Raw genomic sequence first — 56,104 nt, forward strand, 5'->3', positions numbered from 1 at the left:
AACGGTCGAGTTCTTCCGCATCCCGCGCGACACCCTGGTGGTCTGCCTGGGCAAGAGCACCTACGCGCGCTGCGGCATCATCGTGAACGTGACACCGTTGGAGCCGGAATGGGAAGGCCACGTGACGCTTGAATTCAGCAACACCACGCCGCTGCCCGCCAAGATTTACGCCGGTGAGGGCGTGGCGCAGATGCTGTTCTTCCAGTCCGACGAAGTCTGCGAGACCTCTTATAAGGACCGCGGCGGTAAATATCAGGGCCAGACCGGCGTCACGCTGCCCAAAACCTGAGTGCATTCACGGGCCATCAGAACGATGAGCCCGGCTCCTGCAGAAAAATAAGTTCCTCGGGCGTGCTTTCACGGCCAAGCACGGCGTTGCGGTGCGGGTAACGCCTGAAGCGGTCGATGATGGCCTTGTGCTTGAGTTCGTAGTCCAGATTGTTCGCGATGCCGTTGCGGGTGAACAGCTCCACTGCGGTTTCGTGGATGGACGCCGATTCGCTGTGCATGTAGGGCATGTAGAGAAACACACGCTCCTGCGGCGTCAGGGCGGCATCGGCGCCGCTGCGCACGGCTTCCTGTGCCAGCACCAGCGCCATACCGTCCTGGGCAAAGGCTTTGGCGCTGTCGCGGAACAGATTGCGTGAGAACTGATCGAGCACGATGATTTCGGCCAGTCGTCCGTGCGGTGTGTCGCGCCAGGCACTCAACTCGCCGAGACATGCTTGTGCATGCAACGCGCCGAAGCGCTCATCGAGCAGGCGGTCGAAATCGGCGTCCTTCCTGAACCACAGGGCGCGGTCGATTTCAGTGAACCAGAAGCGGATGATGTCTGCATGCGCATGACTCATGGCATGAGCCTTTCTTGAAATATGGCCGATGCGAAGACATCACGCAAATTTTTTGCCATGGCCGCCGCTTCCGACTCCGCGTAAAGCTCGCGTGTTCCGGTGTTCCACACCGGTGCCGGCCAAGCCGCATCGCCGGCATGCCGAAGGATGACGTGGATGTGCAACTGCGGCACCACATTGCCCAGCGCCGCGATGTTGAGCTTCTCACCGTGCGGGAAAGCGGATTGCAGGACGCGGGCGGCGGCATTGATTTCGGCCTGCAGCTGCAGCTGATGATCGGTACTCAGATCCGGCCATTCGCGCACATTCGGCACCCGCGGCACCAGAATCAGCCAGGGAAAGCGGGCATCATCCATCAATCCGATCCGGCAGAGCGGGGCATCCAACAGGAAATGGGTATCCTTGGCGAGGCGCGCATCAAGGCGGAATTCGGGGCTGTTCATCGAGGGCGTGGCCGGGAAACGGTATAATCCAAGCCCCAGTATCCGGTGCCGGTTCCCGCATGTCAAAGTCCAATCCGAAAGTCGGTTTCGTCAGTCTCGGCTGCCCCAAGGCCTTGGTCGATTCCGAACGCATCCTGACCCAGCTGCGGGTGGAGGGTTACGACATCGTGCCGACCTACGACAAGGCCGATGTCGTCGTGGTCAACACCTGCGGCTTCATCGACTCGGCGGTCGAGGAATCGCTGGATGCGATCGGCGAGGCCATGGCCGAGAACGGCAAGGTCATTGTTACCGGGTGTCTCGGCAAACGCCCGGAGCAGATCCGCGAGCAGTTCCCGGACGTGCTGTCGATATCCGGTCCGCAGGATTACAGCACGGTAATGAGCGCGGTTCACGCCGCACTGCCGCCGAAACACGACCCATTCATCGATCTGGTGCCGGACTACGGCATCAAGCTGACGCCCAAACACTACGCGTACCTGAAAATCTCCGAGGGTTGCAACCACCGCTGCAGTTTCTGCATCATTCCGTCAATGCGCGGCGACTTGGTGTCGCGGCCGGTCGACGATGTGCTGCGCGAAGCCGAAAAGCTGGTGCGCGGTGGCGTGCAGGAGCTGCTGGTGATTTCGCAGGACACCAGCGCCTACGGCGTGGATGTGCGTTACGCCGAACGCCAATGGCGCGAGAAAACCTACCAGACCCGCATGAAGGACCTGTGCGAGGGCCTCTCGGAGCTGGGCGTGTGGTCACGCCTGCATTACGTGTATCCGTACCCGCACGTCGACGACATCATTCCGCTGATGGCCGACGGCAAGCTGTTGCCGTATCTGGACATCCCGTTCCAGCATGCCAGTCCGCGCATTCTGAAGTTGATGAAGCGGCCGGGTGCGGTCGAGAAGAATCTGGAACGCATCCAGAAGTGGCGTGAAATCTGCCCGGATCTGACCATCCGCAGCACCTTCATCGTCGGCTTCCCCGGCGAAACCGAAGACGACTTCGCGCAGCTGCTGAGCTTCATCGATCAGGCCGAGCTCGACCGCGTCGGTGCCTTCGCCTATTCGCCGGTGGATGGCGCTGCGGCCAATGCCCTGCCGGATGCCGTACCGGAAGAACTCAAGCAGGAGCGTCTTGCGCGCTTCATGGAACTGCAGGCCGAAATCAGCGCAGATAAGCTGCAGCGCAAGGTCGGTACGGTACAGCAGGTGCTGGTCGATGCCGTGGACGGCGAATTGGCCATCGCACGATCGAAGGCCGATGCGCCTGAAATCGACGGTCTGGTGCAGATCCAGGACGGCGAGCGCATGGGCCTGAAGCCCGGCCAATTCGTGGACGTCACCATCATGGGTGCCGACGAGCACGACCTGTTCGCCTTGGTCGATCCCGAAAACGCCGATTTCTGATATTCGCCCTGCGTTGCGCGCCTTCTCTTTTGAAAAGAGGGATTACGCATCGTATTGGATGGATATCACCACAAACGAGGTCAAGCCGGTCGGCAGTTCGACCTCGAATTCCGTGTCCACTGTTTTGTTCAGTGCCGCCCGCGCCAGTGGCGAATCGATGCTGATCCAGTTGCGCCGTGCATCGGTTTCATCCGGTCCGACGATACGGTAACGCCTTACATCGCCGTCCTCGTTTTCAAGCTCGAACCAGGCGCTGAAGAAAATACGGTCGCGTGGAGTTCTGTCCTGTTCGGGCACTTTCAGCACTTCCAGGCGCTTGCTCAAGTAGCGTACGCGCCGGTCGATTTCACCGAGTTGTTTCTTGCGGTAGATGTATTCGGCGTTTTCCGAGCGGTCGCCTTCGGCGGCGGCGGCGGACAGCGCCTTCACCACTTCCGGACGGCGGATCTGCCAGAGTTCCTGAAGCTCGGCGCGCAGGCGTTCGCGCCCGTCATGGGTGATCAGGGCGGTGCTGGCATCGGAGGGCGGTCGCCATCGGCTCATCGGGGATTCACGAAAAATTTATGGAGTCTGCGCCGGCTATAGCCGATAATGCAGTCTGGATAGCATAAAGCATGTGCCAAGGAGTTTTCATGCGGATAAGCCCGATGTTCGTCACTGTCCTTCTCGCCGGGGTTTTTTCCGGCGCTGCACAGGCCGCCAAACCGACCCGCGAGGAAACGCTTTACGGTCAAATCGACCAGACCCTGAAGAACTACCAACAGGCACGTGACCGCTATGAAACCGGTGACGACAGCCAGCTGGCGGTGATGAACAAAGCCATCGAGGATCTCGAAGATCAGGCCAGCCAGTGTTTCAAGCTCAAAGCCTGTTCGAAGACCAAAGTGATCAGTGCCTACGAGCAATTGATCAGGCAGTCGGATATGCCGGCAACCGGCGGTCCCCAGCCGGCACTGGCGCCGCAGGCCATTCCCGCGCTCGGCACCACCGTCAAGTTGCTGGGTACAGGCAATCTGCAGTTGCTGATCAAATACAATGAGCCGTTGCAGGCGGCCATCGCCAATTGGCTGACCGTCAACCGCGGGTTCTTCATGGACTCTTGGGAAAACTACCATTACATGCGTTACCTCATGGCGCCGGAGTACGAAAAGGCCGGTCTGCCCGAAGCGCTGCTGTTCGGCATGATGACCAAGGAATCCGGTGGCAAGGTGCATTCGGTATCCAAGGCCGGCGCAGCCGGCCCCCTGCAGTTCATGCCGGCCACCGGCCGCCGTTTCGGGCTTGATGCCGGCCCGGGCTATGACATGCGCTATGATCCCCAGTTCGCCGCGCGGGCCAATGCCCAGTACATGAACGAACGCTTCGAGGAGCTCAATCGCAGTCTGGAGATGGCCATTGCCGGCTACAACGGCGGCGAAGGCCGCGCCCGCCGCATCTTCGGTGAGCGTGGCGGTGATTTCTGGCAGGAGAATGTGTACACCGAATGGCCTGCGGAAACGCGGGATTACGTACCGGCGGTGTTGGCTGCAGCCTGGTTATTTCTTCACGGCAATGAGTACGGCCTGACCTACCCGAAGCTGGACTATTCCCCGGCCAGCCTGACCCTGCAGCGCGCCACGACCATCAACGAACTCACCATTTGCCTGGGTAATCCGCATAACCAGTCCGGTTGGTTCCGCGTGCTGCGCAACCTCAATCCGCACTACGAGCCCGGCCAGTACATCGCACAGGGCATCGTGCTGCGTGCTCCGAAGAAACTGGTGGCCAGCTATCAGGCCAACTGTCTGGGCGGGCCGCGCAGCGAACAGGCGCGGATGCTGACCCAGGCCCGCAAGGCTCCCGTGTTCTACCGGCCGCCGCCAGTCACCGTCGCCGAGGCGGTTGACGATTCCGAAGCGGTTGCGGAAACCGCGGTTTCGGAAAAACATAACGGAAAGTACATCGTCAAACCCGGCGAAACCCTGATGATGATCACCCGTACCTTCGATTGCGACCTCAGTCGCCTGATCAAGGTCAATGATCTGACTCCGCCCAATTATGTCATCCAGCCCGGTCAGGAGATAAAACTGATCGGCTGCAAGAAATAGGAATGAAAAAAGCCGGCTTGCGCCGGCTTTTTTCAGGCTAGAGTTTGTTTACAAGGCATCCCAGCCGGCCTTCGGTGTAAAGCGCGCACCGTACTTGCCTTCCAAGGATTTCAGCGTGGCCAGTGCCGCATCACGGCCGATGGCCTTGATGTGTTCGATCGGACCGCCGCGGAACGGCGCGAATCCGGTGCCGAAAATAACGCCGGCATCGAGCAGCTCGGCGTCGGCGACTACCCCCTGGTGCAGGCAGGATACGGCCTCGTTGAGCAGAGCGAATACCAGGCGGTCCTGAAGATCATCGGGTGCTTTGTAATCTTTCGGGAGTTCCGGTTTTACCGCTTTGCCATCGACCCATTTGTACAGACCTTCGCCGTCCTTCTTGCCGCGTTTACCGGGAGTGACCTGCAGGGCATCGGGCAATGTCTGACCGTGGAATTCGGCCATGATCTTGCCGACGCTGGCGGCGACGTCGAGGCCGACCGTATCGACCAATTCGATCGGTCCCATCGGCATGCCGAAATCGAGCGCCGCCTTGTCGATGGCGCGGCCCGGGATGCCTTCCGAAAAAGCCAGAATCGCTTCCTGCATGTAGGGCGCGAGGATCCGGTTGACCAGAAAGCCCGGGGTGCCGGCGACCGGTACCGGCAGTTTGTCGATGCTGCGGCAGAACGCGGCCAGGCGGCGTTCGGTTTCCGCTGCCATGCCGGCATGACGGACGATTTCCACCAGCGGCATCATCGCCACCGGATTGAAGTAGTGCAGACCGGCGAAACGTGCCGGGTGGCTTAACTTGGCGCCAAGGGTATCCAACGCAATCGAGCTGGTGTTGGAAACCAGAAGGGCATCCGGCTTCATCGTCGCTTCCAGCGTGGCATAAAGCGTCTGCTTGGCGTCCAGATTTTCGAAAATGGCTTCGATGATCAGATCGGCTTTGGCCGCGCCATCCCCGGCCACATCGGCCTGCAGTCGGGCGCGGGTCGCCGTGCGTTTGGTTTCATCCTTCACCTTTTTCGCGAACAGGGTCTCGGCACGGTCAAGTGCCGGCTGGATGTACTGCATTTCACGGTCCTGCAGGGTCACTTCGAAGCCGCGCAGGGCACACCAGGCGGCGATGTCGCCGCCCATCACGCCGGCACCGACCACATGCACATGCGAAATGCCGTGCTCTTTTCCGCCGAGCGATTTCAGGCGTTCCATCAGGAAGAAGATGCGGGTCAGGTTGCGCGCGGTCGGCCCCTGTGCCAGTTTGGCCACCGAATAGCCTTCCTGTTTCAGCGCCGCCCGTACCGGCATGCCGCCGGATCGCCGCCAGGTGTCGATCAGACTGTAGGGCGCGGGATAGTGGGCTTTTCGGGCTTTGCGCGCGACCTGTTTGGTGAGTACGCCGGGCAGAATCTGCCGCGCCAGCCAGCTGTTGCTGAGCCAGGCGGTTGCTTTCTGCTTGAACGGCCGATGGACGCCGTGTTCGATGAATTCCACGGCTTTGTTGACCATCAAATCCGGAGCGGTCACCGCGTCGACCAGACCGATGGCGCGTGCCGCTTTGCCCGACAGGGCGCGTCCGGTCAGCATCATGTCGAAGGCCGCCGGGGCACCGACCAGTCTTGGTAGACGCACGCTGCCGCCCCAGCCCGGATAGATGCCGAGTTTTACTTCCGGCAGGCCGATGCGGGTACTGGCATCATCCGATGCCACCCGTGCGCTGCAGGCCAGACTGAGTTCGGTGCCGCCGCCCATGCAGTGGCCGTGGATCAAGGCCACTGTCGGGCAGGGCAGTTCGGCGATGCGCTGGAAGATGTTCTGGCCGTTGCTGATGGCATCAAGCACCGTTCCCTTGGCATCGAACTCGGCAAATTCGGCAATGTCGGCGCCGGCGATGAATCCGGCTTTCTTGGTGGAGCGGATGATCAGCCCCTTCGGCGGAGCGAAGGCCATGCGCTCAAGCAAGCCATCGAGTTCATTGAGCACAGCCTGGCACAGGGTGTTGACGCTGGTGTCCTTGCGTTCGAGGCTGAGGATCAGGATGCCGTCTTTGCGTTCCTCGAGTTGCCAATGTTGCGGGGAGAGACCACTGAACTGATTCATACATTCGTTTGATTGAAATTGAAGTAAGCTTATCATCACCGTTTTGAGCCTGACGGTCAATTCTCGGGAACTTTTCAGGGCCTGAAGCGACAAACCCTGTAGCCATTGGCTGCAACGATACGGAGATCCCGGCCCGATGGGCGAACACGAAATCGATACCGAGCTGGTCCAAAGGGCGCAGAAGGGTGATAAAACCGCCTTCGACCTGCTGGTCCGGAAATACCAGCACCGCATTGCGGCAGTGGTCAGCCGTTTCGTGCGCAACCCGGCCGAGTGCCAGGATGTGGTTCAGGACAGCTTCATCAAAGCCTACCGGTCACTGCCGGGTTTCCGCGGCGAAAGCCAGTTCTACACGTGGATGTACCGGATTGCGGTGAATACCGCCAAGAACCATCTGGCCAGCCTGAAACGGCGCCCCGGTGCCGATGTGGAGCTGGAAGATGCCGAGTTCATCGAAGGCGGCATCTACGTGCAGAACAATGACACGCCGGAGCATGAACTTTTGCGCGAAGAACTTGCCCAAGTGGTCAGCAAGGCGCTGGCGCAATTGCCGGAGGAAATCCGGCAAGCCATCACCCTGCGAGAGATGGAGGGGCTTTCCTACGAGGAAATCGCCGAAGTCATGAATTCACCGGTGGGAACGGTACGTTCCCGAATTTTCCGGGCGCGCGAAGCCATCGACGCCCGATTGCGTCCCCTTTACGAGTCCCAGCGAGTCCGACCATGAAACCGATCAGCGAAACCGATTTAGAACAACTCAGCGCCTACATCGACGGCGAATTGTCGGACAGCGAACGCCGTTTCTTTCAGAAGCGCCTGGCCAACGATGCCGAACTGCGCGCGGCCTGTGAGCGCGCGTGGATTGCGTCATCCGTCCTGAAATCACAGCCGATGCGGCTGATGCCTGCAGGCAGTGCCGATGCGATATGTGCGCAATGCCAGCCTGAGGCCGGAGGCACGAAAGCGCCCTGGCGGCTGGTCGCATCGTTCGCGGCACTGGCACTGGTCGCCGGTCTTGGGTATCAGCTGATGCCGGCCCCCGATGTGACTGCCCCCGATGATCGGATGCTTGCGCAGCAGACGTCCGTCCCGCCACCGTCTGCGTCTCCGTCCGGGGCTGAAGCCGCTCCGGCGGCAGTGCAGAAAGCAGGCGCGAAGCCGGCGGCCCGGCCTGCGGCCAAGTCGGATCCGCCATCGACGCAACTGGCTGCGGCCGATGACCCGACCCGTTTCGAACTCAATGAGGCGACCCGTTCCAAAAGCTGGCCCAAAAGCGACCAGGCCTTGGACGGCTATCTGGCGCGTCACAACCAGATGACCGGCAGCAATACTGGAAACGACCTCATTTCCTACGCGCAGATGCTTTCCGCCCCGCAGACGGGCGCCGAAGACGGCGGCAAGGACGGCCAATGATGCGCCCGAAATCCCTGCTTGCCGGTCTGCTGCTCATCACGCTCGCCACACCCTTGGCGGCGCAGGAGCGTGGCTGGCTCGACAGCGGTAAACAATGGGTTCAGCAGTTCTGGAGCGATGATTCCGGACAATGGCTGGGCCGTATCAACGGTGCGGTCTCGAACCACAATTACAAAGGCGTTCTGGTTTTTGTGCAGGGTGACAACATCAATACGCTGGCAATCGAGCATCGCATGGACAACGGTGTCGAGAATCTGCGCATGCGCACGCTGTCGGGCATGCCCAGGGAGCTGGTGAAAAAAGGCGGAAAAATCCAGAGAGGCAGTTCCGAAGATTCGGCGCAGTCGTTTCCGGCTTCAGCTTCCGGACAGATCACCTTCAGTCATTTCGCCAGCGCCGAAGGCAACAAGTGGTACAAGATCCGCCTGGCCGAGAAGGCGCGTGTTGCAGGGCGATCCACCCAGGTCGTCGAAATCAAAGCGGAAGATGCCTGGCGCTACAGTTACCGGCTCTGGCTGGATACCGAAACCGGGCTTCCGTTGAAAGTCATCACCCTCGACGAGCGCGGTTTTGCCGTCGAACAGTTCATGTTCACCCAAATCGAAATCACGCCGGTACCGGGCAAGGGCAAAGCACCCAAGCGCCGGCTGCCGCCGCCTTTGAAGTCGCCGTTCAAGGAGGTCAAGGGATTCCAGGTGATCGCCAGTGAAAGCCGCGCTGGATCCACCCAGTATCTGTTCAGTGACGGACTATCCAGCATTTCGCTGTATGTCGAACCGTCAAAACTGAAGGAAAAAGCCCAGATGCACCGTGACGGCGTGAATGGCCTGATGCTCGGCGACGGCAACATCCGTTATGTCGCCATGGGCAAAGTGCCGGTCGCCACCCTTGAAAAAATCCTTGCACAGACCCAACGTTGAACCCGTTCAATCTTCGATCATCGAGGTAGCCATGAAAGCAATTACGCCCGTTTCCCGTTTCCTGCTGGGATTCTTCAGTTGTGCCGTGCTGGTCGCCTGCTGGCAGCAAGCCCAGCAGCCGGTGCAGGCACAAAGCGCATCGACGGCCAATGCCGCGCCATTGGTCGCGCTCCCGGATTTCAGCGCACTGGTTGAACGCACCACGCCCGCCGTGGTCAGCATCGAAGCCAGCAGCGAGCGTGGTGCGGACCCGGAAAGGCGATCGGCCGCTCCGGAATCCGATGACGAGCAGATGCAGGAATTCTTCCGCCGCTTCTTCGGCCAGCCGATGCCGGGACAGCCCGGTCCACAGGGTCCGCGCGGCGGCGGCACGTCCTACGGCTCCGGGTTCATCATCTCCGCCGACGGGTACGTGCTGACCAACCATCACGTCATCGAGGGCATGAACAAACTGGTCGTGCACCTGGCCGACCGCCGGCAGTTGCCGGCCAAGCTGGTCGGTTCCGACCCCTCGACCGATGTCGCCGTACTCAAGATCGACGCCAAAGGCCTGTCCACACTGGCCATCGGCGATTCCGACGCGGTCAAGCCCGGACAATGGGTGGTGGCCATCGGATCGCCGTTCGGATTCGATTATTCGGTCACCGCCGGCATTGTCAGCGCCCTCGGCCGCCCCAGCGTGGACGGCAGCCAGCGCTATGTCCCGTTCATCCAGACCGATGTCGCCATCAACCGCGGCAACTCCGGCGGCCCGCTGCTCAATACCCGCGGCCAGGTGGTCGGCATCAATTCCCAGATTTTCAGCAACTCCGGCGGCTACATGGGCGTCAGCTTCGCGATTCCGATCCGGACCGCCATGAATGCCGTCGAGCAGATCAAGGCCACCGGAAGCGTGCGCCGTGGCCAGCTCGGCGTGCAGGTCCGTGATGTGCAGCCGGAGGAATTGACCGATCTTGGCCTGAAAACCGCGGAAGGTGCCTTCGTGGCCAGCGTTCAGAACGGCAGTGCCGCCGCCAAGGCCGGCATCCAGCCCGGAGATGTCATTACCGGATTCAACGGTGCCGCCATCGTCAAGTCCTCCGATCTGCCGCCCATGGTCGGTGCCCTGCAGCCGGGCGTGAAATCGCGGGTGAGCATCCTTCGCAATGGCCGTACACAGGACATTCCGGTCGTGCTTTCGGTGCTTGATGAAGCTGCCGGCAATCCACGCAATCCGGGAACGCCGAGCCAGACCCCGGCCAACCCGTCGAAGCTCGGCTTCAGTGTCGAGGAGGTCAGCCCGGCCACGCGAAGCCGCCTGGGATTGGCTACCGGTGGCGTCCAGATCGCCCGGATCAGCCAACCCATGCTCGGCCAGCTCGGCATTGCCAAAGGCGATGTCGTGCTCGAGGTCGGCCGCACGCCGGTGGCTTCGGTAGCCGCTTTCGAAAAAGCCGTATCCGCCTATAAATCCGGTGACCGGGTGAGGGTGCTGATCCGTAATGCCGAAAGTACGGCCATCCACATGCTTGTCGTGCCGTAAGAAATTGATTCTGGGGCGGAAAACCGCCTCAGAAGCGGCGGCATATGCGATAATGACCGGCTAAGTTTTCCGAAAAGCGACCCCATGCAGCATATCCGCAATTTCTCCATCATCGCGCACGTGGATCACGGCAAATCGACCCTGGCCGACCGCATCATCCAACTCTGCGGCGGCCTCGAGGCCCGTGAAATGGAAGCCCAGGTACTCGATTCGAACCCGATCGAGCGCGAACGCGGCATCACCATCAAGGCGCAGTCGGTGTCCTTGCCGTACACCGCCGATGATGGCGTGACCTACCAGCTGAATTTCATCGATACCCCGGGGCATGTGGATTTCAGTTATGAAGTCTCGCGTTCACTGGCCGCCTGCGAAGGCGCTCTGCTGGTGGTGGACGCCGCCCAGGGCGTGGAGGCCCAGTCGGTCGCCAACTGCTATACCGCGGTGGAGCAGGGCTTGGAGGTGGTTCCGGTGCTGAACAAAATCGATCTGCCGACCGCCGATGTCGAGCGGGTCAAGGCCGAAATCGAGGCGGTCATCGGCATCGATGCCGAAGAGGCGGTCGCCATTTCCGCCAAAACCGGACTGAACGTGCGTGCCGTGCTGGAAGCCATCGTGGCCCGCATTCCGCCGCCGAAACCGGTCGATACCGGCCATCTGCAGGCGCTGATCATCGACTCCTGGTTCGATAACTACCTCGGTGTGGTCTCGCTGGTGCGGGTGGTGCAGGGTGAAATCAAGCCGGGTGACAAGATTCTGGTGATGTCGACCGGCCGTGTGCATCAGGTCGACGAGGTCGGCGTGTTCACGCCCAAGCGCAAAGTGCTCGGCAAGCTCTCGGCCGGTGAAGTGGGCTGGATGAACGCCTCGATCAAGGATGTCCATGGCGCGCCGGTCGGCGATACCCTGACCCTGGCCGGCAATCCGGCCACGGAACCCTTGCCGGGCTTCCAGACCATGCAGTCGCGCGTGTTCGCCGGCCTGTTTCCGGTCGATGCCGAGGATTACCCGGCGCTGCGCGAGGCTCTCGACAAGCTCAAGCTCAACGATGCCGCGCTGAATTTCGAGCCGGAGAGTTCGGAAGCGATGGGCTTCGGCTTCCGTTGCGGCTTCCTGGGCATGCTGCACATGGAAATCGTGCAGGAACGCCTTGAGCGCGAGTATGACCTCAACCTGATTTCGACCGCACCGACCGTGGTGTATGAAGTGCTGCTCACCGACGGCAGCATCCTGCCGCTCGACAATCCGGCCAAGCTGCCCCCGGTCAACAAAATCGAGGAAATCCGCGAACCGGTCATCCTTGCCACCATCCTGACTCCGCCCGATTACGTCGGCAACGTCATCACCCTGTGCGAGGAAAAGCGCGGCTCCCAGCAGGGCATGAACTACATGGGTAGCCAGGTCCAGATCACTTATGAACTGCCGATGGCCGAGGTGGTCACTGACTTCTTCGACCGCCTCAAGTCGGTATCGCGCGGCTATGCCTCGCTCGACTACCATTTCCTGCGCTTCGATGCCGGTCCGTTCGTGCGCGTCGATGTGCTGATCAACGGCGACCGCGTCGACGCGATGTCGATGATCCTGCACCGCGCCCATGCCGACCGCCGCGGCCGCGATCTGTGCGAGAAGATGCGCGAACTGATTCCGCGCCAGATGTTCGATGTCGCCATCCAGGCCGCGGTCGGATCCCAGATCATTTCCCGTTCGACGGTCAAGGCAATGCGCAAGAACGTGCTGGCCAAGTGTTACGGCGGCGACGCCACGCGCAAGAAAAAGCTGCTCGAGAAACAGAAGGAAGGCAAGAAGCGGATGAAGCAGTTCGGCCGCGTCGAAATTCCGCAAGAAGCGTTCATGGCCGTGCTGTCGGTCGATAACAAATAAGGATTGCCCGTGAAAATCGATTTCGCCCTGATACTCACCCTTCTGGCCCTGTTCACCGGCCTGATCTGGCTCGCCGATAAATTCGTTTTCGAGAAACGACGCCTCGCGGCCGATGCCGCAGCCACCGATCCGGTCCTGGTCGAATACGCCAAATCCCTGTTTCCGGTCATCTTTCTGGTCCTGGCCCTTCGTTCCTTCATTGCCGAACCGTTCCGTATTCCGTCCGGTTCGATGATGCCCAACCTGCTGATCGGCGATTTCATCCTGGTCAATAAATTCAGTTACGGCATCCGTCTGCCGGTCATCAACACCAAGATCGTCGAGGTCGGCGAACCCGTGCGCGGCGATGTGTTCGTGTTCCGCTATCCCGGCTCGAAAGAGCTGGGCAAGGAAGACCCGGCCGCCGGTACCGATTACATCAAACGCGTGATCGGACTTCCGGGCGACACCATCAGCGTCGAAGAGAACCGGGTTTCGGTCAATGGTGTGCCATTCGGCTATGCCGAGGCCGGCGTTTACGTCGGCAAAGGCGTTTCCAGCGAGATGACCGGGTCGCGCATCTACACCGAAAGCCTGCCGGGCAAGTCCCACACCATGCTGGAAATGGATGGCGTGCCGCTCGGTTACCGCAACAACGGCACCTGGGTGGTGCCGCAGGGCCATTATTTTGCCATGGGCGATAACCGCGACCGCAGTGCCGACAGCCGCGAATGGGGTTTCGTTCCGCAGCAAAACGTGGTTGGTAAGGCGATGGTAATATGGTTAAACTGCTCGGGTTGGTTCTGTACCGACAGTTTCGAGCCGTCACGCATCGGCACCAAAATCGACTAAGGGGGTCATCATGAAACGCAATCAGAAAGGCATTACCCTGCTCAGCTTCCTCTTCGTTCTGGCGCTGGCCGGATTCTTCGGATTCCTTTTCATGCGCCTGTTCCCGGTGTATTCCGAATATTTCAGTGCGGTCAACGACATCAAAGCCGTGACCCAGGCCGCGGGGGCCGATAAACAGGCACTGGCCCAGATCAAGGACAGTCTTTACCGCCGGTTCCAGATTAGCTACGTCGACAGCGTGGACCTCGACAAGCACATCAAGCTGCGCACCGAAAAGGACGGCAAAGTGCTGGATCTGAATTACGAGGTCCGCAAGCCGCTGATGTACAACCTCGACTTCGTCGCCAAGTTCGAGCGCAGTTTTCCGGTGACCGGCCGGGCCGACGCGGAGTGATGCGTTGCTGACAGGGTTCCGCGATCCGGAACTGCTGCGTCAGGCGCTGCGGCACCGCAGCGCCGGCAAGCCCAATAACGAGCGCCTCGAATTCCTCGGTGATGCCGTACTGGGCATGCTGGTGTCCGATGCCTTGTACCGTAAATTCCCCAAAGCCAGCGAAGGCGAACTCACCCAAGCGCGTTCGCATCTGGTGCGTGAATCCACACTGGCTGAAATCGGCCGTGAGCAGGACCTGGGAGCGCGGCTGGAGCTCGGCCCCGGCGAAATGAAGTCGGGAGGCCATCGTCGCGATTCCATCCTGGCCGATGCCGTCGAAGCCGTCATCGCAGCCGTTTATCTGGATTCCGGTTTTCCGGCAGCGCGGCAGCTTGTGGATGCATGGTTCGGCAGCCGTCTGCACCTGTCGCTTGAAAAGTCGCCGGGCAAGGATCCGAAAACCAAGCTGCAGGAGTGGCTGCAATCCAAACAGCATGCCTTGCCGGTGTACCGTCTGATCCGGGCCGGCGGATCCGATCATGAACGCACTTTCGATATCGAGTGCGTGCTCGAACATCTCGCAATCACCACGGCCGGCAGCGGAAGCTCGGTAAAATCGGCCGAGGCCGATGCCGCCCGCAAGGCGCTTATTCTTCTAGGCCAGGAAAAATGACCGAACATCTGGACAACATCCCCTATCATGCCGGTTTCGTCGCCGTCATCGGCCGGCCCAATGTCGGCAAATCGACACTGGTCAATGCGCTGGTCGGCAGCAAAATCAGCATCGTGTCCTCACGGCCGCAGACCACACGCCACCGCATGCTCGGCATCGCCAGCTTTCCGGAAGGCCAGCTGGTGCTGGTCGATACCCCGGGAATCCATGCCAAACAGTCACGCGCCATGAACCGGCACATGAACCGCGCCGCGCGCGGCGCGGTCAGCGACGTGCATGCCTCCGTTCTGGTCATCGAGGCCGGCCGTTGGCACAGCGACGACGCCTTGGCCTATCAGGCGCTCAAGGATTCGGACGTTCCTGTGCTTCTGGTCATCAACAAGATCGACAAGCTCAAGGACAAGGATGCATTGCTTCCGTTCATCAAGGAAGTGACCGAAGGCCGCGAGTTCGCCTCCGTGCATCTGATCTCTGCGCTCAAGAGCAAGGGTACCGCCGATCTGGTCAAAAGCCTGCTGCTACTGATGCCGGAATCCGAACCGCTTTACGGTGAGGACGAGATCACCGACAAAAGCCAGCGTTTCCTTGCCGGCGAGCTGGTGCGCGAACAGCTGATGCAGCGCCTCGGCGATGAACTGCCGTATTCGGCCACGGTCGAAATCGAGAAATTCGAGGAAGACGGCGGCCTTCTGCGCATCGGTGCCGTGATCTGGCTCGAGCGGGAAGGGCAGAAGGCCATCGTCATCGGCAAGGGCGGCCAGCAGCTGAAAGCCATCAGCACCTCGGCACGCTTGGGCATGGAAAAACTGTTCGGTTCAAAGGTATTCCTGGAAACCTGGTGCCGCGTCCGCGACGGCTGGTCCGATGACGAGGCCGCGCTGCGACGGTTCGGTTACAACGACTGATGCGCATCGAGTGGCAGCCCGCGCTCGTGCTGCACAAACGGGCGTACCGCGAAACCAGTCTGCAACTTGAACTGCTGACCCGCGATCATGGCATTGTCGGTCTTGTCGCCAAAGGCGTGACCGGTGCCAAAAACCATGTGCTGCGCGCGCAGCTGCAGCCGATGCAGCACATCAAGGTCAGCTTTCTGCTCAAAAGCGAACTCGGTACTTTGACCGCTTCCGAACCGCTTCCGCCGGTATTGGCCATTGCCGGTGATCGGCTGATGGCAGGTCTGTACCTCAATGAACTGGTGTTGAAGCTCTGTCCGCGCCAGGATGCGGATAACGAGCTTTACCAGTTATTGCTTGCGGCGCGCACCGAGCTTGCGGGCGGCATGCCGCTGGCCTGGCTGGTGCGCCGATTCGAAAGGGATCTCATCCAGCATCTGGGCTACATCACTCCGTGGACGGCGATGGCCAATGGCCGTGACATCGAGCCTGAGCACCATTATCGGGCGCATCCCGAACTCGGCCTGATGCCGGCAAAAGCGGAGGAGCCCGGTGCGCTCTCGGGCACCGATCTGCTCGATTTCAATGCCGATCGCATGCCCTCGGCCAAGGCTCTCGCAGTATTGCGGCAGTTGCTGCACGGGGTGATCGCACAGCATCTGGGCAAATCCCTGCCGCGTTCGTGGCAGATGATCGGTGAGCTCAGCCGTCCGTTGAAATCATGAAAGCCAGGGTATCGGCCAAGGTGGTCCGGAAAGCGGAATGCGAAGCTTCTGACAGGTCCTGATCGAGCGCGCGGCAGGCCGCCAACAGCCGCTCGGCGCCCAGAAAGCCGCAGCTGGCTTTGAGCCTGTGCAGCGCATCATGCACGGCCGTCGCATTGCCCGAATCGAATGCCGTCTGAATACTCTGCGCGGCAACCGGAAGTTCGGCAGTGAACATGGCGCGCATGCTGCGCAGCGCGGCGGAACTGCCTCCGAGGGCTTTGAGCGCTTTTTCCTTATTCCAGAGTTCCGGAGTGCAAGTGCACAGCCGATGGATGGCGTCGTGCAGTTCGGCAACGGGCATCGGTTTGGCCAGAACATGGGCAATGCCTTTCGCGGCCAGTCGCTCCCGGACAGCCAGGGTGACCTCGGCACTGATCGCCAGAATCGGGATCCCGGCCGGAAACGCGGCGGCCAGATCCGGAAGCTCGCCATCCGGCAGATTCAGATCGGAAATAATCAGCGACGGCGGTTTGGTCCGCATTACCGCACAGGCAGAAGCAAAGTCGGGGCAAGCCGTGAATTCGACATCCAGCAAAGCGATGGCTTCGGAGAGGTAGAAGCGGCTGATTTCGTCGTCTTCGATCAGGACAATGGAGGCTTTCATCGGCGGTTTTTTTGGCGCAGGCGGTGCCATAGCGCATGGATATCTGCGAAAATACGGCTTTATCACGGAATTTCATTGTGGCACGAAGCGGACCGAAAGCAAAACGCGAATACGAAATCGAGATCGACAATCTCAGCCATGACGGGCGGGGTGTCGGCCGTCTCGATGGCAAGACCGTATTCGTCGCGGGTGCTCTGGTCGGCGAACGCGTTCGGGTCCAGCAGACCGGCCGCAACCGTCATTTCGACGAGGCCAGAACACTGGAAGTGCTCAGCGCCTCGCCGGACCGCGTCGAGCCCCCCTGTCCGCACTATGGCGTCTGCTCGGGCTGTGTCCTCCAGCATCTGGCCAGTGACCGCCAGATCGAAGCCAAACAACGGACGTTGGCCGACAATCTTCAGCGCATCGGCCATGTCGTGCCTGATGCGCTGCTGCCGGCTCTGGTTGCCGATGCCTGGGCTTACCGCCGCAAGGGCCGGTTTTCGGTACGTTATGTCGAAAAGAAGGGCGGCGTGCTGGTCGGATTCCGGGAGACCGATCCGCGTTTCGTGGCCCAGCTGCGCGAATGCCGGACCGTGGTGCCAGCCGTATCCGCCCTGATCGTGCCCCTGACCGAACTGATCGATGGCATGCAGGCCAAGCGTGAAATCGCTCAGATCGAATTCATCCAGGGCGACGGACCGGTGGCCCTCGTATTCCGCAATCTGATTGCGCTCTGTGCCGGCGATTTACAACAGCTTGCCGGTTTCGGCGCTGCGCATGACGTTCAGATCTTTCTGCAGCCCGGTGGCGTGCATACGGTGCATCCGCTGCGCGATGATTATCCCGCCTTGGGCTTCGATCTGCCCGAATACGGCATCCGCTTCGAATTCAGGCCGCTGGATTTCATCCAGGTCAACGCTCCGCTCAATGCCGCCATGATCGCACGTGCCATCGCGCTGCTTGAGCCTGGCGCCGATGATGTCGTGCTCGATCTGTTCTGCGGCCTTGGAAATTTCACCCTGCCGCTGGCCAAGTCGGCGGGCGAGGTGGTCGGTGTCGAAGGCGATCACGGTCTGGTCGAGCGTGCGCGGGACAATGCCCGCCGGAACGGCATCGCCAACGCCGAGTTCTTCGCCGCCGATCTGACCCAGGACATCTCCGCCCAGCTCTGGAAAACCCAGCGCTTCACCAAGCTGCTGCTCGATCCGCCGCGTGCCGGAGCCATCGAGGTCCTGAAGCAGATGAATCTCGAAGGCATCCGCCGCATCGTCTATGTGTCCTGTCATCCGGCCTCGTTGGCGCGTGATGCCGCCTATCTGGTACAGGAGCGCGGCTACCGTCTTCTGCAGGCCGGCGCCATGGACATGTTTCCGCAGACCGCCCATGTCGAGTCCATCGCCGTGTTCGAGGCCGGCTGATGGGCATCGAGATCGAGCGCAAGTTCCGGGTCACCGGCGAGGCCTGGCGTGCGCAGGCGCATCACCGCCTGCGCATCGCGCAGGCCTATCTGAACCACAGCGAAGCCCTCGCGGCCGGACGCGAGCACTGTTCGGTCCGGGTCCGCATCACCGGAGAGTCCGCCAATCTCAATATCAAATCCCGGGAAACCGGCGCGAGCCGGCAAGAGTTCGAGTATCCGATTCCGCTGGCCGATGCCGAAAGCCTGATGCTGCTCGCCTGCGAGGGCCGTATCGAGAAAGTGCGGCATCTGGTGCAGATCGGCGGCCATCTCTGGGAAATCGATGAATTCGCGGGGGATAATGCCGGTCTGGTCGTTGCCGAGATCGAGCTCGGGGATGTCAATGAGCCTTTCGCCAGGCCGGACTGGCTGGGCCCGGAAGTCACCGACAGCCTTCGTTATTACAATATGGCGCTGGCCGCCAGACCCTATCGCCACTGGACGGCTGAGGAAAAATCATGTTGATCATCGGAATCGAAGCGCACGCACTGACCGTTGCCGAGCGTGAATTCCTGCAGCACCCCGCCGTTGCCGGGGTTATCCTGTTTTCGCGCAATTTCGCTTCGAAAGCGCAGTTGTCCGATCTGTGTGCCGAAATCCGTGCCGGCTCGCCCCGGCCGCAGCTCATCTGCGTCGATCAGGAGGGCGGACGCGTGCAGCGTTTCCGCGAGGGTTTCGCCAAGTTGCCCAGTCTCGAGCGGTTCGGGGAATTGGCCCGCGCCGATACCGCATCGGCGCTGGCGCTGGCCCGAGAGCACGCCTTTCTCATGGCCTCTGAAATCATCGCCAGCGGACTGGATCTGAGCTTCGCCCCGGTGGCCGATCTGGGCCGCGGCAACCTCGCCATCGGCAACCGTGCCTTCGCGGCCGATCCCGCCACGGTGGCGATGTTCATCGAAAGCTATGTGGCGGGCATGCACGATGCCGGCATGGCTGCGACCCTGAAACATTTCCCCGGCCACGGTTCGGTGCTGGAGGATACCCATTTCAATCAGGCCGTGGATTCACGGCCGTACGCAGAAATAGCAGAGATCGATCTGCCGCCATTCACAGCCGGCATGCGTGCCGGTGCCGATGCGGTGATGATGGCGCATGTCGTTTATCCGCAGGTTGCCCCGGATCCGGCCGGCTATTCGCCGCACTGGATCGGTACCGTGCTGAAATCGGAATTGGGCTTCAACGGCGTCGTGTTCAGCGATGACATCGGCATGGCCGCGGCCGAAAGCGCCGGCGGTGTCGCGACACGGATCGGACAGCATCTGGCCGCCGGCTGTGATGCGGTATTGGCCTGTCCTCCGGCCTGTGTCGGGGAGGCCGTCGCCGCCATGCCCGTACGCGATTACCCGCTTTCGCGTCTGCAGCCTCTGTTTGCCGCACGGCCCATGACGTGGGATACACTGGCCGGCAATGACCGTTATCGGTCCGCCTTGCGGACCATGAACCAGCTGGAGCAGGCATGATGCGACACGATATCGAAGAGGTTCTGGCCCGATCCGAACGCCTGCAGGACCGCACGGAAATCGAACAGGCCATCGACCGCATGGCCGGGCAGATCCGCAAGGATCTGCACGGACAGTTTCCGGTTTTCCTGACATTGATGCATGGCGGGCTTTTTTTTGCGGCCCGGCTCGGCTTGTCATTGAACATGGATGCGGAGTTCGATTACCTGCATGCCACGCGCTATCGCGGCGAAACCACGGGCTCCGGTCTGGCCTGGCTGCACCGGCCGGCGGCGGTACTGGAAGGCCGTACGGTTCTGTTGGTGGATGACATCCTCGATGAAGGACACACCCTGAAAGCCGTGCGCGACTGGTGCGAGGACCAGGGCGCGGCCCGGGTCAAAATCGCCGTGATGGCCATCAAACAGCATGACCGTTGCGTCCCCGGCCTTGAGGCCGATTATTCCGGGTTCTCCGTGCCGGACCGTTATGTGTTCGGATACGGCATGGACATCAATGAGCACGGGCGCAATCTGCCCGGCATCTACGCACTGATATGAACGAAGACATCGCTCTGGCGGTCATCGGCGGCACCGGCGTCTATCGCTTGCCCGGCGTGCAGTGGCAGCACTCGCATACGCTGCAGACCCGCTTCGGCGCGCCGTCCGGTCCGATCCGGACAGCGCGCATCGGATCCGCGCAGGTCGCTTTCCTCGCCAGACACGGGGAAGGGCATGCCTTGCCGCCGCACCAGATCAATTACCGGGCCAATCTTCAGGCCTTGCACGATCTGGGTGTGCGACGCGTTCTGGCCATCAATACCGTCGGCGGCATCGGCGCCGCCTATGGTCCGCGGGTATTGGCGGTTCCTGACCAGATCATCGATTACACCTGGGGCCGGATCAGCACCTTGTGCGAGGAGCCCGGCAGTCCCGTGTTGCATGTCGATTTCGGCGATCCCTACACGGAAAGTCTGCGCCTGGAGTTGCTGGCAGCCTGTAAAGCGGCTGGAGTCGATGTGGTGGCCGGCGGCTGTTATGGTGCCACGCAGGGGCCGCGGCTGGAATCCAAAGCTGAAATCGCACGCCTGGGCCGGGACGGGTGCGATCTGGTCGGCATGACCGGCATGCCGGAGGCGGGGCTTGCACGGGAGTTTGGCCTGTCCTACGCCAGTCTGTGTGTCGTGGCCAACTGGGCCGCCGGTTGTGACCCGGCCAATGCCGAAATCACCCTCGAAGAGGTTTTGGCCAATGTCGAGTCGGTCAGCGGGCACCTGCTGCCGATTCTCGAACAGTTGCTGGCCTCCTAAAAAATACTTGGCAATTCAAAACGTTTTGTGCATACTTTGATTTACCAACTGTTCATGTTGGTGAATGTTCAATCCATTTTTAAGGTGTGACAGTATGAGTGTCGGTACGGTGAAGTGGTTCAATGATGCAAAGGGTTTCGGTTTCATTGCGCCCGAGGACGGCAGCGAAGACATCTTCGTGCATTTCTCGGCGATCAGCTCCGAAGGCTTCCGTTCCTTGAAAGAAGGTCAGCGCGTCACGTTCGACGTGGTGCAGGGCCCGAAAGGAAAGCAGGCAGCCAACGTCGTCGGCGCCTGATTATTGGCGGCGCAAGCCGCCAATCTTTCCATGTGGTATCTCGTCATTGCCAAAGATCATCCGGGTACTTTGGCGCAACGACTGGCCTCCCGGGCCGATCATCTCGCACGCCTGCATGACCTGAATGGTCAGGGTCGATTGAAGATTGCCGGCCCGCTGCCGGCGATTGATGCCGTCGATCCCGGCGATGCCGGATTCACAGGCAGCGCACTTGTCGTTGAATTCGCCAGCTTGGATGATGCCCGAACCTGGGTTTCGGCAGATCCGTATTTCACTGCCGGCGTCTATGCCAGCGCCGATATTTTCCCCTTCAAGCCGGTCCTGCCGTGAGCGAAGACCGTGTTTCCCGCATCCGGTCGGCTTTGGATGCACTGGATCCCTCGAGCTTGGACATCCGCGACGACAGCCACAAGCACGCCGGTCACGCCGGTGCCCGCGACGGCCGCGGCCATTTTTCCGTACGCATCGTTTCCGCCCGGTTTGAGGGTCTCTTGCCGCTTAAACGGCACCGCCTGGTTTACGACATGCTCGGACCCCTAATGGAGACGGACATCCATGCCGTGGCCATCCAGGCCCGTACTCCCGCGGAAGCTGCGTTGCAGGCAGAAAAGCCGTAAAAAATCGCCTTTACCTATCGCCCATCAGGGTGACACGCGCTATACTGTTGGTCATGCTCCGAGATTGTATATAAGTACAGTTAAATCAATTGCTTATAAATAAATTCGAGGAATGGATCCCTGTCAGTCGCGCGCTTAAAGATGCGCCGGCAACCGCCCCGATAAATCAGAAGAATACATGCGCCTTTCCACCATCAAATTGTCCGGCTTCAAATCCTTCGTCGACCCTACGGTGTTCCATTTGCCGACCAACATGACCGGCATCGTCGGCCCCAACGGTTGTGGCAAGTCCAACATCATCGATGCCATCCGCTGGGTCATGGGCGAAAGTTCGGCCTCACGGCTTCGCGGTGATGCGCTGACCGATGTGATTTTTTCCGGTTCTTCGACCCGCAAGCCGGTCAGCCAGGCCACGGTCGAGTTGATCTTCGACAACAGCGAGGGCAAGATCGGCGGAGAATTCGCCCGCTTTACCGAGATATCGGTCAAGCGCTCGGTCAGCCGCGACGGTCAATCCAATTATTATCTCAACGGTTCGCGCTGCCGCCGCCGCGACATCACCGACCTTTTCCTCGGCACCGGTTTGGGGCCGCGCAGCTATTCCATCATCGAACAGGGCATGATCGGCCAGATCATTGAAGCCAAGCCGGAAGAACTGCGGGTGTATCTGGAAGAGGCCGCAGGCATCTCCAAATACAAGGAACGCCGCAAGGAAACCGAATCGCGGATCAAAAGCACGCGTGAGAATCTCGACCGCCTCAACGATCTGCGCGAGGAAATCGACAAGCAGCTTGAACACCTCAAGAAGCAGGCCAGGGCCGCCGAGCAGTACCAGCAGCTCCAGATCGAGCGCGCCGAAAAAGACGCCCAGCTCAAGGCCATGGATTACCGTCAACTCGGCAAAGAACTATCCAAGCATCAAGAAGCATTGCGCGACGGTGAAATCCAGCTGCAGAAGCTGCTGTCCGAGCAGCGCCATGCCGAAGCGCAGATCGAACAATGCCGCAGCCAGCAGGTCGATGCTTCGGATGCGCTTGCCAAAGTCCAGGCCGAAGGCTACCGGGTCAGCGGCGAACTGGCGCGCATCGAGCAGCAGATCCAGCATCAGCGCGAACTCAAGCAGCGCCTTGAACAGGCACGGACCGAAGCCGATCAGGCCTTCGCGCAGATCGAGCAGCATCTGCAGGACGATCAGGCCAAGGCGGCGGCGATCGAAACCGACATCGCCGAGCATGCGCCGAAGCTGGCCGCGCTTCAGGATGAACAGGCGGACAAACAGGCGGCATTGCGGGCTGCCGAACAGAATCTGATGGATTGGCAGCAGAAGTGGGATGCCTGTCTGAAAGAGCAGGCCGAAGCCAACCGGTGGGCCGAAGTCGAACGGACCAAAATCGAGTATCTGGAGAAACAGAATCTCGAGCTGGGCCGTCGTTCCGAGGTCCTTCAGACCGAACGCGCTACGCTGAACCCGGAAGCGATCAGTGCCGGGTTGCAGGGCATGACCGACGAGCACGGCAGTCTGCAGGCAAATCTGGACGCGATGGGACAGGAGCTCGAAACCCGCAAGCTGGAACAGCAGGAACTGACCGAATCGCAGCGTCTGCGGCAGGCCGAGCTGTCCGATGTGCGCAAGCAATTCGAAACCGCGCGCGGCCGTCTGGCCTCGCTGGAAGCATTGCAGCATGCGGCATTGGGTCAGGAAGACAAGCAATCCAAAGCCTGGCTCGATGATCAGGGTCTGCTGCACAACAGCCGTCTCGGGGAAATGCTCGATGTCCAGCCCGGCTGGGAATTCGCGGTGGAGTCTGTTTTGGCCTCCTTGCTGGAATCCGTGGCCGTTGATGATGCCGGCCGTTATCTGGACAACCTGGGTTCGGTCAATCAAGGTCATCTGGCCTTGATCGACCAGCAGATCAGCAGCCGGGATTTCCCGGCGGGCAGTCTGGCTGCATGCATCAAAGGTCCCGATGCCATCCGCGTGCATCTCAGCCGCGTGCATACCGCCGCCGATCTTTCCGCCGCCAAGGCCCTGCTGCCGCGTCTGGCCGAGCATGAATCGGTCATCACGCCTTCCGGAGAATGGCTGTCCAAAGGCTTCGTGCGCATCCTCCGTTCGGGTCATGCCCAGCAGGGCGCGTTGCAGCGCGAATCCGAAATCAAACATCTTCGCGCCGAAATCCAGCAGTTGGCGGAAACCGAAAAACGTCTCGTCGCAGCGCTCGCCGAAATCAAAGACAAACTGCTTCTTGCCGAACATGCCCGCGAAGAGGCGCAGCGCAGCCTGTATCTGGCGCATCGCAGCGTTTCCGAACTCTCCGGTCAGATCCAGGGCGCGCAGGGCAAACTGCAATCGGCGCAGAGCCGGATCGCCGCCATCGATGCCGAACTGCAGCAGTCGGCGGCGACGCTGGAGGAGGCCCAGCAACAGGTCCGCGAAGCACGGCAACGTCTACAGCAGGCGACCGATGCCATGGCCGCGCTGGAAGACCGCCGCAGCCAGCTCGACAGCCAGCGCCGTGAACTGGCCCAGCTCAGGGATGATGCAAGGACCCAGCAGCGCGAGCATGCCGATACCCTGCATCAGCTGGCACTGACCGTTCAGTCCCATAAAACCGCAATCGGCGGTCTGAACCAGTCCATCGAACGGCTGAATCAGCAGCGCACTCAGCTCATTTCGCGCACGCATGAAATTGCAGAACAGCTCAAGCACGGCGACAGCCCGATCGAGCAGTTGAATGCCGAGCGCCAGCGTGTGCTCGAGCAGCGCGTCATTTTCGACCGCGATCTGTCGGCCGCGCGTTCCGCGCTCGATGGCATCGAGCAGGAGCTGCGCCGCTACGAGCAGCAGCGCCAGAGCAGTGACAGCCAGGCGCTTGTCCAGCGTGAAAAGATCAACTCGGTCAAGTTGCTGGAACAGGCCGTTCTGCTGCGCGCCGAGCAGCTGCAGGCAGCCATCGAACAGATCGGGACTACGGTCGAGACCGTGCTGGAAGGACTGTCTGACCAGTTCGATTCCGATCAGTGGGCCAAGAGCCTGCTCGACATCGACAACAAGATGCGCAGGCTCGAGCCGGTCAATCTTGCCGCCATCCAGGAATTCGGCGAACAGAGCGAACGCAAAAACTATCTCGATGCGCAGAACGCCGACCTCACCCAGGCTTTGGAAACGCTGGAAGAAGCCATCCGCAAAATCGACCGTGAAACCCGCGGGCGCTTCAAGGAAACCTTCGACCGCGTCAATTCCGGCGTCCAGGACCTTTTCCCGCGCCTGTTCGGCGGCGGCCATGCCTATCTGGAGCTGACCGGCGAAGATCTGCTCGACACCGGAGTGTCGATCATGGCGCGCCCGCCCGGAAAGCGGGTGTCCAACATCACGCTGCTGTCCGGCGGTGAAAAGGCACTGACTGCGGTTTCGCTGGTGTTCGCCATCTTCAAGCTCAATCCGTCGCCGTTCTGTCTGCTCGATGAAGTCGATGCGCCGCTCGACGAGGCCAACGTCGGTCGCTTCAGCGCGATGGTGACCGAAATGAGCGAGTCGGTGCAGTTTCTGTTCGTGACCCACAACAAAGCCACCATGGAGTCCGCCAAGCAGCTGTCCGGCGTGACCATGCGCGAGCCCGGCGTCAGCCGTATGGTATCGGTCGACCTGGCCGAAGCGACACGTCTGGCCGGAGTTGCCTGAGGAGGTAGAGAATGCTGTCGAATCTGAGCGATGCCGCCGTCATCCGCATTGTCATCGGTGCCGCTTTTCTGTGCATCATCCTGTACATCCTGTTGAGCGGCAAACGTCGTTCAAGAAATCCGTCATCGCCGGCTGTTCGCATCGATCCGGAAGTGCGCGCCGATTCCGATGCGGAGCGGGAATACGCCGATGCCTTGCCCCGTCCGCAGGATGAAGCCGATTTTCGGGAGCAGGCAAAACTACATTTCGAACCCGAGACGCCGAAGCTCCGGGCGACTAGCCGCATCGGCGTGCGCAGAACCGATGCCTACGAAAAGCTGGTGATGCTCTATCTGGCGGCCAAAAGCGGCCACAGTATTTCCGGAGCGGAATTGGTCCTTGCGACCGAGAAAGTCGGCCTGGTTTACGGACACAACAACATCTATCACCGTCTGGCCGAAGGCGTGAACGCCAACGAGCCCATTTTCAGCATGGCCAATGTGGTTCAACCCGGATATTTCGATCTGGATCAGATTGATACCCTGCAAACCCCCGGCGTCAGTTTCTTCATGACCCTGCCGGGGCCGGTCACTGCCGTACAGGCCTGGGACAGCATGCTTCCCATCGCCGAACGCATGGCGCAACTCCTTGATGCCGTTCTGCTGGATTCCGACCGCAATGCACTCGGACGGCAGCGCATCCTGCACATCAAGGAAGACCTGCGCGCATTCGACCGCGAGAAAGAGCGCCAGATCATCAAGCCCGGACGCTGACATGGATTCCGTCCGGCAGCGCATGCGGCAACTGCAGACGCAGATCGAAGACGCCAACTACCGCTATTACGTGCTGGACGACCCGGCCATGCCGGATGCCGCATGGGATTTGCTGCTGCGCGAACTACAGGAGCTTGAATCACGGCATCCAGGTCTGGCCGATCCGAATTCGCCGACGCAACGCGTCGGCAGCCGGCCTTCGTCCGGCTTCGAGGAGGTCGTGCACGCAACACCCATGCTTTCGCTGGCGAATGCATTCACCGAGGAAGAAGTCGGTGATTTCGTCAGCCGCATCACCAAGGAAACCGGCGATGCCGATCCTGAATTCTCCGTGGAACCCAAGCTGGACGGCCTGGCAATCAGCCTGCGTTACGAGAACGGCGTGTTCGTCCGCGGCGCAACCCGGGGTGACGGCAGCACCGGCGAGGATGTGACCGCCAACCTGCGCACCGTGAAATGCATCCCGCTGAAACTGCGCGGTGAAGCCCCTGGCGTGCTGGAAGTGCGCGGCGAGGTCTATATGCCGAAAGCCGATTTCGAAGCCTACAACGCGCGCGCCCTGAGGGAAGGCGGAAAGACCTTGGCCAATCCCCGTAACGGCGCTGCCGGTTCTCTGCGTCAGCTTGATCCGCGCATTACCGCCATGCGCCCACTGGCGTTCTATGCGTATGCGCTGGGAGAAGTCAGTGCCATGCCGTCATCCATCCAGACCCATTCACAGTCCCTGTCATGGATCAGGGACTTCGGACTGCCGGTCTGTCCTGAGGCCGGAACGGCCCGCGGCACAGGCGGGATTCTGGCGTTTTACAGACGGCTGGGAGAAAGACGCGGGCAACTGGCATACGATATTGACGGCTCGGTCTACAAGCTGGACCGTTTCGACCAGCAGCGCGCCATGGGGTTTGTGTCACGGGCGCCGCGATGGGCGATTGCCCACAAATATCCCGCCCAGGAGCAGCAGACCGTGATCGAAGCCATCGATGTCCAGGTCGGACGCACCGGCGCGGTGACGCCGGTTGCCCGGCTGGTTCCGGTGCAGGTTGCGGGGGTGGTGGTCACCAATGCCACCTTGCACAATGCCGACCAGATCGCACGTCTGGATGTCCGCATCGGCGATAGCGTCATCGTCCGCCGTGCCGGCGATGTCATACCGGAAGTCGTACGCGTCATTGAGGACCGCCGGCCGGCCGGCACATCGCCCTGGTCCATGCCGGTTCAATGCCCGATCTGCGGCTCGGCCGTCGAGCGCGAGCCGGGCGAGGTCGTTTCGCGCTGTACCGGCGGATTGTATTGTCCGGCGCAGCGCAAACAGGCCCTGATCCACTTTGCCTCGCGCCGGGCGATGGATATCGAGGGGCTTGGCGAGCGGCTCATCGAAGACCTCGTGGACTTCGGCTATGTTAAGACCGTTGCCGATTTGTACGCCTTGCGCTTGGATGATTTCCTGGCCATGAAGCGCCGTGCCGATGAGCGCGATGGCAGCACGCCGGACGCGGTGAAAACCGGAAAGATCGCCAGCAAATGGGCCGAAAACCTGATTGAAGCGATTGCCGCCAGCCGTGAGACCTTACTCGAACGGATTCTGTTCGCGCTCGGCATCCGCGACGTCGGAGAAAGCACCGCGAAAACCCTGGCTCGCCATTTCGGCGCGCTTGATCCGATCATGGCCGCCGACGAAAGCGTGCTGCGTGAGGTTCCCGACATCGGGCCGGTGGTTGCCGCCCGTATCGCCCATTTCTTCGCGCAGGCGCACAATCGGGAAGTCATCGCCGCACTTCGCGCCAATGGCGTACATTGGACGGAAGGTGCGCCCCAGCGAGCAAGCGAGGGACCATTGGCGGGGAAAACGGTGGTGTTGACCGGCGGTCTGGCCGCAATGTCACGTGATGAAGCCGGTGCAAGGCTGGAAGCCCTGGGGGCCAAGATTTCCGGCAGCGTGTCCAAGAAGACCGGCATCGTTGTGGCTGGCGAAGCGGCCGGCAGCAAACTGGCCAAGGCGCAGGAACTCGGTCTTGAAATCTGGGACGAAGCCCGTCTACTGGCCTTTCTCGACGATCATGCCGGAAAGCCGAGTGACTGACTGGCGTGCCACGGCATTGCCGGACGACCTGCGCCGCCGGGCTGCGGTTTATCGGCACATCCGCGAGTTCTTCCACGCACGCGGCGTACTCGAGGTCGAGACTCCGGTGCTTTCGCAGGCCGGCAACACCGACCCCAATATCGCGTCCTTCCATCTGGAATACAGCGGTCCGTCAACAGGCGGCAACCGACGGCGGTGGCTGCGCACCTCCCCGGAATTCCCGCTCAAGCGCCTGCTCGCCGGTGGGATCGGCGACTGCTACGAGATCGGCAAGGTGTTCCGCGACGGTGAATTCGGGCGCCGGCACAATCCCGAGTTCAGCATGCTGGAGTGGTACCGTGTCGGCTGGAATCATCTGCAACTGGCCGAAGAGGCAGTCACCCTGCTGCAGGAGCTGTTTGCTTCGGCCGGAAAGCCGCTGCGGGTGCGTGATATCACCTACCGCGACCTGTTCCGCGAAGCGGTCGGTCTGGATCCGCATCTGGCCGATGGATCCGACCTTGCAGCGGCGGTATCCCGGTACATCCGCATATCGCAGGAAGGCCTTGGCCGCGATGATCTGCTGGATCTGCTGTTGACGCATGTCATCGAGCCCGCGTTTGCCGACGATCAACTGACCGTCATCCGCGATTTCCCCGCCTCGCAATGCGCGCTTGCGAAACTGCGCGTGGACGATGTCCCGGTCGCCGAACGTTTCGAAATTTATCTGGGCGCAACCGAACTGGCCAACGGCTATCATGAGCTGAATGATGCCGATGAGCAAAGAGACCGTTTCGAGAAGGATCTGTTGCGTCGGCTGGCCGCCGGCAGCGACACTCCGGCTTTGGATGATCGTCTTTTACAGTCCTTGGCAAGCCTGCCGGATTGTGCCGGAATCGCCATGGGACTCGATCGTCTTTTGCTTTGCCTGCTCGGAAAAACAGGCATGTCCGAGGTGATTGCCTTCGATTTCAGCCGCGCCTGATGCGGCTGCCGGCGGCGTGAATGCGGCCAAGTACCGGCAATGCCAGCTCGAAGGCCTCTTCGGTCCAGTTCCAAAGCACATTTGCCGGTAATTTCAGGTTTTTTGCCAGCGGTGCAGGAAGCATGTCCGAACCCAACTTGCGGATGCGGCCGACGCTGTCCGCGTAGCGGCCGATGGCCCAGGTGCGGGCAAGTACGGCCACCATTTCCGGCGCCCATTGCGCCAAGGGCGCGGCCTTCAACAGCCAGCCGGAAACACGTGCACCGAGACTGGCCTTGAGTTTGCGTTCAAGCTGTCCGAAATCAACCAGTTGGGCGGCGCTGCTTTCCGCCACCGCGATGATGGCCGAGGTTTCCCAGTTGGCGGGTTTCAGGCCGTGCTGCTTGTAGATATCCTTGATCAGCTGTTTCTGGATCCGGAGCGGACTGTTTTTCGCCAGCGAATCCAACACGGACTTGGCCAGAAACGGTTTGGCGAGCGGAAAGCGCACGATGATGCCTTGGGCAATGGCATATGCTCCGGCACGGACACATGCGGTGTGCAGCATGATTTCAATCCTGCCACTGGGGCGTAGCATCGATGTGGCCATGTGCACCTGCGGCATTATTGCTAAAATGACGGTTGAAAAGGAAGATACCATGAATTTCGAACATGTCGACCGCGTTCGGCCGTTGCTCTGGCAGGGCGATCATCTTTCCGTGCTGGACCAGCGCGAACTGCCGCACCGCCAGATCCATCTGGCCTGCCGGACGTCCGCCGATGTCGCCCAGGCCATTCATGTGCTCGCCGTACGCGGCGCCCCGGCCATCGGCATTGCCGGGGCTTATGGTGTCGTGCTGGCGGCGCATTCCGTTCAGGCATCAACCGGCGCGGAAGCACTACAGCGCATCGATGCGGAGCTTCATGCACTGGCGTTGGCGCGCCCGACCGCCGTCAATCTGCATTGGGCGGTGCAACGCATGCGTAACGCGCTTGCCGCCATGGGTACGGACTGGCGGGACGCGGTGCTTCTCGCCGCACAGGCCATCCAGCAGGAAGATCTGGCCGCCAACCATCGCATGGGCCATCTCGGCGCCGAATGCCTGCCCGAGGGCGCCCGGGTGCTGACCCACTGCAACACCGGTTCGCTGGCTACGGCCGGTTTTGGAACGGCGTTGGGCGTCATCCGCGCCGGGATTGCCGCCGGCCGGATCGCCAAGGTCTATGCCAGCGAAACCCGGCCTTGGCTGCAGGGTTCACGCCTGACCATCTGGGAACTGCTGCAGGACGGTATTCCGGCCACACTGATCGTTGATTCGGCTTCCGCCTACCTGATGCAGCAGGGTCTGGTCGACGCCGTCATCGTCGGTGCCGACCGGATCTGCGCCAATGGCGATGTGGCCAATAAAATCGGAACCTTTGCCCATGCCCTGGCCGCCCGAAATCTCGGGGTCAAAGTCATGGTTGTGGCACCCAGCACGACCGTTGATATGGGCACGGCCAAGGGCGCGGACATTGAAATCGAGCAGCGTCCGGGTACCGAATTGACCCATATCGGGGGCATCGAGGTCGGGGCAAAAGCCGCCGCGGTCTATAATCCGGTGTTCGACATCACCCCGGCCGCCTGCATCGATTTTCTGGTCACCGAACGGGGCGTCATCACGGCCCCGGATTCGGCCAAAATGACGGCATTTTTCAGCCCGCTGTCAAGCCTGTAAATCCTTGTTTTATAAGTACCAAAAAGCGCGAAAAGACGGGCGCTTTCTGCTACAATTCTAGGTATGTTTTTCCGGCTCCCGCAGGGGCCGGAAACGGCATCAAAACCCCTAGAAATCCGAGTGCCTGAATGTCAGATTTAGCCAAAGAAGTTATCCCGGTCAACCTCGAAGACGAAATGCGCCGCAGCTATCTCGATTACGCAATGAGCGTGATCGTCGGCCGCGCCCTGCCGGATGTGCGCGACGGCCTGAAGCCGGTTCACCGCCGCGTGCTTTATGCGATGCACGAACTCGGTGCGCATTCGAATAAACCCTATTACAAATCGGCGCGTATCGTCGGTGACGTCATCGGTAAATACCATCCTCACGGCGATCAGTCGGTATACGACACCTTGGTCCGCATGGCGCAGCCGTTCTCGCTGCGCTATCTGCTGGTGGACGGGCAGGGCAACTTCGGTTCCGTCGATGGCGACTCCGCCGCCGCCATGCGATACACCGAAGCGCGCATGGCGCGCATCACTCACGAATTGTTGGCCGACATCGACAAGGAAACCGTCGACTTCCAGCCCAACTACGATGAAAAGGAACTCGAGCCGACGGTCATGCCGACCAAGGTGCCGAACCTGCTGATCAACGGATCCGAAGGCATCGCGGTCGGTATGGCGACCAAGATCCCGCCGCACAATCTCGGCGAAATCATCAACGGCACCATCGCGCTGATCGATGATCCGGAAATCGGCATCGGCGAACTGATTTCGCACATCCCCGGTCCGGATTTCCCGACCGCCGCCATCATCAACGGCGCCGCGGGCATCCATGCCGCCTACCATACCGGCCGCGGCCGCGTGGTCATGCGCGCAAAAACCGAAATCGAAATGCAGGATAACGGCCGGGAAGCCATCATCGTCACCGAGCTTCCCTATCAGGTCAACAAAGCCCGCCTGATCGAAAAAATCGCAGAGCTGGTGAAGGAAAAGCGTCTGGAGGGCATCTCCGAGCTGCGCGATGAATCCGACAAGGACGGCATGCGCATCTACATCGAGATCAAACGCGACCAGTCGGCCGAAATCGTACTCAACCACCTGTTCAACGAAACGCCGCTGCAGCAGAGCTTCGGCATCAATATGGTGGCATTGGTCGATGGACGGCCGCAGCTGCTGAATCTCAAACAGATCCTTGAGGCCTTCGTGCGCCACCGCCGCGAAGTGGTGACCCGCCGGACCATTTTCGAACTGCGCAAGGCGCGTGCCCGCGCCCATATCCTGGAAGGCCTGACCGTCGCCCTGGCCAATATCGATGAAATGATCGAGCTGATCAAAACCTCGCAGAATCCGCAGGAAGCCAAAGACCGGATGATGGCCAAGCGCTGGCAGCCTGGTCTGGTCAAGTCCCTGCTGGATGCCGCCGGTGCGCACGCATCCCGCCCTGAAGAGCTTGATGACGCTTTCGGCCTGTTGGCAGACGGCTATCAGCTGACCGAAGTGCAAGCCAAGGAAATCCTGGAAATGCGCCTGAACCGTCTGACCGGACTGGAACAGGACAAGCTGACCGAAGAGTACAGGGAGCTGCTGGCCGAGATCCGCGATCTGATCGAGATCCTTGAGGTGCCCGAGCGCCTGCTCAATGTCATCCGCGGCGAATTGCTGAAAATCAAGGAAGACTTCGGCGACGATCGCAGGACCGAAATCCGCGCCAGCGAGGAAGATCTGGCCGATCTCGATCTCATCGCCTCCGAGGATGTGGTGGTCACACTTTCGCATGCCGGCTATGCCAAACGTCAGATGCCGTCGACCTACCGCGCCCAGAAGCGCGGCGGCAAAGGACGTGCTGCGGCTTCGGTGAAGGACGAAGATTTCATCGAGCGGCTGTGGGTGGTCAATACCCATGACACGCTGCTGACCTTCACTTCCGAAGGGCGCGTGTTCTGGCTCAAGGTCTATCAGTTGCCGGATTCCGGCCCGAACTCGCGCGGCCGTCCGATTATCAATTGGATTCCGCTCCAGCCCGGTGAAAAAGTGCAGGCGGTTCTGCCGGTCCGTGAGTTCTCCGATGACCAGTACGCATTCTTCGCGACCCGTAACGGCACGGTCAAGAAAACGCCGCTGTCGGAATATTCACGACCGCGCGCCAACGGCATCTGGGCCATCAATCTCGATGAAGGCGATGGTCTTGTCGACGTGCAGATGACCGATGGCAAGAAGGACATCATGCTGTTCGGATCGCACGGCAAAGCCGTACGCTTCGATGAATCCGAAGTACGCTCCATGGGACGTACGGCCACCGGCGTGCGCGGCATGCGTCTGCCGGAGGATGGCGCGTTCGTGGTCAGCATGGTCGTGGTCGAGGGCGATGGCGATATCCTGACCGCCAGCGAAAACGGTTTCGGCAAACGCACCGAAGTCTCCGCCTATCCGAAGAAAGGCCGGGGCACCCAGGGCGTGATTGCCATCCAGACATCCGACCGCAACGGCCGTCTGGTCGGCGCCATCCAGCTCACCGAACTTCAGGAAATTCTCCTGATCTCCGATCAGGGCACCATGGTCAGGACCCGCGCTTCCGAGGTCTCCCAGGTCGGCCGAAACGCCCAGGGCGTGACCCTGATGCGGGTGGCCGAGGATGAAAAACTGATGGCCATCGAAAGTCTGGATGTCATCGAGGACGATGCCGAGACCGAGGCGGGAACGGAATCCACCGATTAAACGGCAACATGATGGACGAAAAAACGGCGGTATATCCCGCCGTTTTTTTATGCCCTCAAGCGGACCGGTTACTTGTAAAGTTTGGCTTTTCCGTCTTTCAGACGCACCATGCTGCCGACCTTGATGCTGTTCAGCGTTTCCTGGCGGGCATGCTGGATCTCCCCGTCACGCATGCGGATGGTGATCTTGTATTCCTTGTTGCCTTCGGCGATCTTCTTGCCGGCATAGGCGCCGCCGGCGACGCCGGCGACAGTGGCCGCGGTCTTGCCTTTGCCGCCGCCGACCTGATTGCCCAGAAGGCCGCCAGCAACGGCGCCGATGATGGCGCCGCCGGTGCCGGACTTGGCATCGCTGACTTTTTCGATCTGGGTGACAATGCCGCATTTGGCGCAGTCGGCCGGCCAGTTGGTGTTGTCATAGGCCGGCCGTGCCGATTTGTCGGATTGCGCCGCAGCCATCGAGCCGAAGCCGATCATGGCGGCTGCGATCAGTAAGCATAAGTTTTTCTTCATGGTGGATTCTCCGTGGGTTAAAGTGCGGACAGAACGTGTTCTGCCGAAGAGACCGAAAATTCGCCCGGTGCCTCAACGAAAAGATGGGTGACGATGCCGTTGTCGGCGGCAAGGGCGAAGCGCTTCGCGCGCAGACCCATGCCGAACGGCGTGGCATCCAGTTCGAGACCGAGTGCCTTGGTGAATGCACCGTTGCCGTCAGCCAGCATGGCGATGCTGTCCGGGGTTTCCTGGCTTTTGGCCCAGGCGCCCATCACGAAAGCATCATTGACCGACAGGCAGGCCAACGCATAGCCCTTGGCGGTGAATTCTTCCGCATGCCGGATGAATCCCGGAAGATGTTTGGCGGAGCAGGTCGGCGTGAATGCGCCCGGTACCGCGAACATCACGACCTTTCTGCCGGCGAAGAACTCCGAGGTGTCGATGGCCTGGATGCCGTCTTTGAGGACGTTGATGGCGGTATTGGGAATGCGGTTGCCGGTTTCGATTGTCATGGGGTACCTGTAGGGAATGCGTTAAGGGAATGATAAACTCTTTCTGTCGGATTTTCGTGAATCATTCCACACTCTACAAAAAAGCAGCCCGTTTGGAGTCAATGCATGGAATTCAAGGATTATTACAAGGCTTTGGGGGTGGATGCGGGCGCCAGCGAGGCTGAAATCAAAACCGCCTACAGGCGTCTTGCCCGCAAATACCATCCGGATGTCAGCAAGGAGACCGGAGCCGAGGAGCGCTTCAAGGCGGTCAACGAGGCTTATGAGGTGCTCAAGGACAAAGACAAACGCGCCCAATATGATCAGCTCAAAGCCAGCGGTTACCGTCCCGGCGAAGATTTCCGGCCGCCACCCGGTTTCGGAAACGGCGGATTCCAATTCGATTTCAACGAGATGGGCGGCAATGCAGGATTCAGCGATTTCTTCGAATCCTTGTTCGGAGGTGGCCGTCGCGGGCCGGCTCCTGCGCCCGCAGGCAGCCGTGTCCGTCTGGCAATACCGCTGGAGCGTGCCTTCTCCGGCGGTAAACAAAAAATACGCATCGGCGAGCGCACGCTGGAAATTGCCATTCCTGCCGGAATTCGGCCCGGGCAGAGCATCCGTCTGGCCGGTCAGGGCGAGCGCGGCGGGGATCTGATGATCGAGATCGCCTATCATGAGCACCCTGAATTCGAACTGGATGGTCTGAACGTGCTCTATACACTGAGCCTGTTGCCCTGGCAGGCGGCGCTGGGTGCAACGGTTTCGGTTCCCACGCTCGGCGGCAAGGTCGACCTGAAGGTCCCGCCGGAATCCGATACCGGCAAGCGGCTGCGTCTGAAAGGGCGGGGCATGCCAAGCAAGGGCGGCCATGGCGATCAACTGGTCGAACTGGAAATCATCGCGCCGGCGCCGCAGACGCCCGAGCAGGAAGCGCTTTACCGGCGCATGGCGGAACTGTTTCCGGCGGATTAAGCGCCGGCGGGCAGCACCTGCTTGATGATTTCAATCAATTCATTCTCGTTGAAGGGCTTGGTCAGATAGGCTTTTGCGCCCTGACGCATGCCCCAGACCTTATCGGTTTCCTGGTCCTTGGTCGTGACCAGAACCACGGGAATGTGCGAGGTGGTCTCGTCCCGGGTCAATGCACGCGTGGCCTGGAATCCGTTGAGATTCGGCATCACCACGTCCATCAGCACAAGATCCGGCTTTTCATTCTTGCACAGCTCGACGCCGATGACGCCGTCTTCGGCGGTGAGCGCCTCGTGCCCGAGTTTTTCAACGATGCGTTTCATGCCCAGAAGCTGGGAGGGTGAGTCGTCGACGACCAGGATGCGTGCCATAAATATTCCCCGAATGGATGTGTTTAGTTAAAGCCAAAACCGGAATTTTAGCAAGCCTCGGTTCCGATACCGACCACAACCCGACCCAGCGATCGGCCTGCGAGCATCCCAGCGAAGACGTCCGGCAGTCCCTCTAATCCGATTTCGCGGACCGGTAGGGCGCTCAGCGCCGCCGTATCGAAATGGCGTGCCAGCAGCTGCCAGACCTGTTCGCGGAGCCTGCGTTCGGTTCCGGCCGAGGCGACGCCAAGCAGGGATACGCCGCGGATGATGAAAGGCATGACCGTGGTGGGCAGGTCATGCCCGGAAACCAGGCCGCAACTGGCGACATTGCCATAGGGTGCGGTCTGCGCCAGCAAGGCGGCCAGTGTCCGTCCGCCGACATTGTCCAGGGCGCCGCCGAAGCGTGCGCTATCCATCGGCTTGTCGGTCAGAACCGCGTCACGGGCCAGAACGGTTTCGGCTCCGAGACGTAGCAACAGGTCGGCCTGTTCCGGTTTTCCCGAAACGGCGTGCACGCGAAAACCGGCGCGGTGAAACAGGACCGTTGCCAGCATACCCACCCCGCCGGTGGCACCGGTCACGGCAATCGGGCCGAGTTCCGGGAGCTGGCGGTTTTCCTGCATGCGTAGCAAAGCAAGTCCGGCGGTGAATCCGGCGGTGCCGAGAATCATGGCTTCGCGCGGGCCCCAGGTTTCGGGAATGCGGATGACATGCCGGTGATCGACGCGCACTTCGTTGCAGTAACCGCCGTCGGTGGTTTCCGACAGTCCGGAGCCGGTAACCAGCACCGCATCACCGGCTTTCAGCGATGGATCGGCCGATTCGATGACATGACCGGCGCAGTCGATCCCTCCATTGAGCGGAAAACGACGAAGGATTTTACCTTGGCCGGTCCCGGCCAGGGCATCTTTGTAATTGACACTCGAGTACTGTACGGCAATGACGGTGTCGCCAGGCGTCAGCATTTCACGCGATATCGATTCCATGCCGGCGCGGTAACCGGCATCATTGTGGATGCGGAAGGCGCGGTACGTATTGCCGGCCATGCTCAATCGGCCGGCTGCATGAGTGTGATGCCCGACATGCGGATAGCGGCATCGCGATTCGGTTTCGGGCTCAATTTCATCATCAGATTCCAGAAGCCGGCGAAACGGACATGTCTTTTCAGACGCAGCGATTCGGTCCAGCTTGAACGGAAAACCGTTTCGCGCCAGCCCAGCGGGTTGAAAAATGCGGCGGCATCGGCCGGTGCGAACAGGAACGGGGCGTTGCCGTCGCGTAGCCTGCCCAGCCAGCTTTTTGAAAGGCGCTTCAGCAGCAGGGGGGTGCCGAGATCGGAGATCCACCATTTTGCCGACGCATTGGTGCGCAGAGCCACGGCCAACTCGGCGACAGTCTCCGGCGGCAGGTAGACCAGCAGTCCTTCAGTGATGACCAGAACGGGGCCATGTGCGGCGGCTTCACGAAAAACCGCATCGCGCTGCCCGGGTTCGCGTAGGTCGGCAGCGATGTATTCCAGATGGCAGCGGGGCGTTTCGCCGGACAGATTCCCGCGCACATAATCGATCATTGGCGGAAAATCGACATGGTACCAACGCAATGAGCTCGGCAGATCGAGCCGGTAAGCGCGCGTATCGAGACCTGCGGCCAGATTCAACACGCTGGCAGCCCCGGCACGGACGCATTGCATGATGAGTTCGTCCATGACCGCGGTACGCACGATCATCGCCCAGGCCATGGCTTTGCCCTGCGGCATGGCATCGACGATGTCCTGACCGCGTTGGCCCGCCAGCCGGCGAGCATAAGGATCACGGAACAGAGCATCGGTACGCTCGCTTTCCATGGCGCGGTATACCGCGACCCAAAGCGCGGTGTCGGAGACGTTGCGGATCGGGGTCGTGGTCCCTGCGGCTTCCATCAGTTGACTTTGTGGATGGCGCGTTTATCGACCGCCATGGCGGCGTCGTGGATGGCTTCCGAAAGTGTCGGGTGGGCGTGGCAGATGCGTGCCAGGTCTTCTGCGGAACCGTGGAATTCCATGGTCAGCACGCCTTCGTGCACCAGCTCGGAGACGCCGACGCCGACCAGATGCATGCCGAGCACGCGGTCGGTCTCGGCATGCGCAATGACCTTGACGAAGCCGGCAGGCTCGCCCATGGCCACGGCACGACCGACAGCCGCGAACGGGAAGCTGCCGGTTTTGTACTCGATGCCTTCGGCCTTGAGTTGCTGTTCGGTCTTGCCGACCCAGGCGATTTCCGGTTCGGTATAGATGACCCAGGGAATGGTATCGAAGTTAACATGTCCGGGCAGGCCGGCAATCAGTTCGGCGACGGCGATGCCTTCTTCGAAACCCTTGTGCGCCAGCATCGGGCCGCGAACGCAGTCGCCGACCGCCCAGATGCCGTCAACACCGGTACGGCAGTGCTCATCAACTTCGATTTGACCGCGTTCATTGAGTTTGACGCCGGTGCCTTCGGCCAACAGGCCTTTGCTGGCTGCTTTGCGCCCGACCGCGACCAGCAGTTTATCCACGATCAGGTTCTGATCGGCTTTGCCGTCGTTGTAGGTCAGATGGACCTCGCCGTTCTTGATTTCGGCCTTGCTGACCTTGGCGCCGAGCTTGATGTCGAGGCCCTGTTTCTTGAATTCCTTGAGGGCCGCGCGGGCGACTTCCGCATCGGCGGCGCCAAGGAAATCCGGCAGTGCTTCGAGGATGGTTACTTCGGCGCCGAGACGCTTCCAGACGCTACCCAGTTCCAGGCCGATCACGCCGGCGCCGATCACGCCGAGGCGTTTGGGAACGGCGGTGAAATCAAGTGCACCGACATTGTCGACGATGTGCTTGCCGTCGAATTTGGCGAAAGGCAATTCGATGGAATCCGAACCGGCGGCGATGACGATATGCTTTCCGGTCAGTTCGACCATGCTGCCGTCATGCTGCTTGACGCTGACACGCTTGCCGGGCTGGAGCTGGCCGAATCCGTAATACGGTGTGATCTTGTTGGCCTTGAACAGCGCAGCAATGCCACCGGTGAACTGCTTTACGATCTTGTCCTTGCGGCCGACCATGGTGCCAACATCGATTTTGGCATTATCGGCACTGATGCCGTGCTCGCCGAACAGGTGCTGCATGTTCCAGAACTGGCGGGAAGAATCCAGCAGCGCCTTGGACGGTATACAGCCAACGCGCAGGCAGGTGCCACCGAGAGCCGGTTGACCATCCTTGCCAAGAGCGGCGTCGATGCAGGCGGTTTTCAGGCCGAGCTGTGCGGCACGGATGGCCGCATGGTAACCGGCCGGACCGGCGCCGATGACCACGACATCAAATTCAGTACTCATGATTCATTCGCCTCGAAAGTGGATTACAGGCCGAGCAGCATGCGGTGCGGGTTTTCCAGTTGGTTCTTGATGTCGACCAAGAACAGCACGGCATCCTTTCCATCGATGATGCGGTGGTCGTAGCTGAGCGCGATGTACATCATCGGTGCGATCACGACTTGGCCGTTTTCGGCGATCGGACGTTCCTTGATGGCATGCATGCCGAGAATCGCCGACTGCGGCGGATTGACGATCGGGGTCGACATCAGCGAACCGAAAGTGCCGCCGTTGGTGATGGTGAAGGTACCACCTTGCAGATCTTCCAGCTTCAAACCGCCTTCACGGGCCTGTTTGGCGTAGCCGGCGATGGCCGCTTCGATCTCGGCGAAGCTCATGTTCTCGACATTGCGCAGCACCGGAGTGACCAGACCTTTCTCGGTCGCCACGGCGATGGAAATGTCGGCATAGCCATGATAAATCACGTCGTTGCCATCAACCGAAGCGTTGACGATGCCGTGCTTGGCCAACGCATTGGCAGCGGCTTTGGCGAAGAAACTCATGAAGCCCAGCTTGATGCCATGGGTCTTTTCGAACGGTTCGCCCAGTTCCTTGCGCATGGCCATCACTTTCGACAGATTGACTTCATTGAACGAGGTCAGCATGGCAATGGAGTTTTTCGACTGCATCATGCGTTCGGCGATACGTTGGCGGATGCGGGTCATCGGCACGCGCTGTTCGGGACGGGCACCGCCTCCGGAAGTCACATGCTTGACCAGGTCTTCCTTGGTGACGCGGCCTGCACGGCCGGTTCCGGCGACATCGGCCGGATTGACGTCATTGCGGGCGGCGTAATTCGCGGCGCCCGGCGGAAGTGCGCTGGTGTCCACTTTAGGCGCCGCCGCAGCGGCCGGAGCGGCTGCTTTAGGAGCAGCGGCCTGTGCAGCGGGAGCAACCGGAGCCGGTGCGGCGGCAACGGCGCCTTCCTCGATCACGGCGATGACCTGCGCACTGGTGACGGTGGCACCGGTTTCGAACTTGATTTCCTTGAGCACGCCGTCGACCGGGGAGGGCACTTCCAGAACGACCTTGTCGGTTTCCAGATCGATCAGGTTTTCATCACGACGCACGCTGTCGCCGACCTTCTTGTGCCAGGTGGCGATGATGGCATCGGAAACGGATTCGGGCAGAACGGGGACTTTGACTTCAATGCTCATGACTGTGGCCTTTTCGGTTACTCATGGGTGAAATCGCTCTTGCCCGGATTGGTCAGGGCATCGGCGATCAATTGGTTTTGTTCAGCGGTATGGGTATTGGCGTGACCGCAGGCGGGCGCGGCGGAACGGGCGCGGCCGGCGTAGTGCAGCTGTTTTCCGTCGTTCAGACAGCTGCGCAGGTGGTGCTGGATCTGGTACCAGGCGCCCTGGTTCTGCGGCTCTTCCTGACACCAGAACACATCCTTGGCATTCGTGAACCGTGCCAGCTCGGCCTTCAACGCCTCGCGCGGGAACGGATAAAGCTGTTCGATACGGACAATGGCCACATTATCGAGTTTTTTCTCGGCCGCGGCTTCGATGAGATCGTAATAGACCTTGCCTGCACAGACCACCACGCGTGCGGCTTTATCGGGTTGTTTGGCGGTGGTGTCGGAAATCAGTTCCTGGAAGGACCCGTTGACCAGATCATCCATGCGCGAAACCGAAAGTTTGTGGCGCAACATCGATTTCGGCGTCATCACCACCAGCGGTTTACGGGTGGCACGCAGCATTTGACGGCGCAACATGTGGAACATTTGGGCCGGGGTGGTCGGGGTGCAGACCTGGATGTTGTTCAGTGCACAGAGCTGCAGGAAGCGCTCGAGGCGTGCCGAACTGTGCTCGGGGCCCTGGCCCTCATAGCCGTGCGGAAGGAACAGCACCAGACCGCACAGACGGTCCCATTTGGCCTCGCCGGACGTAATGAACTGGTCGATGACGACCTGGGCGCCGTTGGCGAAATCGCCGAACTGGCCTTCCCAGATGTTGAGGGTCATCGGCTCGGCGGTCGAGTAGCCGTATTCGAAAGCCATCACCGCTTCTTCCGAGAGCAGTGAATCGATGATCACTGCATGGCTGGGGTGTTTCACGAACTGCTGCAGCGGCATATAGGCGTCGCCGTTGTTCTGGTCATGCAGCACGGCGTGGCGGTGGAAGAAAGTGCCGCGGCCGGCGTCCTGGCCGACCAGACGCAGGCGGTAGCCTTCGGTCAGCAGGGTGGCATAGGCCAGATTCTCGGCAAAGCCCCAGTCCATGTCGAGCTCACCGGCCAGCATCTTGCGGCGGTCTTCGTAGATTTTGGCGACACGGGCGTGCGGCTTGAAACCTTCAGGAACGGTGTTTATTTTCTTGGCCAGACTATCCAGCGAGAACTGGGCCAGTCCGGTTTTCACCGATTGTGCCAGTTTGCCGTTCAGCCACGGCGTCCAGTCCACGGCGAATTCGTCCTTGCGGGCATCGGCCACATCGGTGGTCACCTCGCCCTTGTCCAGTTTGGCGCGGAAACCGTCAACCAAGGCTTTGGCATCGGCTTCCGCCAGCACGCCGGCGCCGACCAATTGCTCGGCATAGAGTTCACGGGTGGTTTTACGGGAACGGATGTTCTGGTACATCAGGGGTTGTGTCGCCGCCGGTTCATCGGCTTCGTTATGGCCGTGACGACGGTAGCAGACCAGGTCGATGACTACATCGCGGCCGAAGGTGCGGCGGTAATCGAAGGCCAGCTCGGCGCAGAACACCACGGCTTCGGGATTGTCCCCGTTGACGTGGAATACCGGGGCGCCGACGATCTTGGCCGGGTCGGTGCAGTAAAGCGTGGACCGGGCGTCATCGGGCCGAGAGGTTGTGAAACCGACCTGGTTGTTGATGACGATGTGCACGGTGCCGCCAACGGCAAAGCCACGGGCCTGCGACATCTGGAACAGTTCCATGACCACGCCCTGGCCGGCAAAGGCGGCGTCGCCGTGGATCACGATCGGTAAGACCTGCGAACGGCTATCGTCCTGGCGGCGCATCTGGCGGGCGCGCACACTGCCCGCCACGACCGGCGCGACGATTTCCAGATGCGAGGGGTTGAAGGCCAAAGCCAGATGGACCGGACCGCCCGGCGAATTGACGTCTGCCGAGAAGCCCATGTGGTATTTGACATCGCCGGAGTGTTCCGGGGTATCGGGATGATCGAATCGGCCTTCGAATTCCGCAAACAGTTTCTGCGGTGGCTTACCGAGGGTATTGACCAGCACATTGAGGCGGCCGCGGTGGGCCATGCCGATGATGGCGTCCTTGATGCCGTGCTTGCCGCCGTGCTGGATCAGTTGATCCATCAACGGAATCAGCGATTCACCGCCCTCCAGCGAGAAGCGTTTCTGACCGACATATTTGGTATGCAGGTAGCGTTCCAGGCCTTCGGAAGCGGTGAGGCGTTCGAGAATGCGCTTGCGCTGTTCCGGCGAGGCCTGCAGACGGCTCTGCACGGATTCCAGACGTTGCTGGATCCATTGGCGCTGGTCGGCATCGCTGATGTGCATGAATTCGGCGCCGATCGGGCCGGAGTAAGTATTTTTCAGTCGTTCCAGCAAATCGGCCAGCTTCAGTTTTTCCGGGCCGAAATAGGTCTTCACCGGGAATTCGGTCTGCAGGTCGGCGCTGGAAAGACCGTGATGGCCGATGTCGAGATCGGGCGCGTTCGGTTTTTCCATCATGGCGAGCGGATCGAGATCAGCGCTCAGATGGCCGCGAGAACGAAACGCGGTAACCAGTTTGCCGACCGCCGTCTGTTTGCGCGCCATTTCCTCATCGCCACCGCCGGTAACGAAGCGGGCATTGCGGGCCTGAGCCTGGACCTGGGCGAGTACGGCCGAGTGGGGCACATCACCTTGCCCCTGAAAACCATCGAAATAGGCTTTCCATGGCGCCGGAACGCTGGCCGGATCGACCAGATAGTTTTCGTAGAGATCTTCGATGAACGCGGCATTGCCGCCGGAAAGCTGCGAGGACTTGAGGAATTGTTTGATCAAACTTTCCACGGAATCGCCTTATTGAGGGTTGCTTGGGTCGGCCGAGCGGCCACACGCGGGACACAGACCCCAAATTATAACCGAGTCTGCCCGATCTGAACAAATTGTTTCAGGCATTCAATCAGTTGCCGGCGCTTGTTAAGTCCAGCGTCATGTTCTGATGCAGGATGCCGGCTTCGGTGTACACCCCGCCCTCGGCCACGAAGCCGTGCTTGCGATAGAAGCCAATGGCATCGACTTGGGCGTGCAGACTCACCGATGGCCAACCGGCGGCACGGGCAAGCCCGATCAGTCGGACCAGCAGGGCATCGCCGACCCCTTTGCCCCGCCATTCGGGAAGAACGGCCATTCGGCCGATGGTGTGCTGCGGGGTCAGACGGCCGGTGCCTATGGGGCGCTCTTCAGCGTCCAGCGCCAGGACATGGCGGCAGTCCGGATCAATGGCGTCCCATTCAAGATCCAGCGGTACCTGCTGTTCGATAACGAAAACCGGTTCCCGAACGGCCCGTAGCCGTGGCAAGTCCTGCGCATATACGGCATCGATGACGCGAAAGGGGCGGGCGGTCATTCCGGTTCGGCCAACTGATAGACGCCTTGTGCGTAAAGCGCCGAAACAGCATGTTGAGCAGCCGTACCCAATCGATTGAAATCGGCGACCGCCAGCACCGTTTGCCGGCATAACGAGGCCGCGTCTTGCGGGCTGACCGGATAACTTTCGCCGGTCACATGCAGCAGGGCCTGTTCGGGCTCCCGACTCCAGGCAAAGCGGGCGAAAGGATGCCGGTACAGCGAGTGGCCGGTGGCCAGTGCATTCAAGGCCTGTGGCCAGCTGGCTTGGTCGGGGCCGGCCTGGACATCGCCGGAAGCCCGGTAACGGGTAATGAACTGCCCGAACCAGCGCCGGCGTTCGGCCGCGCTGGCGTTTTGCCAGACCGCCAAGGCGTCTTCCACCCGGGCAAAGGCCTGCGCATCGATTTCATAAGGGTCTTGGGCAATCTTCAAGTCCGGATCCTCATAACGACGGTATTCCGGAAGTTTCTGGGCCAGATCTTCGGCGAAATCCACCAGCATTTCGGCACTTGAAGGCGCACGCATGCCGACCGAAAAGGTCATGCAGTGGTCCAGGGCCACGCCGTGATGGGCATAGCCCGGCGGCAGATACAGGACGTCGCCCGGGGCCAGATCCCAACGGTGGTCGGCCGTGAATTCCTGCAGCAGTTTCAGTTCCGAATCGGGACGGAATGCCGGCTCGTGGCGGGGCTGCGCTTCGATCTGCCAGTTGCGGTGCCCCATGGCCTGCACCAGAAACACATCGTATTGGTCGATGTGCGGCCCGACCGAACCGCCTTCGACGGCGAAGCTGATCATCACATCATCCACCCGCCAGCGTGGCAGGAAGGAAAACGGCACCAGCAATTCGGCGACATCGGCATCCCATTTGTCCATGTCCTGGACCAGAAGAGTCCAGTCATGATGACCGAGTTTGGGAAAATCGCTTTCCGCGAACGGTCCTGTTTTCAGGGTCCAGGTGTCTTTTTTGCGCTGATAGGTGACCACGCGCGCCAAAGGCCCGTCTTCGCAGGCCAGTCCGGCCAAGTCTTCCGGACTCAGGGGCGGCGTGAAGCCCGGAAAGGCCTGCCGAATGAGCAGGGGTTTTTTCTGCCAGTATTCGGCGAGGAACCGCTCGACCGGCATTCCCAGGAAGTGCTGCAAGCTGCCGGTACTTTCGATCATGCTCAAGCCTTGTGGATAGCTTTGGCCAGCAGCCCGGCGTGACCGGTATAGCCGGCCGGTGTCAGTGCCAGCAAGTCCCTTTTGGCATCCTCGGGCAAGTCCAGCGTGGCGATGAAATTACGCATGCTGGATTCGGTGATGCCTTGGCCACGGGTCAGGGCTTTCAATTGTTCATAGGGGTTCGGCAAGCCGTAGCGGCGCATCACAGTCTGTACCGGTTCTGCAAGAACTTCCCACGCACTGTCCAGATCTTCCTGCAGGCGCTGCGGATTGGTTTCGAGCTTGCCAAGGCCCTTGCCCAGCGAATCCAGCGCAATCAGCGTATGCCCGAACCCGGTGCCCAGCGCCCGCAACACCGTCGAGTCGGTCAGGTCGCGTTGCCAGCGGCTGATCGGCAGCTTTTCGGCGAAATGGCCGAGCAGGCTGTTGGCAATTCCGAAATTGCCTTCGGCGTTTTCGAAATCGATCGGATTGACCTTATGCGGCATGGTCGAGGAACCGACTTCGCCGGCCTTGAGCTGTTGTTTGAAATAGCCCAACGAAATATAGCCCCAGATATCACGGCACAGGTCGATGCCGATGATGTTGATGCGGCGCATGGCATCGCAAAGTTCGGCGATGGCGTCATGCGGCTCGATCTGGGTGGTGTAGGGGTTGAACTCCAGACCAAGACCGGTCACGAAGCGTTCTGAAAACCCGGGCCAGTCGACCGCCGGATAGGCCACGGCATGGGCATTGTAATTGCCCACCGCACCGTTGATTTTGCCGGGCATGCGGATGCCCCGCAATTGCGGCATCTGACGATTGATGCGTGCCAGTACATTGGCCATTTCCTTACCAAGGGTCGTCGGCGATGCGGTCTGGCCGTGGGTCCGCGACAGCATCGGCTGATCGGACTGGGCATGACTGAGCGCAAGCAGGGCATCCTGCAGACGCGCGAGCGCCGGCAGCAGCACGGTATCCCGGCCCTGTTGCAGCATCAGACTGTAGCTGAGGTTATTGATATCTTCCGAGGTACAGGCGAAGTGGGTGAATTCCTTGGCCTGGGTAAGATCGGGCCGGCTTTCCAGCTTTTGCTTGATGAAATACTCGACGGCTTTGACATCATGGTTGGTGGTGCTTTCGATGCGCTTGACCTGTTCGGCATCGGCAATGCTGAAATCGGCGGCGATGCTCCGAAGGAAAGCGGTTTGGGCCGCATCGAATTCCTGGAGTTCGGCAATGCCGGGCTCGGCAGCCAGCGCGATCAGCCATTCGATTTCCACATGCACCCGGGTTTTGATTAGCCCGAACTCGGAAAACACCGGGCGCAGGGCATCGACTTTGCCGGCGTAGCGGCCGTCGGTCGGAGAAAGGGCAAGCAGGGTATGTTCGGTCATGATCGGGAGGCCAGGGATGAAGGTGTGCCGGGCGGGGCAAGCCGTGACTGCCGCGCTGTCCTGCGACAATTGTACCGTGAAAAGGCGTTATCATCGAGAATCCAGACCAAACGGAGTGCCGACATGAGCCTGAAATTCCGCGTTGAAAAGGACGGTTTCGGCGAGCTTCTTGTTCCGTTTGACGCGCTATACGGCGCCCAGACCCAACGTGCGATGCTCAACTTCGGCATTTCCGGTCTGCGCATGCCGCCGGAGTTCATCCAGGCCATGGCATTGATCAAAGCCGCCGCTGCAGAAGCCAATGGCAGTCTCGGCCATGTTCCGGCCAAGCGGGCCAAGGCCATTGCCAAGGCCGCCAACGCCATCGCCTGCGGCGAACATGCCGATCAGTTTCCGGTCGATGTGTTCCAGACCGGATCCGGTACATCCACCAACATGAATCTCAACGAGGTGATCGCAGCCCTGGCGAACCGGCAGTCCGGTCTGGCGGTGCATCCGAACGATGACGTCAATCACGGCCAGAGCTCCAACGATGTGGTGCCCAGCAGTAGCCTTTTGGCGTCCGCCTTGGTGTTGAACAGGGTGCTCATGCCCTCACTCAAAACCTTGCGTGCCAGCATCGCCAGAAAGGCGCGACAGGGGCGCGGTCTGGTGAAAACCGGACGGACGCATCTGATGGATGCCATGCCGATCACGGTGGAACAGGAATTGTCCGCCTGGCTGGCCCAGTTGGACTCTGCCTGTGCCCGCCTGCAGGACACCGGAAAGCGGCTGATGGATCTGCCGCTGGGCGGCACCGCGGTCGGTACCGGGGTGAATGCCGATCCGAAAATGACCGTTATGGCCTGCCGGCACCTCGCGAAAGCCACAGGCCTGCGCATCCGCCCTGCAGGCAATAAATTCGAATCCATGGCGGCGCAGGACCATCTGGTCGAGCTTTCCGGACAGTGCAACGGGTTGGCGGTAACCCTGATGAAAATCGCCAATGATCTGCGCTGGATGAATTCCGGGCCGTTGACCGGCTTGGCCGAGGCCGTATTGCCGGCATTGCAGGCGGGCAGTTCGATCATGCCGGGCAAAGTCAACCCGGTGATTCCTGAAGCGGTGGCCATGGTCTGCGCGCAGGTTATGGGAAATCATGCGACGGTGTCCATTGCCGGGCAAAGCGGCAGCTTCCAGCTCAACACCATGATGCCGGTGATTGCCTACAACAGCCTCCAGAATCTGAATCTGCTGGCGGCAGCCTGCAGTCATCTGGCGGAGAAGGCCATTGACGGCCTGAAGTTCAACAAGGCGCGGATGAGCGAAGCCCTGGCACGCAACCCGATTCTGGTGACCGCGCTGAATCCGGTCATCGGTTATGAGAAGGCGGCGCAGATCGCCAAACGGGCCTATGCCGAAAAGCGTCCGATCATCGATGTTGCCAAGGAAATGACGGATTTGAGTCTTGCCGAATTGAAGCTCCTGCTTGACCCGGCACGGCTGACCGGATGACGGTGCTTCACCGCCATGAAAAACCCCGGCATGCCGGGGTTTTTCGTTCCGTTCAATCCTAATTCAGGGCTTAGGCGGGGTCTCAGACGTGTGCTCGGACTCACCCAAGTCGATGTTGATATTGTCCGCGGAGTGCACGCTGCAGCCATCCTTGCCTTGCTCCACTGTCATCGGCTCAGGTTTGAACTGGGGCACGGCCGAAGTCAGTTTTTTCTCGATGGCTTGCAATTCAAGCGCGCTCGCACAGAGCTTGTCGGCGACGAGCTTGATGTTACCGGCCTTGGCTTCCACCGACTTCTCGATGTCAGCCTCGTTCTTGCCGCTGATGATGCCGCCGATGGCGCTGCCGATGGCCTGGGTTGCCAATTTCGCGCTTTCCTTGCCGATTTCCAAACCCTGCATCGCAATCTGCTTGGTGGCGGCGTAGTACTTTTTGCTCAGCTCGCGCTGTTCTGCGCTGAGCGTGACCGGTTTGCCATCAATGCTCAGGTCGCCGGCGGCAGTAATCTTCGCCTTGCCGCCGTCGGCAAGCGTAACGGTAATGTCGGTCAGATCGGCCTTTGCTTCGTTGATGGCTTTGTTCATGTCCGCCTCGATGTCCTTGGCGACATCGGCTTTTATGCCTTCGACGGTCTGTGCGGTATTGTCGGCGTTGCAGGCGGCGAGCATCGCGGTCAGCAGGGCCAGCGGCAGGAATCGGGTGGTTTTCATGGTCGTGTCATCCGGTGTTGGAACGTGAAAGCCGGTGCGGAGGTCCGCACCGGCTATTTTTTTCAGCCTTCGTCGCGGTAGCGACGCATTTTCACCGCGCCAGCCAGGAAAGCCAGTCCGATGGCCACGCCGATCCAGAGGTTGGCGGTGCCCAGCAGGCTGTAGGTGTTGGCGAGCAGCATGCTGACGGCATTGTCGGGGTTGACGGCGGCGTTGGATTCCGCGACCTGGCCGAGCCAGGAGCCGGGGAACACGCTGCCCAGGCCGCGGGCCACGATCACTTTCCAATAACCTTCCAAAACGAACGGCGAACCGGCCAGGGCGTTGACCCACGTCAGGATGACGCCGCCCAGCACCGGCACACCGACCGCCCACAGGAAGGGTTTGGTCTTGGCCCAGCTCGATACGAACATCAGATAACCGACGGTCGGAAGTGCCCACAGCACGTAGACCGGGATGAAGCTGACGATCTGCGCGATGACCAGATAGAAGTTGGCATCGCCCAGCACCAGGCCGAACAGGTTCAGGCCATGGAACGCCGCCAGCACCATCAGGGTGAACAGGACCAGCAGGGACAGGGCCAGGGCGAAGGCAATGGCAATCAGCGGGCCGACCACCAGCGCCGTCAGGGCCTTGGAAACGACGGTATCACGGTCGGAAACCGGCAGCGATTTCCAGAACAGGATGCTACGGTCCTTGCGCTCGTCGTACAGGCTGCCCAGGCAGTAGAAGAACACCACGAAGCCCAGGGTGAACATCAGCGGCATGGCCACGGCCGGATAACCGACGGCCAGTCCTTTGGCGAACTCGATCTTCTGCGGATCCGAGATGTCGTTCAGCGCCTGCTGCAGATTGATGGCGGAATTGTTGCCATCCAGATGAAAGCTGCCCTGGCTGCCTGCCACGGTCGCAAACAGCATGGAACCGATGGTCAGCAGCGCCAGAAGCCCGGAAACCACCACCGGCGCCCAGAAATAGCCGCCTTTGTGTTCCCAGTATTCGCGTTTCAAAAGCCATTTCATCGTATTCATGCGTAGGTTCCTTTCATGGTGGCGACAAACAGATCGGCGATGCCCGGCGTCTTGATGTCGCCCAGCGGCGCCAGGGTGGTGCGGTTGATGCCATCGAACAGAAAAACGGTCTTGCCGAACACCGAACGTTCGTCGATCGGCCCGAGGGCCTTGGCAGCGGCGTAATGTTCGGAGCCGACCAGAACTTCGGTAAAGCGTTCGGCGATTTCATCCATGCTGGTGTTCAGTGTGATCTTGCCTTCGCGGATGAAGATCAGATCACTGAGGATGTGCTCGATTTCCTCGACCTGGTGGGTGGTGACGATGATGGTTTTGCCTTCATCGAAGTACTCCTCCAGCAGATTCTGGTAGAACTGCTTGCGGTACAGAATGTCCAGACCCAGGGTCGGTTCGTCCAGCACCAGCAGCTTGGCGTCGATGGACATGACGATGGCCAGATGCAGCTGGACAATCATGCCCTTCGACATTTCCTTGACCTTCATCGACGGTTTCAGCTTGGTCTTGGCGAGGTAGGCGTCGGCTTTGCTGCGGTCGAACTTAGGATGGGTACCCGCCACGAAATCGAGGGCATCGCGGACCCTCATCCAGCGCGGCAGAACGGCCACGTCGGCGATGAAGCAGACTTCCTTCATCAGGTCATCGCGCTGGGTGCGCGGGTCGAAGCCGAGGACTTTCAGCTCGCCTTCGAACGGAATCAAGCCGAGCGCGGCCTTCAGCGTGGTTGTTTTGCCGGAGCCGTTGGGTCCGATCAGCCCGACGATTCGGCCGGGCTGGATTTCCAGATTGATCCGGTCCACGGCGGCCTGCTTGCCGTAGTGTTTGCTCAGCGCGGTAGCGTGAAGGACGCTGCTCATGCTTGTTCTCCCTTGTTGGATGCGAATAGATGTTCGGGTTGCAGGCCGAGGCGCTTGATGCGCGCCACGATGACCGGCCATTCGTTTTTGAGGAAACGCTGCTTTTCGCTCGACAGGAGCTGGTCTTTGGCGTTTTCGCTCATGTACATGCCCAAGCCGCGGCGTTTCTCCACCACGTTTTCATCGGCCAGCTCCTGGAAGGCGCGTGATACGGTGATCGGGTTCAGCTGGTATTCGGCGGCGATCTGCCGGACCGAGGGCAGGGCGTCGCCGGGTTTGATGTCGCCGTCCAACATCATGCCGACCAGCTTGTCCTTCAATTGACGGTAGATGGGACTGTTATCGCTCCATTGGATGCTCATTAGCGGGCTCCTGTCGGCAGGTTGGATTTGCCGAATGAAAAATAGGGACTGCTGAAAGCGCGCTTGGCTTTCTTGGCTGCCTGGGATTTGCCGGCGGCGGCATTGCTTTGAACCGAGGCCTTGACCGGAATCGAGGTAAAGCCTGCGGCGGCGGCTTTGGCGGGAGCCTCGCCGCCGAGATAGCCCGCAAACAACATCAGGCCCGAAAGTGCTAGGCTGATTGCCGTGTTTTTCAGTGAAAGTGCCATGGGGTGCTCCGGTGGTGTATGCGTTAGGTGTTGTAGGTAACTATAACAGTATATTTTTCGCTGTCAACACCAAATTCATCCGGTCTCTGTTAATTTCTTCATATTCCATTCAGGAATGCGACCTAGGAATACCATAATGAAAATGAAATCAATAAGATATATTGCATTGGGTCTGCTGTTCGGGGCGTCCCTGGCGTCGGCGAAGACCGATGTGTTGGCGCATCAATACCGGACTTTGGCCGGAAAAGAGCAGGTCAATTTCAAAAAAACCTATGCCGGCAAGGTGCTTTTGGTGGTTAATACCGCCAGCAAATGCGGTTACACCCCGCAATTCGAGGCGCTCGAGGCGCTGAATGCCAAATACCAAAGCAAAGGCTTTGCCGTTCTGGGCTTCCCGTCCAATGACTTCATGGGCCAGGATCCCGGCAGCGAAAAGGAAATCAAGGAATTTTGTACGCTGACCTATGGCGTCAAGTTCCCGATGTTCGAAAAAGTGCATGTCAAAGGCAATGATGCCACCCCGATCTACCGTGATTTCAAGGCGGTGACCGGTGACGAGCCGGGCTGGAATTTCCACAAGTTCCTGATTGACCGCAACGGCAATGTCATCGGCAGCTTCCCGAGCAAGGTCAAGCCCGATGATGCCCAGCTGGTGGCCAAGATCGAAGCCGCCCTTGCCGCCAAATAAGCCCTGAAAGTTTCGTTTGCCCTGAGCCGCTTTTGCAAGGACAATAGTGGCTTCTCAACGTGGAGTAGATTTCCGATGAAGTTCAAGCAACCCGTGGCCCTGGTTCTGGCCGGCGCCTTGATGTGCGTCAGCCTGTCCGCCTGCAGCAAAGACGAGAAAGCCGAGGATGCGGCGAAATCGGCCGATGCCATTACCAGCACCGCCAGCGGTTCCGAAACCGTGAAAGGCCTGTCCGGCATGAATTCCGAACGGAAGCAGGTCAGCTACATGATCGGCATGGACATCGCCAAATCGCTCAAGGAAATCGAGCAGGAAATCGACGTCGAGCTGTTGACCAAGGGCATGCGCGACCAGCTCGCCGGCAAGCCGCTGGTCAGTGAAGCGCAACACACCCAGATCCGCGACGCCTTCAGCACCAAACTCCAGGCCCATGCCGAAAAGGTCGCGGCCGAACTCCCGAAGAAGAATCTCGAGGCCGGCAAGGCGTTTTTCGCAAAAAACAAGACCGCCCCGGGTGTGCTGACCACGGCCAGCGGCCTGCAGTATCAGGTCCTGCGTCAGGGTTCCGGCGCCAAGCCGGCAACCGATGATGCCTTGGTCAAGGTCCATTACCAAGGTACGCTCCTCGATGGCACCAAGTTCGACAGCTCCTATGACCGCAACGAACCGGCGCAGTTTTCCCTGGCCGAAGTCGTTCCGGGCTGGGCCGAAGGCGTCAAGCTGATGACGGTCGGCAGCAAATACAAACTCTGGATCCCCAGCGAATTGGGTTGGGGTGAAATGGGCAGTCCGCCGGTGATCGGCCCGAATGCCGCAGTGGTGTTCGAAGTCGAACTGCTGGAAACCAAGCCGCGCCCCGCAGGTGAAGCAACGCCGCCGGCCGGCCAGTAACCCCACGCGTCCGCATCCGGGTATTCACGCATGAAAGTCACCGTATTCGGTACCGGTTATGTCGGTCTGGTCACAGGCACCTGTCTGGCCGAGATGGGCAATCAGGTGGTCTGCGTCGACATCGACAGCGCCAAGGTCGATGGCCTCAACAAGGGTCAGATTCCGATTTTCGAGCCGGGTCTGACGCCGATGGTGGTGCAGAATCACCAGGAAGGGCGCCTGCAATTCACCACCGATGCCGAATCCGCCGTCGCCCACGGTGAAATCATCTTCATCGCCGTCGGTACGCCGCCGGATGAGGACGGCAGTGCCGATCTTCAGTATGTCCTGGCGGTTGCCGGCACCATTGGCCGTTATCTCGGCCATTATGCGGTGGTTGTCAACAAATCGACGGTGCCGGTCGGCACCGCCGACCGCGTGCAGGCCACCATTTCCGATGCCCTTGCCCGGCGCGGTGCAGGAACCGAATTCGATGTGGTCTCGAATCCCGAATTCCTGAAAGAGGGTGATGCCGTCAAGGACTGCATGCGGCCGGACCGCATCGTCATCGGCGCCAAATCCGCGAAGGCGCTCGAAGTGCTCAAGAAGCTCTATGCGCCGTTCAACCGAAACCACGACCGTATCGTGGCCATGGACGTGCGTTCGGCTGAATTGACCAAATATGCCGCCAACGCCATGCTGGCCACCAAGATCAGCTTCATGAACGAGATGGCCAACATCGCCGAACGCGTCGGTGCCGACATCGAAATGGTCCGTCACGGTATCGGTTCCGATCCTCGAATCGGCTACAGCTTCATCTATCCCGGTGCCGGTTACGGCGGATCCTGCTTCCCGAAGGACGTGCAGGCGCTGGAACGGACCGCCCGCCAGTATGGTTATGAGGCGCGGATTCTCGCCGCCGTCGAGGCGGTCAATGACCGCCAGAAAGACAAGCTATTCGAACTGATCAGCCGTCACTTCAGCGGTGAACTGCAGGGCAAGACCATCGCGGTCTGGGGATTGGCCTTCAAACCGAATACCGATGATATGCGTGCGGCATCCAGCCGCAACCTGTTGGCCAGCCTTTGGAATGCCGGCGCTAAAGTCCAGGCTTTCGATCCGGAAGCCATGCATGAAGCCGAACGCATTTTCGGCCAGCGTGATGACCTCATGCTGGTCGGTACCGCCAACGCGGCGCTGCAGAATGCGGATGCCCTGGTGGTGGTGACGGAATGGAAGAACTTCCGCAGCCCGGATTTCACCCAGCTCAAACAGCAGCTGTCCGCTGCAGTGGTGTTTGACGGCCGCAACATCTACGATCCCGAAACCGTCGAACAGGCCGGTCTGGCCTATTACGGCATCGGCCGTGGCCGCAGCATCGTCCGCGCGGACTGAACATGACCGGAAGCCTCGAGGAGCGCATGGCGGAACTTGAAATGCGCATCAGTTTCCAGGAGCACGCACTCACTGAGTTAAGCGATGCCCTGGCCGAATCGCGCATGGAAGTCTACCGGCAGTCGGAACAGCTGCGTCGCGCACTCGATGAACTCAAGGCCCTGCGCAATACGGTTCCGGGTGATTCCGGAACCGAACCGCCGCCGCCCCATTATTGAACCCATGAGCAATTCACTGAAAGACCAATTACTCGGTCTCGGATTCAAGCAGGCGCCAAAACCCGAACGTAAACCCGATGCTCAGGTACGTCCGCATTCGGCGCCGACTCAGCCGAAATCGGCCGGCCGTAACCGGAATGCCGGCAAGCCGAAGCCGCGCCAGTCCCGGGAGGAAATCGATCTGGCCAAAGCCTTCGCCTTGCGCACCCAACAGGAAAAACGTGAGCGCGACCTGGCGGAACAGGCCAAGCAGGTTGCTTCCCAGCAGAAAAAAATCGCCAAGGAGCAGGTTAGCAAGCTTCTTGAAGGTGGCATCCTGAACGCTGCCGACGCCGATATCGCCCGTCATTTTTCCTACGGCGGGAAAATCAAACGCATTTACGTCACTGGCGATCAGCTCGGCGCGCTCAATGCCGGCGATCTGGGCGTGGTGCAGTTCAACGGCCGTTACTGCCTGACCTCGCGTGAAACCGTTCTTGCCGTCCGCGCGCTGCTGCCCTCGCTGGTTGCGCTTTACTGCGATGGCGACGAGGAAAGTCTGCCGGAAGGTTATGATGACCCGAAATTCCAGATTCCGGACGATCTGGTTTGGTAATTACTCCGGATCGTAATCGAGATTGGCCGCCAGATATCTTTCTGCCTGTACCAGGCTGATTCCTTTACGTTCCGCATAATCGGCAACTTGATCCCGGCCCAGCCGGCCGACCACGAAATACTGGCTTTGCGGGTGTGCGAAATAATAGCCGCTGACTGCGGACGCTGGATGCATGGCGAAGTTTTCGGTCAGATGCAGGTCTATGGCGGTTTCGGCGCCGAGCAGGTCGAATAGGGTGCGTTTTTCACTGTGATCTGGGCAGGCCGGATAGCCCGGAGCGGGGCGTATGCCCTGGTAGCGTTCTTCGATCAAGGCCTGCGGATCGAGACTCTCGGTCCCGGCATACGGCCAGAATTCGGTGCGTACTTTCAGGTGCAGCCATTCGGTGCAGGCTTCGGCAAAGCGGTCGGCAAGGGCTTTCAGCAGAATAGCGGAGTAATCATCGTGCTCCTGCTCGAATGCGCGTGCCCGTGCATCCACGCCTTCACCGCAATTGACCGCAAAAGCCCCGAGGTAATCCTTTTCCGGCGCGATGAAGTCCGCCAGACACAGGTTCGGCCGCGATTCGGGCTTCTGTGCCTGCTGACGCAGGAAATGCAGACGGCAGATGCCGGCCTCGGTATCGAGAAGCACATCCTCGCCCTGACTTTGTGCCGGCCAGAAGCCTACGGCGGCCCGGGCGCGCAGCCATTTCTCGGAAACCATCCGTGCCAGCATGTCCTGTGCATCGGCAAACAGCGCACGCGCCTGTTTTCCGACCACGGCATCGTCCAGTATCTCGGGATACCTGCCCGAAAGTTCCCAGCTCTGGAAAAACGGCGTCCAGTCGAAGTAGGGCGTCAGCGAATCCAGCGGAATGTCATTCAGAACCCGGGTTCCGGTGAACAGCGGCGCGATGCTCCGGTGGTTGCTCCAGTCAGTGCGCAGGGCATTGGCGCGAGCCGCTTGCAGGCTCACCAGCACTTTGGCATCGGATTTCTGCGCATGCCGCAGCCGGATCTGGGCATATTCTTCGGCAATGCTTTCCAGCTGTCCGCGGTGCTGTTCGCGGTCGCACAGGGCGGCGGCCATGCCCACGGCCCGCGAGGCGTCCTTGACCCAAATCAC

Annotated in this window: 56 protein-coding genes and 1 pseudogene (1 of these 57 cut by a window edge); 34 read left to right on the forward strand and 23 right to left on the reverse strand. The window is 60.4% G+C overall.

Features of this window, described 5'->3' with window-relative positions:
* On the forward strand, positions 1-289 hold a 289-nt coding region (gene dcd / locus Q0W88_RS00005), incomplete at its 5' end, for a dCTP deaminase (protein WP_297798719.1).
* Between the two features lie 16 nt (positions 290-305).
* Here the strand turns inward: dcd and Q0W88_RS00010 are convergent.
* Together Q0W88_RS00010 and Q0W88_RS00015 are read right to left on the reverse strand one after the other, a co-directional pair.
* Positions 306-851 carry a DUF924 family protein gene (locus Q0W88_RS00010; protein WP_297798720.1) on the reverse strand — a complete coding sequence of 182 codons (546 nt, stop codon included), beginning with the start codon at positions 849-851 and terminating at the stop codon, positions 306-308.
* Complete coding sequence (locus tag Q0W88_RS00015) at positions 848-1,294, reverse strand: HIT domain-containing protein (RefSeq protein ID WP_297798721.1); 447 nt, start codon at positions 1,292-1,294, stop codon at positions 848-850. Before Q0W88_RS00015 ends, Q0W88_RS00010 begins: the two co-directional genes overlap by 4 nt.
* Before the next feature lie 59 nt (positions 1,295-1,353).
* Between Q0W88_RS00015 and rimO the strand changes: the two are divergent.
* Positions 1,354-2,661: pseudogene (gene rimO, locus Q0W88_RS00020) on the forward strand (30S ribosomal protein S12 methylthiotransferase RimO); the annotation flags it as partial.
* Positions 2,662-2,736: 75 nt separating this feature from the next.
* Here rimO and greB read toward each other — a convergent pair.
* Positions 2,737-3,237, reverse strand: coding sequence for a transcription elongation factor GreB (gene greB, locus Q0W88_RS00025; protein ID WP_297798723.1), 501 nt, complete (start codon positions 3,235-3,237; stop codon positions 2,737-2,739).
* Between the two features lie 104 nt (positions 3,238-3,341).
* Between greB and Q0W88_RS00030 the strand changes: the two genes are divergently transcribed.
* The gene (locus Q0W88_RS00030; RefSeq protein ID WP_297798724.1) at positions 3,342-4,781 is read left to right on the forward strand and encodes a transglycosylase SLT domain-containing protein; all 1,440 of its coding nucleotides are present in this window, start codon (positions 3,342-3,344) and stop codon (positions 4,779-4,781) included.
* Between the two features lie 48 nt (positions 4,782-4,829).
* Here Q0W88_RS00030 and Q0W88_RS00035 read toward each other — a convergent pair whose 3' ends face one another.
* Positions 4,830-6,866 (reverse strand): 3-hydroxyacyl-CoA dehydrogenase NAD-binding domain-containing protein, encoded by a 2,037-nt coding sequence (locus tag Q0W88_RS00035; protein WP_297798725.1) that lies wholly within the window; start codon positions 6,864-6,866, stop codon positions 4,830-4,832.
* Between the two features lie 136 nt (positions 6,867-7,002).
* Here Q0W88_RS00035 and rpoE point away from each other — a divergent pair, with 136 nt between their 5' ends.
* The 10 genes from rpoE (at position 7,003) to recO (ending at position 16,094) form a co-directional block, all read left to right on the forward strand.
* Positions 7,003-7,593, forward strand: a complete 591-nt coding sequence (rpoE, locus tag Q0W88_RS00040; RefSeq protein ID WP_297798726.1) for an RNA polymerase sigma factor RpoE — start codon at positions 7,003-7,005, stop codon at positions 7,591-7,593.
* The gene (locus tag Q0W88_RS00045) at positions 7,590-8,279 is read left to right on the forward strand and encodes a sigma-E factor negative regulatory protein (RefSeq protein WP_297798727.1); all 690 of its coding nucleotides are present in this window, start codon (positions 7,590-7,592) and stop codon (positions 8,277-8,279) included. The genes rpoE and Q0W88_RS00045 overlap by 4 nt, the downstream gene beginning before the upstream one ends.
* Positions 8,279-9,199, forward strand: coding sequence for a MucB/RseB C-terminal domain-containing protein (locus Q0W88_RS00050; protein WP_297798728.1), 921 nt, complete (start codon positions 8,279-8,281; stop codon positions 9,197-9,199). Before Q0W88_RS00045 ends, Q0W88_RS00050 begins: the two co-directional genes overlap by 1 nt.
* 31 nt (positions 9,200-9,230) lie before the next feature.
* Complete coding sequence (locus Q0W88_RS00055) at positions 9,231-10,721, forward strand: Do family serine endopeptidase (protein WP_297798729.1); 1,491 nt, start codon at positions 9,231-9,233, stop codon at positions 10,719-10,721.
* A gap of 84 nt (positions 10,722-10,805) precedes the next feature.
* Positions 10,806-12,599 (forward strand): translation elongation factor 4, encoded by a 1,794-nt coding sequence (gene lepA, locus Q0W88_RS00060; RefSeq protein WP_297798730.1) that lies wholly within the window; start codon positions 10,806-10,808, stop codon positions 12,597-12,599.
* 9 nt (positions 12,600-12,608) lie between these two features.
* Positions 12,609-13,430 (forward strand): signal peptidase I, encoded by an 822-nt coding sequence (gene lepB / locus Q0W88_RS00065; RefSeq protein ID WP_297798732.1) that lies wholly within the window; start codon positions 12,609-12,611, stop codon positions 13,428-13,430.
* A gap of 10 nt (positions 13,431-13,440) precedes the next feature.
* Positions 13,441-13,824 carry a DUF4845 domain-containing protein gene (locus Q0W88_RS00070; protein WP_297798734.1) on the forward strand — a complete coding sequence of 128 codons (384 nt, stop codon included), beginning with the start codon at positions 13,441-13,443 and terminating at the stop codon, positions 13,822-13,824.
* Positions 13,825-13,828: 4 nt separating this feature from the next.
* Entirely contained in the window at positions 13,829-14,476 is a 648-nt protein-coding gene (gene rnc / locus Q0W88_RS00075) for a ribonuclease III (protein ID WP_297798735.1), read from the forward strand.
* Positions 14,473-15,381 (forward strand): GTPase Era, encoded by a 909-nt coding sequence (gene era / locus Q0W88_RS00080; RefSeq protein ID WP_297798737.1) that lies wholly within the window; start codon positions 14,473-14,475, stop codon positions 15,379-15,381. The genes rnc and era overlap by 4 nt, the downstream gene beginning before the upstream one ends.
* Positions 15,381-16,094 (forward strand): DNA repair protein RecO, encoded by a 714-nt coding sequence (gene recO / locus Q0W88_RS00085; RefSeq protein WP_297798738.1) that lies wholly within the window; start codon positions 15,381-15,383, stop codon positions 16,092-16,094. Before era ends, recO begins: the two co-directional genes overlap by 1 nt.
* Here the strand turns inward: recO and Q0W88_RS00090 are convergent.
* Positions 16,072-16,740: a response regulator gene (locus tag Q0W88_RS00090; protein WP_297798739.1), complete on the reverse strand. Its 669-nt coding sequence runs from the start codon at positions 16,738-16,740 to the stop codon at positions 16,072-16,074. The genes recO and Q0W88_RS00090 overlap by 23 nt on opposite strands.
* A 77-nt stretch (positions 16,741-16,817) precedes the next feature.
* On the opposite strand from Q0W88_RS00090, the gene rlmD reads away from it, so the two are divergent.
* From rlmD to epmA, 12 genes are all read left to right on the forward strand, one after another.
* Positions 16,818-18,140, forward strand: a complete 1,323-nt coding sequence (gene rlmD / locus Q0W88_RS00095) for a 23S rRNA (uracil(1939)-C(5))-methyltransferase RlmD (protein ID WP_297798740.1) — start codon at positions 16,818-16,820, stop codon at positions 18,138-18,140.
* Positions 18,140-18,646, forward strand: a complete 507-nt coding sequence (locus tag Q0W88_RS00100) for a CYTH domain-containing protein (protein WP_297798741.1) — start codon at positions 18,140-18,142, stop codon at positions 18,644-18,646. The genes rlmD and Q0W88_RS00100 overlap by 1 nt, the downstream gene beginning before the upstream one ends.
* The gene (gene nagZ / locus Q0W88_RS00105; protein ID WP_297798742.1) at positions 18,640-19,641 is read left to right on the forward strand and encodes a beta-N-acetylhexosaminidase; all 1,002 of its coding nucleotides are present in this window, start codon (positions 18,640-18,642) and stop codon (positions 19,639-19,641) included. The genes Q0W88_RS00100 and nagZ overlap by 7 nt, the downstream gene beginning before the upstream one ends.
* On the forward strand, positions 19,638-20,180 hold the full coding sequence (locus Q0W88_RS00110) for a hypoxanthine-guanine phosphoribosyltransferase (RefSeq protein WP_297798743.1): 543 nt from the start codon (positions 19,638-19,640) through the stop codon (positions 20,178-20,180). The genes nagZ and Q0W88_RS00110 overlap by 4 nt, the downstream gene beginning before the upstream one ends.
* A complete protein-coding gene (locus tag Q0W88_RS00115; RefSeq protein ID WP_297798744.1) occupies positions 20,177-20,929 on the forward strand; it encodes an S-methyl-5'-thioinosine phosphorylase in 753 nt (250 codons plus the stop codon). The genes Q0W88_RS00110 and Q0W88_RS00115 overlap by 4 nt, the downstream gene beginning before the upstream one ends.
* 94 nt (positions 20,930-21,023) lie before the next feature.
* On the forward strand, positions 21,024-21,227 hold the full coding sequence (locus tag Q0W88_RS00120; protein WP_297798745.1) for a cold-shock protein: 204 nt from the start codon (positions 21,024-21,026) through the stop codon (positions 21,225-21,227).
* Positions 21,228-21,257: 30 nt separating this feature from the next.
* Positions 21,258-21,557 (forward strand): YciI family protein, encoded by a 300-nt coding sequence (locus Q0W88_RS00125; RefSeq protein WP_297798746.1) that lies wholly within the window; start codon positions 21,258-21,260, stop codon positions 21,555-21,557.
* A complete protein-coding gene (locus Q0W88_RS00130; protein WP_297798747.1) occupies positions 21,554-21,844 on the forward strand; it encodes a BolA family protein in 291 nt (96 codons plus the stop codon). Before Q0W88_RS00125 ends, Q0W88_RS00130 begins: the two co-directional genes overlap by 4 nt.
* Before the next feature lie 178 nt (positions 21,845-22,022).
* Positions 22,023-25,526, forward strand: coding sequence for a chromosome segregation protein SMC (gene smc, locus Q0W88_RS00135; protein ID WP_297798748.1), 3,504 nt, complete (start codon positions 22,023-22,025; stop codon positions 25,524-25,526).
* An 11-nt stretch (positions 25,527-25,537) separates the two neighbouring features.
* Positions 25,538-26,278 (forward strand): cell division protein ZipA, encoded by a 741-nt coding sequence (gene zipA / locus Q0W88_RS00140; protein WP_297798749.1) that lies wholly within the window; start codon positions 25,538-25,540, stop codon positions 26,276-26,278.
* A 1-nt stretch (position 26,279) separates the two neighbouring features.
* Positions 26,280-28,358, forward strand: a complete 2,079-nt coding sequence (gene ligA / locus Q0W88_RS00145) for an NAD-dependent DNA ligase LigA (protein ID WP_297798750.1) — start codon at positions 26,280-26,282, stop codon at positions 28,356-28,358.
* Positions 28,351-29,322, forward strand: coding sequence for an EF-P lysine aminoacylase EpmA (epmA, locus tag Q0W88_RS00150; RefSeq protein WP_297798751.1), 972 nt, complete (start codon positions 28,351-28,353; stop codon positions 29,320-29,322). Before ligA ends, epmA begins: the two co-directional genes overlap by 8 nt.
* Here epmA and Q0W88_RS00155 read toward each other — a convergent pair.
* The gene (locus Q0W88_RS00155) at positions 29,309-29,869 is read right to left on the reverse strand and encodes a hypothetical protein (RefSeq protein WP_297798752.1); all 561 of its coding nucleotides are present in this window, start codon (positions 29,867-29,869) and stop codon (positions 29,309-29,311) included. The two genes, epmA and Q0W88_RS00155, sit on opposite strands and share 14 nt — an antisense overlap.
* Positions 29,870-29,960: 91 nt before the next feature.
* On the opposite strand from Q0W88_RS00155, the gene mtnA reads away from it, so the two are divergent.
* Together mtnA and gyrA are read left to right on the forward strand one after the other, a co-directional pair.
* Positions 29,961-31,019 (forward strand): S-methyl-5-thioribose-1-phosphate isomerase, encoded by a 1,059-nt coding sequence (gene mtnA, locus Q0W88_RS00160; RefSeq protein WP_297798858.1) that lies wholly within the window; start codon positions 29,961-29,963, stop codon positions 31,017-31,019.
* 128 nt (positions 31,020-31,147) lie between these two features.
* Complete coding sequence (gene gyrA / locus Q0W88_RS00165) at positions 31,148-33,718, forward strand: DNA gyrase subunit A (protein WP_297798753.1); 2,571 nt, start codon at positions 31,148-31,150, stop codon at positions 33,716-33,718.
* A 68-nt stretch (positions 33,719-33,786) separates the two neighbouring features.
* On the opposite strand, the gene Q0W88_RS00170 is transcribed toward gyrA, so the two are convergent.
* Both Q0W88_RS00170 and Q0W88_RS00175 read right to left on the reverse strand, forming a co-directional pair.
* Positions 33,787-34,230 carry a glycine zipper 2TM domain-containing protein gene (locus Q0W88_RS00170; protein WP_297798754.1) on the reverse strand — a complete coding sequence of 148 codons (444 nt, stop codon included), beginning with the start codon at positions 34,228-34,230 and terminating at the stop codon, positions 33,787-33,789.
* Positions 34,231-34,247: 17 nt separating this feature from the next.
* Positions 34,248-34,724 carry a peroxiredoxin gene (locus tag Q0W88_RS00175; RefSeq protein WP_297798755.1) on the reverse strand — a complete coding sequence of 159 codons (477 nt, stop codon included), beginning with the start codon at positions 34,722-34,724 and terminating at the stop codon, positions 34,248-34,250.
* Between the two features lie 105 nt (positions 34,725-34,829).
* Between Q0W88_RS00175 and Q0W88_RS00180 the strand changes: the two genes are divergently transcribed.
* Positions 34,830-35,678, forward strand: coding sequence for a DnaJ C-terminal domain-containing protein (locus Q0W88_RS00180; RefSeq protein WP_297798756.1), 849 nt, complete (start codon positions 34,830-34,832; stop codon positions 35,676-35,678).
* On the opposite strand, the gene pilH is transcribed toward Q0W88_RS00180, so the two are convergent.
* From pilH to purB, 9 genes are all read right to left on the reverse strand, one after another.
* On the reverse strand, positions 35,675-36,046 hold the full coding sequence (pilH, locus tag Q0W88_RS00185; protein ID WP_297798757.1) for a twitching motility response regulator PilH: 372 nt from the start codon (positions 36,044-36,046) through the stop codon (positions 35,675-35,677). The two genes, Q0W88_RS00180 and pilH, sit on opposite strands and share 4 nt — an antisense overlap.
* Positions 36,047-36,093: 47 nt before the next feature.
* Positions 36,094-37,095, reverse strand: a complete 1,002-nt coding sequence (locus tag Q0W88_RS00190) for a YhdH/YhfP family quinone oxidoreductase (protein WP_297798758.1) — start codon at positions 37,093-37,095, stop codon at positions 36,094-36,096.
* Positions 37,096-37,097: 2 nt separating this feature from the next.
* Positions 37,098-37,967 (reverse strand): SAM-dependent methyltransferase, encoded by an 870-nt coding sequence (locus Q0W88_RS00195; RefSeq protein ID WP_297798759.1) that lies wholly within the window; start codon positions 37,965-37,967, stop codon positions 37,098-37,100.
* Complete coding sequence (gene lpdA / locus Q0W88_RS00200) at positions 37,967-39,391, reverse strand: dihydrolipoyl dehydrogenase (protein ID WP_297798760.1); 1,425 nt, start codon at positions 39,389-39,391, stop codon at positions 37,967-37,969. The genes Q0W88_RS00195 and lpdA overlap by 1 nt, the downstream gene beginning before the upstream one ends.
* Positions 39,392-39,414: 23 nt before the next feature.
* Positions 39,415-40,584, reverse strand: a complete 1,170-nt coding sequence (gene sucB, locus Q0W88_RS00205) for a dihydrolipoyllysine-residue succinyltransferase (RefSeq protein WP_297798761.1) — start codon at positions 40,582-40,584, stop codon at positions 39,415-39,417.
* Positions 40,585-40,601: 17 nt separating this feature from the next.
* Complete coding sequence (locus Q0W88_RS00210; RefSeq protein ID WP_297798762.1) at positions 40,602-43,427, reverse strand: 2-oxoglutarate dehydrogenase E1 component; 2,826 nt, start codon at positions 43,425-43,427, stop codon at positions 40,602-40,604.
* Between the two features lie 112 nt (positions 43,428-43,539).
* Positions 43,540-43,986: a GNAT family N-acetyltransferase gene (locus Q0W88_RS00215; protein WP_297798763.1), complete on the reverse strand. Its 447-nt coding sequence runs from the start codon at positions 43,984-43,986 to the stop codon at positions 43,540-43,542.
* A complete protein-coding gene (locus Q0W88_RS00220; protein WP_297798765.1) occupies positions 43,983-45,152 on the reverse strand; it encodes a cupin domain-containing protein in 1,170 nt (389 codons plus the stop codon). The genes Q0W88_RS00215 and Q0W88_RS00220 overlap by 4 nt, the downstream gene beginning before the upstream one ends.
* Positions 45,153-45,154: 2 nt before the next feature.
* Positions 45,155-46,531 (reverse strand): adenylosuccinate lyase, encoded by a 1,377-nt coding sequence (gene purB / locus Q0W88_RS00225; RefSeq protein ID WP_297798766.1) that lies wholly within the window; start codon positions 46,529-46,531, stop codon positions 45,155-45,157.
* A gap of 123 nt (positions 46,532-46,654) precedes the next feature.
* Here purB and Q0W88_RS00230 point away from each other — a divergent pair, with 123 nt between their 5' ends.
* Positions 46,655-48,025 (forward strand): class II fumarate hydratase, encoded by a 1,371-nt coding sequence (locus Q0W88_RS00230; protein ID WP_297798767.1) that lies wholly within the window; start codon positions 46,655-46,657, stop codon positions 48,023-48,025.
* A 63-nt stretch (positions 48,026-48,088) separates the two neighbouring features.
* Here Q0W88_RS00230 and Q0W88_RS00235 read toward each other — a convergent pair whose 3' ends face one another.
* The 5 genes from Q0W88_RS00235 to Q0W88_RS00255 form a co-directional block, all read right to left on the reverse strand.
* Positions 48,089-48,736: a DUF2884 family protein gene (locus Q0W88_RS00235; protein ID WP_297798768.1), complete on the reverse strand. Its 648-nt coding sequence runs from the start codon at positions 48,734-48,736 to the stop codon at positions 48,089-48,091.
* Positions 48,737-48,798: 62 nt separating this feature from the next.
* Positions 48,799-49,767, reverse strand: coding sequence for a hypothetical protein (locus Q0W88_RS00240; protein ID WP_297798769.1), 969 nt, complete (start codon positions 49,765-49,767; stop codon positions 48,799-48,801).
* On the reverse strand, positions 49,764-50,621 hold the full coding sequence (locus tag Q0W88_RS00245) for an ABC transporter ATP-binding protein (RefSeq protein WP_297798770.1): 858 nt from the start codon (positions 50,619-50,621) through the stop codon (positions 49,764-49,766). The genes Q0W88_RS00240 and Q0W88_RS00245 overlap by 4 nt, the downstream gene beginning before the upstream one ends.
* The gene (locus Q0W88_RS00250; protein WP_297798771.1) at positions 50,618-50,983 is read right to left on the reverse strand and encodes a GntR family transcriptional regulator; all 366 of its coding nucleotides are present in this window, start codon (positions 50,981-50,983) and stop codon (positions 50,618-50,620) included. The genes Q0W88_RS00245 and Q0W88_RS00250 overlap by 4 nt, the downstream gene beginning before the upstream one ends.
* Entirely contained in the window at positions 50,983-51,231 is a 249-nt protein-coding gene (locus Q0W88_RS00255; protein ID WP_297798772.1) for a hypothetical protein, read from the reverse strand. Before Q0W88_RS00255 ends, Q0W88_RS00250 begins: the two co-directional genes overlap by 1 nt.
* A 136-nt stretch (positions 51,232-51,367) precedes the next feature.
* Here Q0W88_RS00255 and Q0W88_RS00260 point away from each other — a divergent pair, with 136 nt between their 5' ends.
* From Q0W88_RS00260 to Q0W88_RS00280, 5 genes are all read left to right on the forward strand, one after another.
* Positions 51,368-51,919: a glutathione peroxidase gene (locus Q0W88_RS00260; protein ID WP_297798773.1), complete on the forward strand. Its 552-nt coding sequence runs from the start codon at positions 51,368-51,370 to the stop codon at positions 51,917-51,919.
* A 75-nt stretch (positions 51,920-51,994) separates the two neighbouring features.
* The gene (locus Q0W88_RS00265) at positions 51,995-52,810 is read left to right on the forward strand and encodes an FKBP-type peptidyl-prolyl cis-trans isomerase (RefSeq protein ID WP_297798774.1); all 816 of its coding nucleotides are present in this window, start codon (positions 51,995-51,997) and stop codon (positions 52,808-52,810) included.
* Between the two features lie 30 nt (positions 52,811-52,840).
* The gene (locus Q0W88_RS00270; protein WP_297798775.1) at positions 52,841-54,184 is read left to right on the forward strand and encodes a UDP-glucose/GDP-mannose dehydrogenase family protein; all 1,344 of its coding nucleotides are present in this window, start codon (positions 52,841-52,843) and stop codon (positions 54,182-54,184) included.
* A gap of 2 nt (positions 54,185-54,186) precedes the next feature.
* On the forward strand, positions 54,187-54,402 hold the full coding sequence (locus Q0W88_RS00275) for a SlyX family protein (RefSeq protein ID WP_297798776.1): 216 nt from the start codon (positions 54,187-54,189) through the stop codon (positions 54,400-54,402).
* Positions 54,403-54,406: 4 nt separating this feature from the next.
* Positions 54,407-54,997, forward strand: a complete 591-nt coding sequence (locus tag Q0W88_RS00280) for a DUF2058 family protein (RefSeq protein WP_297798777.1) — start codon at positions 54,407-54,409, stop codon at positions 54,995-54,997.
* Here Q0W88_RS00280 and metH read toward each other — a convergent pair whose 3' ends face one another.
* A protein-coding gene (gene metH / locus Q0W88_RS00285; RefSeq protein WP_297798778.1) for a methionine synthase crosses the window boundary here: on the reverse strand, positions 54,998-56,104 show its final stretch. 2,628 nt of this gene lie beyond the right edge of the window; 1,107 of the gene's 3,735 nt are visible here — the last part of the coding sequence; its start codon lies off the right edge, out of view; the stop codon is at positions 54,998-55,000.

The organism is Arenimonas sp. GDDSR-1 (assembly GCF_025980345.1).
Taxonomy (GTDB): Bacteria; Pseudomonadota; Gammaproteobacteria; order Xanthomonadales; family Xanthomonadaceae; genus Arenimonas.

Excerpts from the sequence above, each read along its gene's own strand:
- zipA (WP_297798749.1), top strand. The coding sequence starts at position 25,538 with ATGCTGTCGAATCTGAGCGATGCCGCCGTCATCCGCATTGTCATCGGT.
- Q0W88_RS00090 (WP_297798739.1), bottom strand. The coding sequence starts at position 16,740 with ATGAAAGCCTCCATTGTCCTGATCGAAGACGACGAAATCAGCCGCTTC.
- Q0W88_RS00260 (WP_297798773.1), top strand. The coding sequence starts at position 51,368 with ATGAAAATGAAATCAATAAGATATATTGCATTGGGTCTGCTGTTCGGG.
- Q0W88_RS00255 (WP_297798772.1), bottom strand. The coding sequence starts at position 51,231 with ATGGCACTTTCACTGAAAAACACGGCAATCAGCCTAGCACTTTCGGGC.
- lepA (WP_297798730.1), top strand. The coding sequence starts at position 10,806 with ATGCAGCATATCCGCAATTTCTCCATCATCGCGCACGTGGATCACGGC.
- Q0W88_RS00275 (WP_297798776.1), top strand. The coding sequence starts at position 54,187 with ATGACCGGAAGCCTCGAGGAGCGCATGGCGGAACTTGAAATGCGCATC.
- Q0W88_RS00180 (WP_297798756.1), top strand. The coding sequence starts at position 34,830 with ATGGAATTCAAGGATTATTACAAGGCTTTGGGGGTGGATGCGGGCGCC.
- Q0W88_RS00220 (WP_297798765.1), bottom strand. The coding sequence starts at position 45,152 with ATGATCGAAAGTACCGGCAGCTTGCAGCACTTCCTGGGAATGCCGGTC.
- Q0W88_RS00050 (WP_297798728.1), top strand. The coding sequence starts at position 8,279 with ATGCGCCCGAAATCCCTGCTTGCCGGTCTGCTGCTCATCACGCTCGCC.
- pilH (WP_297798757.1), bottom strand. The coding sequence starts at position 36,046 with ATGGCACGCATCCTGGTCGTCGACGACTCACCCTCCCAGCTTCTGGGC.
- Q0W88_RS00190 (WP_297798758.1), bottom strand. The coding sequence starts at position 37,095 with ATGGCCGGCAATACGTACCGCGCCTTCCGCATCCACAATGATGCCGGT.
- Q0W88_RS00125 (WP_297798746.1), top strand. The coding sequence starts at position 21,258 with ATGTGGTATCTCGTCATTGCCAAAGATCATCCGGGTACTTTGGCGCAA.
- Q0W88_RS00110 (WP_297798743.1), top strand. The coding sequence starts at position 19,638 with ATGATGCGACACGATATCGAAGAGGTTCTGGCCCGATCCGAACGCCTG.
- Q0W88_RS00265 (WP_297798774.1), top strand. The coding sequence starts at position 51,995 with ATGAAGTTCAAGCAACCCGTGGCCCTGGTTCTGGCCGGCGCCTTGATG.
- Q0W88_RS00240 (WP_297798769.1), bottom strand. The coding sequence starts at position 49,767 with ATGAATACGATGAAATGGCTTTTGAAACGCGAATACTGGGAACACAAA.
- Q0W88_RS00245 (WP_297798770.1), bottom strand. The coding sequence starts at position 50,621 with ATGAGCAGCGTCCTTCACGCTACCGCGCTGAGCAAACACTACGGCAAG.
- recO (WP_297798738.1), top strand. The coding sequence starts at position 15,381 with ATGCGCATCGAGTGGCAGCCCGCGCTCGTGCTGCACAAACGGGCGTAC.
- gyrA (WP_297798753.1), top strand. The coding sequence starts at position 31,148 with ATGTCAGATTTAGCCAAAGAAGTTATCCCGGTCAACCTCGAAGACGAA.
- Q0W88_RS00010 (WP_297798720.1), bottom strand. The coding sequence starts at position 851 with ATGAGTCATGCGCATGCAGACATCATCCGCTTCTGGTTCACTGAAATC.
- nagZ (WP_297798742.1), top strand. The coding sequence starts at position 18,640 with ATGTTGATCATCGGAATCGAAGCGCACGCACTGACCGTTGCCGAGCGT.
- Q0W88_RS00015 (WP_297798721.1), bottom strand. The coding sequence starts at position 1,294 with ATGAACAGCCCCGAATTCCGCCTTGATGCGCGCCTCGCCAAGGATACC.
- sucB (WP_297798761.1), bottom strand. The coding sequence starts at position 40,584 with ATGAGCATTGAAGTCAAAGTCCCCGTTCTGCCCGAATCCGTTTCCGAT.
- Q0W88_RS00155 (WP_297798752.1), bottom strand. The coding sequence starts at position 29,869 with ATGCTGCACACCGCATGTGTCCGTGCCGGAGCATATGCCATTGCCCAA.
- Q0W88_RS00215 (WP_297798763.1), bottom strand. The coding sequence starts at position 43,986 with ATGACCGCCCGCCCCTTTCGCGTCATCGATGCCGTATATGCGCAGGAC.
- era (WP_297798737.1), top strand. The coding sequence starts at position 14,473 with ATGACCGAACATCTGGACAACATCCCCTATCATGCCGGTTTCGTCGCC.
- Q0W88_RS00235 (WP_297798768.1), bottom strand. The coding sequence starts at position 48,736 with ATGAAAACCACCCGATTCCTGCCGCTGGCCCTGCTGACCGCGATGCTC.
- rpoE (WP_297798726.1), top strand. The coding sequence starts at position 7,003 with ATGGGCGAACACGAAATCGATACCGAGCTGGTCCAAAGGGCGCAGAAG.
- Q0W88_RS00175 (WP_297798755.1), bottom strand. The coding sequence starts at position 34,724 with ATGACAATCGAAACCGGCAACCGCATTCCCAATACCGCCATCAACGTC.
- purB (WP_297798766.1), bottom strand. The coding sequence starts at position 46,531 with ATGACCGAACATACCCTGCTTGCCCTTTCTCCGACCGACGGCCGCTAC.
- Q0W88_RS00280 (WP_297798777.1), top strand. The coding sequence starts at position 54,407 with ATGAGCAATTCACTGAAAGACCAATTACTCGGTCTCGGATTCAAGCAG.
- Q0W88_RS00120 (WP_297798745.1), top strand. The coding sequence starts at position 21,024 with ATGAGTGTCGGTACGGTGAAGTGGTTCAATGATGCAAAGGGTTTCGGT.
- Q0W88_RS00115 (WP_297798744.1), top strand. The coding sequence starts at position 20,177 with ATGAACGAAGACATCGCTCTGGCGGTCATCGGCGGCACCGGCGTCTAT.
- smc (WP_297798748.1), top strand. The coding sequence starts at position 22,023 with ATGCGCCTTTCCACCATCAAATTGTCCGGCTTCAAATCCTTCGTCGAC.
- Q0W88_RS00170 (WP_297798754.1), bottom strand. The coding sequence starts at position 34,230 with ATGAAGAAAAACTTATGCTTACTGATCGCAGCCGCCATGATCGGCTTC.
- Q0W88_RS00030 (WP_297798724.1), top strand. The coding sequence starts at position 3,342 with ATGTTCGTCACTGTCCTTCTCGCCGGGGTTTTTTCCGGCGCTGCACAG.
- lpdA (WP_297798760.1), bottom strand. The coding sequence starts at position 39,391 with ATGAGTACTGAATTTGATGTCGTGGTCATCGGCGCCGGTCCGGCCGGT.
- Q0W88_RS00045 (WP_297798727.1), top strand. The coding sequence starts at position 7,590 with ATGAAACCGATCAGCGAAACCGATTTAGAACAACTCAGCGCCTACATC.
- Q0W88_RS00195 (WP_297798759.1), bottom strand. The coding sequence starts at position 37,967 with ATGGAAGCCGCAGGGACCACGACCCCGATCCGCAACGTCTCCGACACC.
- ligA (WP_297798750.1), top strand. The coding sequence starts at position 26,280 with ATGGATTCCGTCCGGCAGCGCATGCGGCAACTGCAGACGCAGATCGAA.
- Q0W88_RS00270 (WP_297798775.1), top strand. The coding sequence starts at position 52,841 with ATGAAAGTCACCGTATTCGGTACCGGTTATGTCGGTCTGGTCACAGGC.
- greB (WP_297798723.1), bottom strand. The coding sequence starts at position 3,237 with ATGAGCCGATGGCGACCGCCCTCCGATGCCAGCACCGCCCTGATCACC.
- Q0W88_RS00230 (WP_297798767.1), top strand. The coding sequence starts at position 46,655 with ATGAGCCTGAAATTCCGCGTTGAAAAGGACGGTTTCGGCGAGCTTCTT.
- Q0W88_RS00070 (WP_297798734.1), top strand. The coding sequence starts at position 13,441 with ATGAAACGCAATCAGAAAGGCATTACCCTGCTCAGCTTCCTCTTCGTT.
- Q0W88_RS00100 (WP_297798741.1), top strand. The coding sequence starts at position 18,140 with ATGGGCATCGAGATCGAGCGCAAGTTCCGGGTCACCGGCGAGGCCTGG.
- Q0W88_RS00250 (WP_297798771.1), bottom strand. The coding sequence starts at position 50,983 with ATGAGCATCCAATGGAGCGATAACAGTCCCATCTACCGTCAATTGAAG.
- mtnA (WP_297798858.1), top strand. The coding sequence starts at position 29,961 with ATGAATTTCGAACATGTCGACCGCGTTCGGCCGTTGCTCTGGCAGGGC.
- Q0W88_RS00055 (WP_297798729.1), top strand. The coding sequence starts at position 9,231 with ATGAAAGCAATTACGCCCGTTTCCCGTTTCCTGCTGGGATTCTTCAGT.
- Q0W88_RS00035 (WP_297798725.1), bottom strand. The coding sequence starts at position 6,866 with ATGAATCAGTTCAGTGGTCTCTCCCCGCAACATTGGCAACTCGAGGAA.